General features: G+C 32.7%; 68 protein-coding genes, 1 tRNA gene, 2 rRNA genes and 2 other annotated features (2 of these 73 only partly in view). All 71 genes read right to left on the bottom strand.

Annotation, left to right across the window (positions count from 1 at the left end; all coding sequences use genetic code 11):
* Window positions 1-1597, bottom strand: a 23S ribosomal RNA gene (locus ACTG47_RS00875) (it extends 1300 nt beyond the left edge of the window).
* A gap of 269 nt (window positions 1598-1866) precedes the next feature.
* Window positions 1867-1942 (bottom strand) — tRNA-Ala (locus ACTG47_RS00870).
* 55 nt (window positions 1943-1997) lie between these two features.
* A 16S ribosomal RNA gene (locus ACTG47_RS00865) occupies window positions 1998-3500 on the bottom strand.
* Together the 16S and 23S rRNA genes with 1 tRNA gene alongside form the textbook arrangement of a ribosomal RNA operon.
* 284 nt (window positions 3501-3784) lie before the next feature.
* Window positions 3785-4489, bottom strand: coding sequence for an N-acetylmuramoyl-L-alanine amidase CwlD (gene cwlD / locus ACTG47_RS00860; RefSeq protein WP_074179374.1), 705 nt, complete (start codon window positions 4487-4489; stop codon window positions 3785-3787).
* Window positions 4490-5004: 515 nt separating this feature from the next.
* Window positions 5005-5397 carry a 30S ribosomal protein S9 gene (rpsI, locus tag ACTG47_RS00855; RefSeq protein ID WP_003421105.1) on the bottom strand — a complete coding sequence of 131 codons (393 nt, stop codon included), beginning with the start codon at window positions 5395-5397 and terminating at the stop codon, window positions 5005-5007.
* A gap of 28 nt (window positions 5398-5425) precedes the next feature.
* Window positions 5426-5857: a 50S ribosomal protein L13 gene (rplM, locus tag ACTG47_RS00850; RefSeq protein ID WP_021382526.1), complete on the bottom strand. Its 432-nt coding sequence runs from the start codon at window positions 5855-5857 to the stop codon at window positions 5426-5428.
* A 119-nt stretch (window positions 5858-5976) separates the two neighbouring features.
* On the bottom strand, window positions 5977-6708 hold the full coding sequence (gene truA, locus ACTG47_RS00845) for a tRNA pseudouridine(38-40) synthase TruA (RefSeq protein WP_479925790.1): 732 nt from the start codon (window positions 6706-6708) through the stop codon (window positions 5977-5979).
* Between the two features lie 29 nt (window positions 6709-6737).
* Window positions 6738-7541, bottom strand: a complete 804-nt coding sequence (locus tag ACTG47_RS00840) for an energy-coupling factor transporter transmembrane component T (protein WP_169470370.1) — start codon at window positions 7539-7541, stop codon at window positions 6738-6740.
* Window positions 7535-8401, bottom strand: a complete 867-nt coding sequence (locus ACTG47_RS00835) for an energy-coupling factor transporter ATPase (RefSeq protein WP_479925789.1) — start codon at window positions 8399-8401, stop codon at window positions 7535-7537. The genes ACTG47_RS00840 and ACTG47_RS00835 overlap by 7 nt, the downstream gene beginning before the upstream one ends.
* Complete coding sequence (locus ACTG47_RS00830) at window positions 8389-9222, bottom strand: energy-coupling factor transporter ATPase (RefSeq protein WP_021382523.1); 834 nt, start codon at window positions 9220-9222, stop codon at window positions 8389-8391. Before ACTG47_RS00830 ends, ACTG47_RS00835 begins: the two co-directional genes overlap by 13 nt.
* A 119-nt stretch (window positions 9223-9341) precedes the next feature.
* Window positions 9342-9683: a 50S ribosomal protein L17 gene (gene rplQ / locus ACTG47_RS00825; RefSeq protein WP_003421117.1), complete on the bottom strand. Its 342-nt coding sequence runs from the start codon at window positions 9681-9683 to the stop codon at window positions 9342-9344.
* Window positions 9684-9703: 20 nt separating this feature from the next.
* Window positions 9704-10651 (bottom strand): DNA-directed RNA polymerase subunit alpha, encoded by a 948-nt coding sequence (locus ACTG47_RS00820; RefSeq protein ID WP_003427733.1) that lies wholly within the window; start codon window positions 10649-10651, stop codon window positions 9704-9706.
* Window positions 10652-10728: 77 nt separating this feature from the next.
* Window positions 10729-11352 carry a 30S ribosomal protein S4 gene (gene rpsD, locus ACTG47_RS00815; protein WP_021382518.1) on the bottom strand — a complete coding sequence of 208 codons (624 nt, stop codon included), beginning with the start codon at window positions 11350-11352 and terminating at the stop codon, window positions 10729-10731.
* Window positions 11353-11384: 32 nt separating this feature from the next.
* Window positions 11385-11783, bottom strand: coding sequence for a 30S ribosomal protein S11 (rpsK, locus tag ACTG47_RS00810; RefSeq protein WP_003421122.1), 399 nt, complete (start codon window positions 11781-11783; stop codon window positions 11385-11387).
* 35 nt (window positions 11784-11818) lie between these two features.
* Complete coding sequence (gene rpsM, locus ACTG47_RS00805; protein WP_021382517.1) at window positions 11819-12190, bottom strand: 30S ribosomal protein S13; 372 nt, start codon at window positions 12188-12190, stop codon at window positions 11819-11821.
* A 152-nt stretch (window positions 12191-12342) separates the two neighbouring features.
* Complete coding sequence (gene rpmJ / locus ACTG47_RS00800; protein ID WP_002509257.1) at window positions 12343-12456, bottom strand: 50S ribosomal protein L36; 114 nt, start codon at window positions 12454-12456, stop codon at window positions 12343-12345.
* A gap of 35 nt (window positions 12457-12491) precedes the next feature.
* On the bottom strand, window positions 12492-12710 hold the full coding sequence (gene infA / locus ACTG47_RS00795; protein ID WP_003421127.1) for a translation initiation factor IF-1: 219 nt from the start codon (window positions 12708-12710) through the stop codon (window positions 12492-12494).
* A 37-nt stretch (window positions 12711-12747) separates the two neighbouring features.
* Complete coding sequence (locus tag ACTG47_RS00790) at window positions 12748-13017, bottom strand: KOW domain-containing RNA-binding protein (RefSeq protein WP_169470372.1); 270 nt, start codon at window positions 13015-13017, stop codon at window positions 12748-12750.
* 21 nt (window positions 13018-13038) lie between these two features.
* On the bottom strand, window positions 13039-13785 hold the full coding sequence (gene map, locus ACTG47_RS00785) for a type I methionyl aminopeptidase (RefSeq protein WP_021382516.1): 747 nt from the start codon (window positions 13783-13785) through the stop codon (window positions 13039-13041).
* Window positions 13786-14436 (bottom strand): adenylate kinase, encoded by a 651-nt coding sequence (locus ACTG47_RS00780; protein ID WP_169470374.1) that lies wholly within the window; start codon window positions 14434-14436, stop codon window positions 13786-13788. It abuts the gene before it with no gap.
* 16 nt (window positions 14437-14452) lie between these two features.
* The gene (gene secY / locus ACTG47_RS00775; RefSeq protein WP_169470375.1) at window positions 14453-15721 is read right to left on the bottom strand and encodes a preprotein translocase subunit SecY; all 1269 of its coding nucleotides are present in this window, start codon (window positions 15719-15721) and stop codon (window positions 14453-14455) included.
* A 43-nt stretch (window positions 15722-15764) separates the two neighbouring features.
* Window positions 15765-16208: a 50S ribosomal protein L15 gene (gene rplO / locus ACTG47_RS00770; protein WP_003421135.1), complete on the bottom strand. Its 444-nt coding sequence runs from the start codon at window positions 16206-16208 to the stop codon at window positions 15765-15767.
* Between the two features lie 32 nt (window positions 16209-16240).
* A complete protein-coding gene (rpmD, locus tag ACTG47_RS00765; protein ID WP_003421137.1) occupies window positions 16241-16426 on the bottom strand; it encodes a 50S ribosomal protein L30 in 186 nt (61 codons plus the stop codon).
* A gap of 14 nt (window positions 16427-16440) precedes the next feature.
* Window positions 16441-16950, bottom strand: a complete 510-nt coding sequence (rpsE, locus tag ACTG47_RS00760; RefSeq protein ID WP_003421138.1) for a 30S ribosomal protein S5 — start codon at window positions 16948-16950, stop codon at window positions 16441-16443.
* 20 nt (window positions 16951-16970) lie between these two features.
* Entirely contained in the window at window positions 16971-17339 is a 369-nt protein-coding gene (gene rplR / locus ACTG47_RS00755) for a 50S ribosomal protein L18 (protein ID WP_169470376.1), read from the bottom strand.
* A 35-nt stretch (window positions 17340-17374) separates the two neighbouring features.
* Window positions 17375-17917, bottom strand: coding sequence for a 50S ribosomal protein L6 (gene rplF / locus ACTG47_RS00750; RefSeq protein ID WP_479925788.1), 543 nt, complete (start codon window positions 17915-17917; stop codon window positions 17375-17377).
* A gap of 30 nt (window positions 17918-17947) precedes the next feature.
* Entirely contained in the window at window positions 17948-18346 is a 399-nt protein-coding gene (gene rpsH / locus ACTG47_RS00745) for a 30S ribosomal protein S8 (protein WP_021382525.1), read from the bottom strand.
* Between the two features lie 32 nt (window positions 18347-18378).
* On the bottom strand, window positions 18379-18564 hold the full coding sequence (locus ACTG47_RS00740; RefSeq protein WP_003421149.1) for a type Z 30S ribosomal protein S14: 186 nt from the start codon (window positions 18562-18564) through the stop codon (window positions 18379-18381).
* A gap of 17 nt (window positions 18565-18581) precedes the next feature.
* The gene (gene rplE / locus ACTG47_RS00735; protein WP_021382514.1) at window positions 18582-19124 is read right to left on the bottom strand and encodes a 50S ribosomal protein L5; all 543 of its coding nucleotides are present in this window, start codon (window positions 19122-19124) and stop codon (window positions 18582-18584) included.
* Between the two features lie 29 nt (window positions 19125-19153).
* A complete protein-coding gene (gene rplX, locus ACTG47_RS00730; RefSeq protein ID WP_021382513.1) occupies window positions 19154-19459 on the bottom strand; it encodes a 50S ribosomal protein L24 in 306 nt (101 codons plus the stop codon).
* Between the two features lie 23 nt (window positions 19460-19482).
* On the bottom strand, window positions 19483-19851 hold the full coding sequence (gene rplN / locus ACTG47_RS00725; RefSeq protein WP_021382511.1) for a 50S ribosomal protein L14: 369 nt from the start codon (window positions 19849-19851) through the stop codon (window positions 19483-19485).
* Window positions 19852-19876: 25 nt separating this feature from the next.
* The gene (gene rpsQ / locus ACTG47_RS00720; protein WP_003421156.1) at window positions 19877-20131 is read right to left on the bottom strand and encodes a 30S ribosomal protein S17; all 255 of its coding nucleotides are present in this window, start codon (window positions 20129-20131) and stop codon (window positions 19877-19879) included.
* 23 nt (window positions 20132-20154) lie between these two features.
* Window positions 20155-20358: a 50S ribosomal protein L29 gene (rpmC, locus tag ACTG47_RS00715; protein WP_003421158.1), complete on the bottom strand. Its 204-nt coding sequence runs from the start codon at window positions 20356-20358 to the stop codon at window positions 20155-20157.
* Window position 20359: 1 nt separating this feature from the next.
* Window positions 20360-20791, bottom strand: a complete 432-nt coding sequence (rplP, locus tag ACTG47_RS00710) for a 50S ribosomal protein L16 (RefSeq protein WP_003421160.1) — start codon at window positions 20789-20791, stop codon at window positions 20360-20362.
* 35 nt (window positions 20792-20826) lie between these two features.
* Entirely contained in the window at window positions 20827-21642 is an 816-nt protein-coding gene (gene rpsC / locus ACTG47_RS00705) for a 30S ribosomal protein S3 (protein WP_169470377.1), read from the bottom strand.
* Between the two features lie 23 nt (window positions 21643-21665).
* Window positions 21666-22001 (bottom strand): 50S ribosomal protein L22, encoded by a 336-nt coding sequence (gene rplV, locus ACTG47_RS00700; protein WP_009887891.1) that lies wholly within the window; start codon window positions 21999-22001, stop codon window positions 21666-21668.
* A 31-nt stretch (window positions 22002-22032) separates the two neighbouring features.
* Entirely contained in the window at window positions 22033-22314 is a 282-nt protein-coding gene (gene rpsS / locus ACTG47_RS00695) for a 30S ribosomal protein S19 (RefSeq protein ID WP_021386634.1), read from the bottom strand.
* 34 nt (window positions 22315-22348) lie between these two features.
* A complete protein-coding gene (gene rplB, locus ACTG47_RS00690; RefSeq protein ID WP_169470378.1) occupies window positions 22349-23179 on the bottom strand; it encodes a 50S ribosomal protein L2 in 831 nt (276 codons plus the stop codon).
* Window positions 23180-23208: 29 nt separating this feature from the next.
* Window positions 23209-23499: a 50S ribosomal protein L23 gene (gene rplW, locus ACTG47_RS00685; protein ID WP_003435681.1), complete on the bottom strand. Its 291-nt coding sequence runs from the start codon at window positions 23497-23499 to the stop codon at window positions 23209-23211.
* Window positions 23499-24122, bottom strand: coding sequence for a 50S ribosomal protein L4 (gene rplD / locus ACTG47_RS00680; RefSeq protein WP_009904764.1), 624 nt, complete (start codon window positions 24120-24122; stop codon window positions 23499-23501). The genes rplW and rplD overlap by 1 nt, the downstream gene beginning before the upstream one ends.
* 29 nt (window positions 24123-24151) lie before the next feature.
* Window positions 24152-24781: a 50S ribosomal protein L3 gene (rplC, locus tag ACTG47_RS00675; protein ID WP_169470379.1), complete on the bottom strand. Its 630-nt coding sequence runs from the start codon at window positions 24779-24781 to the stop codon at window positions 24152-24154.
* A gap of 91 nt (window positions 24782-24872) precedes the next feature.
* Window positions 24873-25184 (bottom strand): 30S ribosomal protein S10, encoded by a 312-nt coding sequence (rpsJ, locus tag ACTG47_RS00670; protein WP_054268679.1) that lies wholly within the window; start codon window positions 25182-25184, stop codon window positions 24873-24875.
* A gap of 370 nt (window positions 25185-25554) precedes the next feature.
* Window positions 25555-26748: an elongation factor Tu gene (gene tuf / locus ACTG47_RS00665; RefSeq protein ID WP_479925784.1), complete on the bottom strand. Its 1194-nt coding sequence runs from the start codon at window positions 26746-26748 to the stop codon at window positions 25555-25557.
* Window positions 26749-26838: 90 nt separating this feature from the next.
* The gene (fusA, locus tag ACTG47_RS00660) at window positions 26839-28905 is read right to left on the bottom strand and encodes an elongation factor G (protein ID WP_479925787.1); all 2067 of its coding nucleotides are present in this window, start codon (window positions 28903-28905) and stop codon (window positions 26839-26841) included.
* Between the two features lie 48 nt (window positions 28906-28953).
* Window positions 28954-29424 (bottom strand): 30S ribosomal protein S7, encoded by a 471-nt coding sequence (gene rpsG / locus ACTG47_RS00655; protein ID WP_479925786.1) that lies wholly within the window; start codon window positions 29422-29424, stop codon window positions 28954-28956.
* 121 nt (window positions 29425-29545) lie between these two features.
* Window positions 29546-29968 (bottom strand): 30S ribosomal protein S12, encoded by a 423-nt coding sequence (gene rpsL, locus ACTG47_RS00650; RefSeq protein WP_021382501.1) that lies wholly within the window; start codon window positions 29966-29968, stop codon window positions 29546-29548.
* A 288-nt stretch (window positions 29969-30256) separates the two neighbouring features.
* Complete coding sequence (rpoC, locus tag ACTG47_RS00645; RefSeq protein ID WP_479925785.1) at window positions 30257-33742, bottom strand: DNA-directed RNA polymerase subunit beta'; 3486 nt, start codon at window positions 33740-33742, stop codon at window positions 30257-30259.
* 41 nt (window positions 33743-33783) lie between these two features.
* On the bottom strand, window positions 33784-37500 hold the full coding sequence (gene rpoB / locus ACTG47_RS00640; protein WP_169469767.1) for a DNA-directed RNA polymerase subunit beta: 3717 nt from the start codon (window positions 37498-37500) through the stop codon (window positions 33784-33786).
* A gap of 469 nt (window positions 37501-37969) precedes the next feature.
* Window positions 37970-38758 (bottom strand): 7alpha-hydroxysteroid dehydrogenase, encoded by a 789-nt coding sequence (gene hdhA, locus ACTG47_RS00635; RefSeq protein WP_169469768.1) that lies wholly within the window; start codon window positions 38756-38758, stop codon window positions 37970-37972.
* Between the two features lie 383 nt (window positions 38759-39141).
* Window positions 39142-39507: a 50S ribosomal protein L7/L12 gene (gene rplL / locus ACTG47_RS00630; RefSeq protein ID WP_021382505.1), complete on the bottom strand. Its 366-nt coding sequence runs from the start codon at window positions 39505-39507 to the stop codon at window positions 39142-39144.
* 57 nt (window positions 39508-39564) lie between these two features.
* Window positions 39565-40071, bottom strand: a complete 507-nt coding sequence (rplJ, locus tag ACTG47_RS00625; RefSeq protein WP_003421187.1) for a 50S ribosomal protein L10 — start codon at window positions 40069-40071, stop codon at window positions 39565-39567.
* Between the two features lie 42 nt (window positions 40072-40113).
* Window positions 40114-40242: a sequence feature (ribosomal protein L10 leader region), on the bottom strand.
* A gap of 51 nt (window positions 40243-40293) precedes the next feature.
* Complete coding sequence (gene rplA / locus ACTG47_RS00620) at window positions 40294-40992, bottom strand: 50S ribosomal protein L1 (protein ID WP_169469771.1); 699 nt, start codon at window positions 40990-40992, stop codon at window positions 40294-40296.
* A gap of 69 nt (window positions 40993-41061) precedes the next feature.
* On the bottom strand, window positions 41062-41487 hold the full coding sequence (gene rplK, locus ACTG47_RS00615; protein ID WP_003421189.1) for a 50S ribosomal protein L11: 426 nt from the start codon (window positions 41485-41487) through the stop codon (window positions 41062-41064).
* Window positions 41488-41526: 39 nt separating this feature from the next.
* Complete coding sequence (gene nusG, locus ACTG47_RS00610) at window positions 41527-42069, bottom strand: transcription termination/antitermination protein NusG (RefSeq protein WP_003421190.1); 543 nt, start codon at window positions 42067-42069, stop codon at window positions 41527-41529.
* Window positions 42070-42088: 19 nt separating this feature from the next.
* Entirely contained in the window at window positions 42089-42310 is a 222-nt protein-coding gene (gene secE, locus ACTG47_RS00605) for a preprotein translocase subunit SecE (RefSeq protein WP_003429494.1), read from the bottom strand.
* Window positions 42311-42335: 25 nt separating this feature from the next.
* Complete coding sequence (gene rpmG / locus ACTG47_RS00600) at window positions 42336-42485, bottom strand: 50S ribosomal protein L33 (RefSeq protein WP_003421192.1); 150 nt, start codon at window positions 42483-42485, stop codon at window positions 42336-42338.
* Between the two features lie 248 nt (window positions 42486-42733).
* Window positions 42734-43927: an elongation factor Tu gene (gene tuf, locus ACTG47_RS00595; protein ID WP_479925784.1), complete on the bottom strand. Its 1194-nt coding sequence runs from the start codon at window positions 43925-43927 to the stop codon at window positions 42734-42736.
* A 73-nt stretch (window positions 43928-44000) separates the two neighbouring features.
* Window positions 44001-44648 carry an RNA polymerase sporulation sigma factor SigH gene (gene sigH, locus ACTG47_RS00590; RefSeq protein ID WP_021382468.1) on the bottom strand — a complete coding sequence of 216 codons (648 nt, stop codon included), beginning with the start codon at window positions 44646-44648 and terminating at the stop codon, window positions 44001-44003.
* A 64-nt stretch (window positions 44649-44712) separates the two neighbouring features.
* Entirely contained in the window at window positions 44713-45240 is a 528-nt protein-coding gene (locus tag ACTG47_RS00585) for an NYN domain-containing protein (protein WP_054268672.1), read from the bottom strand.
* 2 nt (window positions 45241-45242) lie between these two features.
* Window positions 45243-45980 (bottom strand): 23S rRNA (guanosine(2251)-2'-O)-methyltransferase RlmB, encoded by a 738-nt coding sequence (rlmB, locus tag ACTG47_RS00580; protein ID WP_169469772.1) that lies wholly within the window; start codon window positions 45978-45980, stop codon window positions 45243-45245.
* Between the two features lie 12 nt (window positions 45981-45992).
* Window positions 45993-46751 carry an FAD-dependent thymidylate synthase gene (gene thyX / locus ACTG47_RS00575; RefSeq protein WP_169469773.1) on the bottom strand — a complete coding sequence of 253 codons (759 nt, stop codon included), beginning with the start codon at window positions 46749-46751 and terminating at the stop codon, window positions 45993-45995.
* 105 nt (window positions 46752-46856) lie between these two features.
* A complete protein-coding gene (locus ACTG47_RS00570) occupies window positions 46857-47252 on the bottom strand; it encodes a ribonuclease III domain-containing protein (RefSeq protein WP_169469774.1) in 396 nt (131 codons plus the stop codon).
* A 2-nt stretch (window positions 47253-47254) separates the two neighbouring features.
* Window positions 47255-48652, bottom strand: a complete 1398-nt coding sequence (gene cysS / locus ACTG47_RS00565) for a cysteine--tRNA ligase (RefSeq protein WP_169469775.1) — start codon at window positions 48650-48652, stop codon at window positions 47255-47257.
* 145 nt (window positions 48653-48797) lie between these two features.
* Complete coding sequence (locus tag ACTG47_RS00560) at window positions 48798-48953, bottom strand: hypothetical protein (protein ID WP_021382499.1); 156 nt, start codon at window positions 48951-48953, stop codon at window positions 48798-48800.
* A gap of 221 nt (window positions 48954-49174) precedes the next feature.
* Window positions 49175-50656 carry a glutamate--tRNA ligase gene (gene gltX / locus ACTG47_RS00555; RefSeq protein WP_479925783.1) on the bottom strand — a complete coding sequence of 494 codons (1482 nt, stop codon included), beginning with the start codon at window positions 50654-50656 and terminating at the stop codon, window positions 49175-49177.
* A gap of 339 nt (window positions 50657-50995) precedes the next feature.
* A complete protein-coding gene (locus tag ACTG47_RS00550) occupies window positions 50996-51523 on the bottom strand; it encodes a hypothetical protein (RefSeq protein WP_479925782.1) in 528 nt (175 codons plus the stop codon).
* A gap of 240 nt (window positions 51524-51763) precedes the next feature.
* Window positions 51764-53209 carry a proline--tRNA ligase gene (gene proS, locus ACTG47_RS00545; RefSeq protein WP_479925781.1) on the bottom strand — a complete coding sequence of 482 codons (1446 nt, stop codon included), beginning with the start codon at window positions 53207-53209 and terminating at the stop codon, window positions 51764-51766.
* 122 nt (window positions 53210-53331) lie between these two features.
* Window positions 53332-55047, bottom strand: a complete 1716-nt coding sequence (locus tag ACTG47_RS00540; protein WP_479925780.1) for a proline--tRNA ligase — start codon at window positions 55045-55047, stop codon at window positions 53332-53334.
* 63 nt (window positions 55048-55110) lie between these two features.
* Window positions 55111-55319 (bottom strand) — a binding site (T-box leader).
* Between the two features lie 94 nt (window positions 55320-55413).
* On the bottom strand, window positions 55414-55899 hold the full coding sequence (ispF, locus tag ACTG47_RS00535) for a 2-C-methyl-D-erythritol 2,4-cyclodiphosphate synthase (protein WP_479925779.1): 486 nt from the start codon (window positions 55897-55899) through the stop codon (window positions 55414-55416).
* Window positions 55896-56609, bottom strand: a complete 714-nt coding sequence (gene ispD, locus ACTG47_RS00530) for a 2-C-methyl-D-erythritol 4-phosphate cytidylyltransferase (protein ID WP_479925778.1) — start codon at window positions 56607-56609, stop codon at window positions 55896-55898. The genes ispF and ispD overlap by 4 nt, the downstream gene beginning before the upstream one ends.
* 276 nt (window positions 56610-56885) lie before the next feature.
* Window positions 56886-57671, bottom strand: partial view of a lipoate--protein ligase family protein gene (locus ACTG47_RS00525; protein WP_479925777.1) — the 3' portion only. 147 nt of this gene lie beyond the right edge of the window; only the last 786 of its 933 coding nucleotides appear in the window; its start codon lies off the right edge, out of view; its stop codon occupies window positions 56886-56888.

Below are 57671 nucleotides of genomic sequence, written 5' to 3'. Positions count from 1 at the left end.
ACAGTGTGAAATCAGCTACTTCGCTACTAAATTTCGCTCCCCATCACATCCCAGCATTATCAAAGCGGATTTACCTACTCTGACTGCCTCAATGCTTGGGCACACATAACCAACAGTGTGCTTAGCTTATCCTACTGTGTCATCCCATCTCTCAAACGGTTATCGGTAGTACAGGAATATCAACCTGTTGTCCATCACCTACGCCTTTCGGCCTCAGCTTAGGTCCCGACTAACCCAGGGCGGACGAACCTTCCCCTGGAAACCTTGGGTTTACGGCCTGTGGGATTCTCACCCACATCTCGCTACTCATGCCAACATTCTCACTCCCATACTGTCCACATGTCCTTACGGTCATGCTTCAACCCGTATGGGAAGCTCCCCTACCCATCATAATGATGCCGTAGCTTCGGTAGTAAGTTTTAGCCCCGGAAATCTTCGGCGCAGGATCACTCGACCAGTGAGCTATTACGCACTCTTTGAATGAGTGGCTGCTTCTAAGCCAACATCCTGGTTGTCTGTGCAATCCCACATCCTTTACCACTTAACTTACATTTAGGGACCTTAGCTGACGATCTGGGCTGTTGCCCTTTCGACTATGAATCTTATCACCCACAGTCTGACTCCCAAGTATAAGATGACGGCATTCGGAGTTTGATAGTCTTCGGTAGGTGCAATACCCCCTAGGACATTCAGTGCTCTACCTCCGTATCTCTCACCTTGAGGCTAGCCCTAAAGCTATTTCGGGGAGAACCAGCTATCTCCGGGCTCGATTGGAATTTCACCGCTACCCACAAGTCATCCCCGAGCTTTTCAACGCTCGTGGGTTCGGACCTCCACGAAATTTTACTTTCGCTTCATCCTGCTCATGGGTAGGTCGCCCGGTTTCGGGTCTACGTCAAGTAACTGAACGCTCAGTTAAAACTCGCTTTCGCTACGGCTCCACACCTTAAGTGCTTAACCTTGCTACTTAACGTAACTCGTTGGCCCGTTCTACAAAAAGTACGCGGTCACACAAGAAATGTGCTTCCACAGCTTGTAAGTGCAGGGTTTCAGGTTCTATTTCACTCCCCTCCCGGGGTTCTTTTCACCTTTCCCTCACGGTACTATACGCTATCGGTCACTAGGTAGTATTTAGCCTTGGAGGGTGGTCCCTCCTGCTTCCCACAGGGTTTCACGTGTCCCGTGGTACTCTGGATCATATCTAAAGTCTTCTCGTTTAACATACAGGACTATTACCTTCTGTGGTGGGTCTTTCCAAACCTCTTCAATTACGATACCTCTTCGTTATGATATGTCCGCAACCCCAATAAAGAAAACTTTATTGGTTTGGGCTCTTCCGCGTTCGCTCGCCGCTACTTACGGAATCGAATTTCTTTCTCTTCCTTCAGGTACTTAGATGTTTCAGTTCCCTGAGTTCCCCTCATTAAGCTATGAATTCACTTAATGATACTTAGACATTACTCTAAGTGAGTTTCCTCATTCGGAAATCTTCGGATCAAAGTTTACGTGCAACTCCCCGAAGCTTATCGCAGCTTATCGCGTCCTTCATCGGCTCCTAGTGCCAAGGCATCCGCCCTGCACCCTTAATAACTTGACCAGTTAAAAAGGTTTGATAGATTAAAGTCTATCAACTTGATAATTTTAAAAAGTTATCAGCTTTATATATTACAAATTAGATGTCATATCACTAAATATATATGCAGTTTTTAAGGTGCTAACGCACATCGCCAACAAACAAACTTCACATTCGTTCAGTTTATTCTGTTGCTTAAGGTGCTAACGCACAAAGCTTGAATAAAAATAAGCTTAAAGTGCAATGTAAGAGTCTACTAGATAAATCAAAGATTTAAGTAATATGCTCTTAAATGGTGGAGATGAGGAGAGTCGAACTCCTGACCCCTTGCTTGCAAGGCAAGTGCTCTCCCAACTGAGCTACACCCCCAAATATGAAGTTCATAAAGAACTTTCAAAATTAAACAGTAGGCAATTCTCCTTAGAAAGGAGGTGATCCAGCCGCACCTTCCGATACGGCTACCTTGTTACGACTTCACCCCAGTTATTGATTCCACCTTCGACGACTTCTTCCAAAAGGTTAGATAATCGGCTTCGGGCGTCTCCAACTCCCGTGGTGTGACGGGCGGTGTGTACAAGACCCGGGAACGCATTCACCGCAGCATTCTGATCTGCGATTACTAGTAACTCCAGCTTCATGTAGGCGAGTTTCAGCCTACAATCCGAACTGAGAGTAGCTTTAAGGGATTAGCTCCACCTTACGGCTTGGCAACCCTCTGTACTACCCATTGTAGCACGTGTGTAGCCCTAAGCATAAGGGGCATGATGATTTGACGTCATCCCCACCTTCCTCCAGGTTATCCCTGGCAGTCTCTCTAGAGTGCCCAACTTAATGATGGCAACTAAAGACAAGGGTTGCGCTCGTTGCGGGACTTAACCCAACATCTCACGACACGAGCTGACGACAACCATGCACCACCTGTCACCAATGTCCCCGAAGGGAACTCTCCGATTAAGGAGATGTCATTGGGATGTCAAGCTTAGGTAAGGTTCTTCGCGTTGCTTCGAATTAAACCACATGCTCCGCTACTTGTGCGGGTCCCCGTCAATTCCTTTGAGTTTCACTCTTGCGAGCGTACTTCCCAGGCGGAGTACTTAATGCGTTAGCTGCGGCACCGAGGGGGGTAACCCCCGACACCTAGTACTCATCGTTTACAGCGTGGACTACCAGGGTATCTAATCCTGTTTGCTCCCCACGCTTTCGTGCCTCAGCGTCAGTTACAGTCCAGAGAGCCGCCTTCGCAACTGGTGTTCCTCCTAATATCTACGCATTTCACCGCTACACTAGGAATTCCACTCTCCTCTCCTGCACTCAAGTCTCCCAGTTTCAAGAGCTTACTACGGTTGAGCCGTAGCCTTTCACTCCTGACTTGAAAGACCGCCTACGCACCCTTTACGCCCAGTAAATCCGGATAACGCTAGCCCCCTACGTATTACCGCGGCTGCTGGCACGTAGTTAGCCGGGGCTTCCTCCTCAAGTACCGTCATTATCTTCCTTGAGGACAGAGTTTTACGACCCGAAGGCCTTCATCACTCACGCGGCGTTGCTGCATCAGGCTTTCGCCCATTGTGCAATATTCCCCACTGCTGCCTCCCGTAGGAGTTTGGACCGTGTCTCAGTTCCAATGTGGCCGATCACCCTCTCAGGTCGGCTACTGATCGTCGCCTTGGTAAGCCGTTACCTTACCAACTAGCTAATCAGACGCGGGTCCATCCTGTACTGGCTCACCTTTGATATTTAAGAGATGCCTCTCAAATATGTTATCCCGTATTAGCATACCTTTCGGTATGTTATCCGTGTGTACAGGGTAGGTTACCCACGCGTTACTCACCCGTCCGCCGCTCTTTACCGAAGTAAATCGCTCAACTTGCATGTGTTAGGCACGCCGCCAGCGTTCATCCTGAGCCAGGATCAAACTCTCAAATAAAAGTTTATCAGGCTCAGATACTATTGTTATCAAAATATCTGGCTTTATGGTTTGTTTCTTGTTTATAAATTAACCTACTGTTTAATTTTCAAAGTTCTTTTGTCGTATTTTTGTGCTCCTTTTGGGCACTCATATATAATACCATCTATATGATTCCAAGTCAACGCTTTTTTAACTTTTATTTTAAATATTTTTTTGTCAAAACAAAAATAGCCTATATTAATGCATTTTAACTGCTTTAATACAAGCTATTTACATATTCAGACCTATATTATATGCTAACTTTAACTTAGATATTTTTGTATTCCTATGTATATTGCCCATGCTATCTTCTCTTGGTATGTTTCATCAGTCAAAAGTTTACATTCTTTTTCATTTGATAAAAAACCACACTCTATTAATACTGATGGAATGTTGTTTTCTTTTAAAAGATATATATCGTCTCTAGGTTTAACCTCTCTATTATTGGTCTTATCTACTACTCTTTTAAGTTCTTCTTGAATACACTTTGATAATTCTTTACTATCTTGCTTGTCTTTAGGATAAAAAGTTTGAGCTCCATAGTATTTTGATTGTTCAAATGCATTGAGATGTATGGAAACAAACATATTAGCATTAGAATTGGATATCATTTCTTTCCTATTTTTCAAATTCTCATTATACTTTTGTCTTGTTGTTTTGTTATTTCCCTCTTTGTAAAGACTACTATCATCTTCTCTAGTCAATATTACAAGGCCTCCGCTTGATTCTATAAGCTCTCTAAGCTTAAGTGTTATAGCTAGATTAATATCCTTTTCAGATGTGCTCTTATCCTTATTTAACGCACCTGGATCAATCCCCCCATGACCAGCATCTAAAATTATTGTTTTATTTGTTACTGGCATATACTTAATAACATCTTCAGATATATTTTTCACTTCAAATATTGACACTATTACTAGACACACCATAACAAAACTGAAAATTATATGTTTTATATACTTTCTCACAACATCACCCTGTATATGTATACTTATAAAAACACTATAATATTCCAAATATTAGTACAAACATTTTGATTTTACTTTTCTAATTATCAATTTCTATTTATTAGTATCTATATATATGATTTACAATATTATATATAGATACTAACCCCTTTAATTTAATACTCTTATATATTATTAAATAATGAACATTTTAATAATATATAAGCTATAATAACATAGTCTACGAATTATACTAATGTATATTCATAGACTATGTTATTATAGTATATAAAACTTTTAATTCTTGATATATAAACTGCTTTTATTAACAATACTATTGTATTAAGTAATTTTAATGCATAGTTTTTCTATTGTTTAAATAAAAAAGGATGCTTTTCCTACAGAAAAACATCCTAATAAAATATCTTATTATTTTATTGTATATCAGTCTTAATTCAAACCCAACATTTTTAACATAACAATACTTTCTAAATGGATATATATAAAGTATTGTACTTTTCCAAAAAAATAAGTAATTATCTTTTTGAGAATTGTGGAGCTCTTCTTGCTGCTTTTAATCCGTATTTCTTTCTTTCCTTCATTCTTGCATCTCTAGTTAAGAAACCTTCTTTCTTTAAAGCAGGTCTTAAGTCTAAATCAGCTTTTAATAAAGCTCTAGATATACCATGTCTTATAGCTCCAGCTTGTCCAGTGAATCCTCCACCTTCAACTTTTACTATAACATCATATTTATTTTCATTTCCAGTTAAAACTAATGGTTGTTTAACATCTCTTATTAATGTTTCATAGTTAAAATAATTTTCTAATGCTCTTCCATTTACTAATATATTTCCTTCACCTGCAACTAGTCTTACTCTAGCAACAGAACTTTTTCTTCTTCCAGTTCCATAATATTGAACGTTAGCCATTATAAACTCCTCCTTTCACCTATTAATCTTACTTAAAGTTTAAAACTTCTGGATTTTGAGCTGCATGAGTGTGCTCAGCACCTGCAAATACTCTTAATCTAGTCATCATTCTACTTCTTAATTTGTTCTTAGGTAACATACCACTTACAGCATGTGCTATAACTTCTTCTGGTTTCTTATCCATCATATCTCTATAAGATATTTCTTTTAATCCACCTACATAACCAGTATGGTATCTGTAATATTTTTGATCTAATTTTTTACCACTTAAAACTATCTTTCCTGCATTTACTACAACAACAAAATCTCCACCATCAACGTGAGGAGTAAATGTTGGTTTATGTTTACCTCTCAATACTGTCGCAATTTCTGTTGCTAAACGACCTAATGTTTTACCTTCAGCGTCAACTAAGTACCATTTTCTTTGTACATCAGCTGGCTTAGCTATATAACTTTTCATAACTGTCCCTCCTTAACTATTTCTCATAAAATTTTTTTACCGTTTATGTCAAGTCCGGGGCAAGTGGACTTATTAACACATTCTCATATATTTTAATACATGTGGCCTGGTGTGTCAAGTTAATAATGAACTTTTTTAAGAAATAATCCTTGTGCTGGAGCTGTATGTCCACATTTTGATCTAGTTTTAGATTCTATTATATCCAAAAATGACTCATTAATCCTACCACGACCTATATCAATAAGTGTTCCAACAATAATCCTTACCATATTATATAAGAATCCATTTCCACTAATTTCTATAACAATTAAATCATCCTTTTTATTGACATCAATATCATATATAGTTCTAATTGTATCTTTTACAGATGAACCAGAACTCATAAAGCCTTTAAAGTCATGTGTTCCCAGCAGACTTTTTGACTCTAAACATATTTTATCAAAGTCAAGTTCATATTTTACTTGATATGATATATCACTAAGTATTGGATTTCTAAACTTGCTATTATATATTAAATATTTATATGTTTTACCTTTTGCACTATACCTTGAATGAAAATTTTCGTTAACTTCACATGCTTTTATAATTGATATATCTTTTGGTAATTTAGCATTTAAAGCCATTGGTATACTTTCTACATTTATGTCTGAATTAATTTTAAAATTTGCGGTTTGACCAATAGCATGAACTCCTGAATCAGTTCTACCTGACCCTACAAGTTTGACTTCTTCTCTTGTTATATCATATATAGCCTTTTCTATTGTACCCTGTATTCCTAAAGAATCAGGTTGCTTTTGCCATCCACAATAATTACTGCCATTATATTGGATTGTAATTTTTATATTTCTCATATTTTACCTCATTTATATCTATGTTTCTATTAGATTGCTATAAATCTAGTAGCTATAATCACTCCTAAATAAACAACTTGGAATACACATGCTATATAATCTCTCTTTGTTATGATAGACTCTCTCATTTTAGTTCTATTATGTCCACCTCTATAACATCTAGCTTCCATAGCCATAGCTAATTCATCAGCTCTTCTAAATGCACTCACAAATAATGGTACCAACAGAGGAACTAAGTTCTTAGCTCTGTTTATAAGGTTTTTACTTTCAAAGTCTGCCCCTCTAGACATTTGAGCTTTCATTATTTTATCAGTCTCATCCAATAATGTAGGAATAAAACGTAAAGCGATTGTCATCATCATTGCAAGTTCATGTACTGGTAACCCAATTTTTTTAAATGGGTTAAGCAATCTTTCTATACCATCTGTTAATTCTATTGGTGAAGTAGTTAGAGTAAGTAAAGATGTCCCAACCACTAAAAATATAAGTCTTATTGCCATGAAAATTGCTTGTCTTAGACCTTGTTTTGTTATTGCTAAAAATCCAAATGACCATATTTCATCACCTGGCAAGAAAAAAATATTTATAAGAAATGTAAATAAAATAATCCATTTAAGAGGTTTTACACCCTTAATAATATACTTAACTGGTATATTAGCTAACTTTATCATACCTAATAAACATAATAAAACTACTATATAAGGCCAAAATTTATTTACTACAAATATAGACACCATAAACACAATTGTTGCTACAAGTTTTATCCTTGGATCTAATTTATGAATAGCAGAACTCGTTGGGTAGTATTGCCCTATAGTTATATCTTTTAACATAATCCTCGTCCTCTCACAACTTTTAATATTTCTTGTTTTGCTTCTTCTAAAGTCAATATATCTTCTCTGATGTCAAAACCTTTTTGTCTCAATTTCAATGCAAGCTCTAAAACTTGTGGAATATCTAATCCTATCTCTTTCAATTTACTAGCATTCGATTTAAATACTTCTCTAGGAGTCCCCATAAATTCTATTCTACCATGATTCATAACAATTAAAGTTTTTGCTAACTTTGCCATGTCATCCATACTATGAGATGATAGTATTATAGTCATATTGTTTTTTTCATGTAAATCCTTTATTAAATTAAAAATTTCATCTCTTCCACCAGGGTCAAGACCAGCAGTAGGTTCATCCAGTATAAGAACTTCTGGGTTCATGGCTATAACTCCAGCAATTGCTACCCTACGTTTTTGACCACCAGATAATTCAAAAGGAGATTTATCCTTAAATTCCTCATAATCAAGTCCTACAGCTTCCATTGATGCTTTCACCCTATTATGTATCTCAGACTCCTCTAAGCCTAAATTAGCAGGTCCAAAAGCTATATCTTTATCAATCGTTTCTTCAAACAATTGGTATTCTGGATATTGAAATACAACACCTACTCTTTTTCTAATCTCAGTTAGGTTCAAGTTTTTATCTGTTATATTAAAATCGTTTATAAATATTTCTCCTGAGGAAGGCTTTAATAATCCATTTAAATGTTGTATTAATGTAGATTTTCCTGAACCTGTATGACCTATGAGACCAACAAAATCTCTATCTTTAATCTCAAAAGAAACATCATCAAGTGCCTTACTTGCAAAAGGCATTCCTTCATTATATATATGTGTTAAATTCTTTACTATAATTGACATAATTCCATCACCATCTCATCCACAGTTAATATATCACTACCAATATTCATTCCTTCTTCTATTAACAAACTAGACAACTCTGTCATACAAGGTACATCTAAACCGATTTCCTTTAGCATCTTTATTTCACTGAATACTTCTCTAGGAGTACCCTCTAAGATTTTTTTCCCTTTTTCCATAACCACAACTCTATCTGCCTCTACTGCTTCTTCCATAAAGTGTGTTATATGTATAACAGTTATATTTTCTTCTTTGTTAAGTCTTTTTATTGTTTTCATAACTTCTTTTCTTCCAGATGGGTCTAACATTGCTGTCGCTTCATCAAATATTATACATTTAGGCCTCATAGCAATAATTCCTGCTATTGCAACTCTTTGTTTTTGACCACCTGATAACAAGTGTGGTTGTCTACCTCTTAAATCATACATACCTACACTCTTTAAAGACTCCTCTACAATACGTCTTATTTCTTTAGGCTCTATCCCTAAGTTTTCAGGTCCAAACGCGACATCTTCCTCTACTATTGTCGCAACTATTTGATTATCTGGGTTTTGAAATACCATACCTGCAGTTTGTCTTATATCCCATAATCTTTCTTCCTCTTTAGTATCCATTCCATCAATAAGAATGTTTCCCTCAGTAGGCATAAGAATTGCATTTAAGTTTTTAGATAAAGTAGACTTACCAGAACCATTATGTCCTATTATCGCAACAAATTCTCCTTTTTTAACATCTAGGCTTAAATTATCTATTGCTTTAAGTTTTGCTTCATCTGTAATATACTCAAACGAAATATTATTTACCTTTACTATATTATCCATTAATTCATACTCCTTTTAGTAAGCAATAACTTATAAAAATCATTTTACACATTATTATATCACACCTGAGTCAAAAAAATAAAAAAAAGATTAAGCCATCAAGCCTAATCCTTTCCTTACTATACTAATTCTATAAAAGCCATTTCAGCAGCATCGCCTTTTCTTGGCCCTATTTTTATTATTCTAGTGTATCCACCATTTCTCTCAGCATATTTTGGAGCTAAATCTGTGAATAAGTTATTAACTACTGTTTCATCCATAACATAAGCTAAAACTTGTCTTCTAGCATGAAGATCCCCTCTTTTAGCAAGAGTTATCATCTTTTCAGCCATTCTACGAGTTTCTTTCGCTCTAGTCACTGTAGTTTCTATTCTTCCACTTCTTAGTAAGCAAGTTACTAAGTTTCTTAACATAAGGTTTCTGTGAGCTGTTTCACGTCCTAATTTACGGTACTTAGCCATTCTTATCCCTCCTTTGCTCGCTATTCTTCACTTGGTTTTAATCCTAATCCAAGTTCCTCTAGTTTTTGTATTACCTCTTCTAATGACTTCTTACCTAGGTTTCTAACCTTCATCATATCATCCTCAGATTTATTAGCTAATTCTTCAACTGTATTAATTCCCGCTCTCTTTAAACAGTTATATGATCTAACTGATAAATCTAATTCTTCTATAGTCATTTCAAGGACTTTTTCTTTTTGATCTTCTTCTTTTTCTACCATGATTTCAACACTACTTACATGTTCAGTTAAGTCTATAAATAGATTTAAATGCTCAACTAATACTTTCGCAGCTAATGATATACCCTCTTGAGGATTTATACTACCATTAGTCCATACTTCTAGTACTAATTTATCATAATCTGTTTTTTGACCAACTCTTGTGTTTTCTACATGATAACTAACTTTCTCAACAGGAGTATATATTGAATCCACAGGTAAAACACCTATTGGAACATTCTCTGTTTTATTTTCTTCAGCAGAAACATAGCCTCTACCTTTATCTACAAATATTTCCATATTAAGTTTAGCATTATCATCTAATGTAGCTATTGCTAAATCTTTACTTAATATTTCAACATCTGGAGGACAGATTATATCTGCACCTGTGATAGAGCATGGTCCTTGAGCCTCTATTTTAAGTGTTCTACTTCCTTCACCATCTATAGTTGCTGAAAGCTCTTTTAAAGTTAATATTATCTCAGTAACATCTTCTTTAACACCAGGTATTGTAGAGAATTCATGAAGAACTCCATCTATTTTTATGGCATTTACTGCCACTCCTGGTAATGATGATAATAATATTCTTCTTAGTGCGTTACCTATAGTTATTCCATATCCTCTTTCTAGAGGTTCTATAACAAACTTACCATATCTATAGTCTTCGCTAAGCTCAACTATATCTACTTTTGGCTTTTCTATTTCTATCATGGACAAAACCCTCCTTAAAATTCAGTAATCCACTGAGGGTAAACAAAATTTTAAAATAATTTTTAAAAGTGTGCTTATTATTTAGAGTAAAGTTCTATGATTAAGTGCTCAGCTATCTCAAGATCTATATCTTCTCTTGTTGGAACACCAACTACTTTTGCTGTCATTCCTTCTACATTAGCTTCTAACCATTTAGGAGCTATTCTTGAGTTAACTTCTACTAAATTTTTGAATTTTGCAGAAGATCTTGATTTCTCTTTAACTTCTATAACATCTCCAACTTTAACTACTAATGAAGGGATGTCTACTTTATTTCCATTTAAAGTGAAATGACCATGAGCTACTAATTGTCTAGCTTCTTTTCTAGAAGATGCTAGTCCCATTCTGTAAACTACATTATCTAATCTTCTCTCTAATAAACTTAATAAGTTTTCACCTGCTTTACCAGGCATATTTTCAGCACGTTCATATAAGTTTCTAAATTGAGTTTCTAAAACTCCATATATTCTTTTAACTTTTTGTTTTTCTCTTAATTGTAATCCATAGTTAGAAACTTTCTTTCTTCCTTGGCCATGTTGACCTGGAGCATAGTTTCTTTTTACTATAGCACATTTATCTGTATAACATCTATCACCTTTAAGGAATAATTTCATTCCCTCTCTACGGCATTGTCTACATGATGCACCTGTATATCTTGCCATTTATCTACACCTCCTATTTGTACTCTTCTTAATTACACTCTTCTTCTCTTTGGTGGTCTGCATCCGTTATGTGGGATTGGAGTAACGTCTTTTATCATAGTTACTTCTAGTCCAGTTGCTTGTAAAGCTCTTATTGCAGCTTCTCTTCCTGAACCTGGCCCCTTTACGAATACCTCAACACTTTTTAGTCCGTGTTCCATAGCAGCTTTTGCAGCTGTTTCAGCAGCCATTTGAGATGCAAATGGAGTTGATTTTCTTGATCCTTTAAATCCTAATTGTCCAGAACTTGCCCAAGATATAGCATTTCCATGAACGTCAGTTAAAGTTATTATTGTATTATTGAAAGTTGATTGTATATGAGCATGACCACGTTCTATATTTTTACGTTCTCTTCTTCTAATACGTGTAACTTTCTTTTTTGGTTTAGCCATTTTCCTTTTCCCTCCTTCATCTAATTATTATTTATTTATTTTTTCTTTTTACGAGATACTGTTTTTCTAGGACCTTTTCTAGTTCTAGCATTAGTCTTAGTTCTTTGTCCTCTTAATGGAAGACCTTTAGCGTGTCTTATTCCTCTATAACATTTTATATCTCTTAATCTCTTTATGTTTAAAGCAATTTCTCTTCTTAAGTCACCTTCAACTAAGAAATCGTCATCTATAACTTTTCTTAAATCATTAACTTGATCTTCTGATAAATCTTTTATTCTAGTATCTGGATTTATCTCAGCCTTAGCTAATATTTCGTTAGCAGTTGCTTTACCTATACCATATATATAAGTTAAGCCTATCTCCGCTCTTTTTTCTCTAGGTAAATCTACCCCAGCTATTCTTGCCATGATCGCACCTCCTACACATAGTTTTTAGTGTTTAAAACCTCGTATCATATACCAATCCTACGCCAGATTGTTCAACGATTTTAACGTTCTTTTGTTAACATCACAATATAGTATTATACTATAAATTTTAACAAAATACTAGTAATAATTTCTTATCCTTGCTTTTGCTTATGCTTTGGATTTTCACAGATAACCATTACTTTTCCTTTTCTTTTTATTACTTTACATTTTTCACATATTGGTTTTACTGATGGTCTAACCTTCATTATTAATCCCTCCTTAGACTAAATATTAATATAGTCTACTTCTTACGCCAAGTAATTCTTCCTCTTGTAAGGTCATATGGAGAAAGTTCAACATTCACCTTGTCACCTTCAAGAATTCTTATAAAGTTCATTCTTAGCTTTCCAGAAATGTGGCATAATATTTCATGTCCATTCTCTAGTTTAACTTTAAACATAGCATTAGGTAAAGCTTCTGAAACTGTACCTTCTAATTCTATAACATCTTTTTTGGCCATTAACTAACCAGCCCTCCATTTCAATAAGTTAAATCATCTAATTTAACTTAGTAAGTTCAGCTCTTAAAAAAGAATCTGTAATTTCTTGTCCAGATACTACTCTTTTTCTAACTTCATCATTAATAAAATTATATTTTTTTAAGTGCTTCACTTTCTTTAACTTAGGTTTGTCAAGTTTTCGTTTCTTTCCATCAGCTATTAATACATATTCATGATTAACTACTTTGACTACGAAAAATAAATTTCCTTTGTCTCGTCCTAATGAAACTTTAACAACTTGACCTATACTTAAATTATCTGATAGCACTTTTTTCACCTACTTTTTAAATTACAACTTTGTCAATATCAAAGGTTCATGTTCAGTAATTGCTATCGTATGCTCATAATGAGCTGATTTTTTTCCATCTATTGTAACAGTCGTCCACCCATCTGATAGAGTCTTTACATGATAACGACCTGCATTAACCATTGGCTCTATAGCAATAACCATTCCTTCTCTAAGTCTTGGCCCTTTTCCTGGGAGTCCATAATTAGGTACTTGTGGATCCTCATGAAGATTTGCTCCAACTCCATGACCCACTAAATCTCTAACTACTGAGAAACCATGTTTCTCAACGTGTGTTTGTACTGCGTGTGAGATATCTGAAAGTCTATATCCTAATTTAGCAAATTTTATTCCTTCATAGAAGCTTTCTCTAGTTACTTCTATCAATTTCCTATCTTCTTCAGATATCATGCCTACTCCGTGAGTTTTCGCAGAATCACCATGATATCCTTTATAATAGGCTCCTATATCTAAGCTTATAATATCCCCCTCTTTTAATATGGTTTCTCCTGGAATCCCATGTACTACTTCTCTATTAATAGAAGCACATATACTTCCTGGAAAACCTCCATATCCTTTAAAAGAAGGTTCTGCATTATATTTTCTTATATTCTCTTCAGCTATTTTATCTAATTCTAAAGTAGATATTCCCGGAGAAATAGCTTTTCTTAAAACTTCATGAGTATCAGCAACAATTTTGCCTGCTTCTCTTAGAAGTTCTATTTCTTTTTTTGATTTCAAGATAATCATTTATTTTCCACTTCCTAAAGCTGAGACAATATCTTCAAATACTTTATCTATTGCTTGGTCACCTTTTATATCTGCTATTATACCTTGCTTACCATAATAGTCTACTAAAGGTTTTGTCTCATCTAGATAAACTTGTATTCTCTTAGATACAGTTTCTTCATTATCATCAGCTCTTTGATATAATTCTCCTTGGCATACATCACATACACCTTCTACTTTAGGAGGATTAAACTCAACATGGTAAGTAGCTCCACAAGACTTACATATTCTTCTACCAACTGCTCTAGATACTAGTATGCTCTTATCAACTTCAATATTAACAACTTTATCTAATGCTATACCAGTATTTTTTAAGAATACATCTAAGTGTTCTCCTTGTGCTACATTTCTTGGAAATCCATCTAACATAAATCCATTTTTACAGTCTTCTTGAGATATTCTATCAGTAACTAAACCTACAGTTAACTCATCTGGTACTAATAAACCTTGGTCCATGTATTCTTTAGCTTTTTTTCCAAGTTCTGTTCCCTCTTTTATATTCTTTCTGAATATATCTCCTGTTGATATATGAGGTATATTGTATTTTTCTACTATTCCTGCCGCCTGAGTACCTTTACCAGCACCTGGAGGTCCAAGTAATATTATTCTCATATTATCCATCTCCATTTTATTTTAAGAAACCTTGATAGCTTCTCATAACTAAGTTTGACTCTAACTGTCTCTTAAGTTCCAAAGCAACCCCAACAACGATTAGCAATGAAGTCCCAGCTAGACTCATATTTACTTTCATATAATGTGTTGTAAGAGCTGGTACCATAGCAATTATTGCTAAGAAAGTAGCTCCAGCTAAAGTTAATCTAGTTAAAATTCTATTTAAATAATCCATAGTAGGTTCACCTGGTCTTATACCTGGTATAAATCCACCATTGTTTTTCATATTTTTAGATATGTCTTCTGTATTGAATGATACAGTTGTATAAAAATATGAGAAGAAAATTATAAGTAGAATCTCAATTGATCTATACGTCCAAAATCCTTGTTCTGTCGCCATACTTAAGTATTTTTGAACAAAAGCTTGAGCATTTGATCCCATAAACATAGCTATTGTTTGAGGAAAAGCTAAAAGTGAACTAGCAAAAATTATAGGCATAACTCCTGATTGGTTAACTTTCATTGGTATATGAGAACTTTGTCCTCCATACATCTTTCTTCCAACAACTCTTTTAGCATATTGTACAGGTATCTTTCTAGTTGCTTCTTGTATGAATGTAACTCCTGTAACTGTAAGTAATATAACTACAATTAGAAGTATTATAACCCAAGGTGCAACTTGACCAGATTTAACTTGTTGCGCGATTTTAATAACATCTGTTGGTATTCTTGATATTATACCTGCAAATATTATTACTGAACTACCATTACCGATTCCTTTTTCAGTAATTTTGTCCCCAATCCACATTACTAACATACTTGCTGAAACTAATGTTATTACAACAGTTGATATAAAAAACACACTATTTGATATTAAAGCACTTCTTACAATTCCTAATGTAATTCCCAAAGCTTGTACAACTGCTAGAGCTAGTGCTGTATATTTAGTGTACTTATTAATTTTTTTCTTTCCTTCTTCACCAGATTTTTGAAGTTCTGCTAGACTCTCAAAACCTACTGTTAGAAGTTGTATTATGATTGATGCAGTGATATATGGACTTATACCTAAAGCAAATAGTGAAAAGTTACTAAATGCTCCACCAGTAAACATATTATACAGAGAAAGTAGACTATTGCCGCCTACCATCTTTTGTATAATACTAGTGTCTATGCCTGGAACTGGTATAGTAGTACCTATTCTGAATATCACGATCATCATAAGTGTATACATTACTTTTTTTCTTACTGCTTTAATCTTCCAAGCTTGTTTTAATTTTGACAGCACGCTAATTCACCCCGCCTGTACTGGCTAGGAGATTAGCAGGTTATTATACTAACTCTGCTTTTCCACCAGCTTTTTCTATTTTTTCTTGAGCTGAAGCTGTAAATTTAGCAGCTTTAACAGTTAAAGCTTTCTCTAAATTACCTTCACCTAAGATTTTGATTCCATCTTTACCTATCTTGCTTATAGTTTTAGTAGATTTTAATAATTCTGCAGTTATTTCTGTTCCATTTTCAAATCTATTTAAAACTTCCACATTAACTTCTGTGTAAACTTTCTTAAATATGTTATTGAAACCTCTCTTAGGAAGTCTTCTAGCTAGTGGCATTTGTCCACCTTCAAATCCTACTCTTACTCCACCACCAGAACGAGACCATTGACCTTTTTGTCCACGTCCTGCAGTTTTACCTTGTCCAGTTGCAGTACCTCTACCTAATCTTCTCTTAGCTCTTACTGCACCTTCAGCAGGTTTTAACTCATGTAACTTCATGGATTGCACCTCCTTGCACTACTTTATAAAAATTATTCAGCTATTTCAGTTACTTCTAATAAATGACTCACTTTATTTATCATACCTCTTGTTTGAGCATTGTCTTCTTTTACAACAACTTGTTCTCTTTTTCTTAATCCTAACGCTTCAACATTCTTTTTTTGGTTAGGAGTAGTTCCTATAACACTTCTAACTAACTTTATTTGTAATTTAGCCATTTTACACTACCTCCTTACCCTAGAAGTTCTTCAACTTTTTTACCTCTAAGTTTAGCTATATCTTCAACTGTTTTTAGAGAATTAAGTCCTTCTATTGTAGCATTTACCATATTTCTTGGATTGTTAGATCCTAAAGACTTAGCTCTAACGTCTTTTAGTCCAGCTAGCTCAAGTACGGCTCTAGCAGGTCCCCCAGCTATTACTCCTGTACCTTCTACAGCAGGCATTATTAATATATTTCCAGCACCAAAGTGTCCGCGTACTTCGTGAGGAATTGTAGTCCCAACTATTGGCACTACTATTAGATTTTTCTTAGCATCTTCAACTGCTTTTTTTATAGCGTCTGGTACTTCCATTGCTTTCCCAGCACCTATACCAACGTGTCCGTTTTCATCTCCAACAACTACTAACGCTGCAAATCTGAAGTTTCTACCACCTTTTACAACCTTAGTAACACGTCTTACTTCAACAACTTTTTCTTGTAAGTCAAGTTGTCCTGCATCTATCGGCTTACGACGTAGCATGTATTTTTCCCTCCTTCGTATTAGAACTTAAGACCAGCTTCTCTAGCACTTTCAGCTAATTCTTGAATTCTTCCATGATATAAGTATCCACCTCTGTCAAATACAACTTCAGTGATTCCTTTTTCAACAGCTTTTTTAGCAACTAATTCTCCAACTTTCTTAGCTGCTTCCTTGTTTCCTGTATGATTGACAGCACTCTTAACTTCTGCTTCTAAAGAAGATGCAGCAACTAGAGTTACTCTGTTTGTGTCATCTATTATTTGAGCATATATATTGTTAGCACTTCTAAATACACATAATCTTGGTCTTTGAGAAGTACCGCTTATTTTTCTACGAACTCTCTTATGTCTTTGAAGTCTATTAGCATTTTTATCAGCCTTTTTTAACACCTAGCTCACTCCTTTCTAGCGTTTAAGTTTTGGTATTATTTTTTACCAGTTTTTCCTTCTTTACGTCTGATTACTTCATCAACGTATTTTATACCTTTACCTTTGTATGGCTCTGGTTTTCTCCAAGCTCTTATCTTAGCAGCATAATTTCCTACTAATTGCTTGTCTATACCTTTTACTATTAACTCTGTTTGGTTTGGAGCTTCAACAGTTATTCCTTCTGGATCTTCCATTTCAACTGGATGAGAGAAACCTAAGTTCATAACTAATTTCTTACCTTGTTTTTGAGCTCTATATCCAACACCTTTTAATTCTAATTTCTTTTCGAAACCAGTATTTACACCTACAACCATATTATCTAATAAAGTTCTAGTTAATCCGTGTAAAGATTTATGTTTTTTATTATCAGTTGGTCTTTCAACCATTATTGTATTTTCTTCTTTTTTTATGTTTAACTCAGCACTTAATTGTTTAGTTAAAGTTCCTTTTGGACCCTTTACTGTAACTAAATTCCCTTCAGCTATAGTAACTTCAACACCTGCTGGTATTATTATTGGCTTAACACCTATTCTTGACATGGTCGCACCTCCTTACATTGTTCATATTAATTACCAAACGTAGCAGATTACTTCTCCACCAACATTTTCTTTTCTAGCTTGCTTGTCAGTCAATATTCCTTTTGAAGTAGATATAACTGATATTCCTAATCCATTTAATACTTTTGGTATCTCATGATTAGCAGCGTAAACTCTCATACCAGGCTTAGATATTTTCTTAAGACCTGTTATAACTCTTTCGCCTTCTTGTCCGTACTTTAATTGTATTCTTATGATACCTTGTTTTCCGTCTTCTATAACATCATAACCTCTTATGAAACCTTCTTCTAATAAGATTCTAGCTAACTCTTTCTTAATATTAGAAGCTGGAACATCTACAGTTTCATGCTTAACAACATTAGCATTTCTTATACGAGTAAGCATATCTGCAATTGGATCTGTCATTGTCATTTTGTTGCCCTCCTTCCATTCTAATCAAGCTTCTACCAGCTTGCTTTTCTAACACCAGGTATTTGACCTTTATAAGCTAATTCTCTAAAGCATATACGGCATATACCAAATTTTTTCAAAACTGAATGCGGTCTTCCGCATATAGTACATCTAGTGTATTCTCTAGTAGCGTACTTTTGCTTTCTTTGTTGTTTAACAACCATCGCTTTTCTAGCCACGGGAATCCCTCCTTTGCTTACTTAGAAAATGGCATTCCTAATAATTTTAATAATTCACGAGCTTCTTCGTCAGTTTTCGCTGTAGTAACAAATATTATATCCATTCCTCTTACTTTATCTATTTTATCATATTCTATTTCAGGGAATATTAATTGTTCTTTAACTCCTAAAGCATAGTTTCCTCTACCATCAAAAGCGTTAGGGTTAACTCCTCTAAAGTCTCTAACTCTTGGTAAAGAAACAGAAACTAATTTGTCCATAAAGTAGAACATTTTGTCAGCTCTTAATGTAACTTTTGTTCCTATTGGCATTCCTTCTCTTAATTTGAAGTTAGCAACAGATTTTCTAGCTTTAGTTATAACAGGCTTTTGTCCTGATATTATTTCTAATTCTTCAACGCCTTTTTCTAATCCTTTTGGATTTTCTCTAGCGTCACCTATACCCATGTTAATAACTATTTTATCTAACTTAGGTATCTCCATTACGTTTTTGTATCCAAATTTCTCCATTAAAGCAGGAGCAACTTCTTTCATGTATTTTTCTTGTAATCTAGAAGCCATTTAAGGTCCCTCCTTTCAAGCAATATTTATTATAATTCTTTTCCGCTCTTTGCTGATACTCTTACTTTGTTCCCATCTTTTACTTCATATCTTACTCTAACGCCTTTTCCTGTTTCAGGATCAAATGGCATTACATTAGATATGTGTATTGGGGCTTCTTTATTTATTATTCCACCTTGTTGGTTCATAGCACTTGGTTTTTGATGTTTAGTTATTACATTTACACCTTCAACTAACACTTTGCTAGCTTTAGGATATACCTTTAAAACTGAACCTTTTTTACCTTTATCTTTTCCTGCTATAACTACAACAGTGTCACCTTTTTTAACACGCATCATGTCCTATTGCACCTCCTTAATTATAGTACTTCTGGAGCAAGAGAAACTATTTTCATGAATTCATTGTCTCTTAACTCTCTAGCAACAGGCCCGAATATACGAGTCCCTACTGGAGTTTTATCGTCTTTTATTATAACAGCTGCATTCTCATCAAAAGAAATATAACTTCCATCATTACGTCTCATGCCTTGTTTAGTTCTCACTATAACAGCTTTAACAACTTTACCTTTTTTTACAACTCCACCAGGTGTTGCACTTTTAACAGTAGCAACTATAACGTCACCTATGTTACCATATCTTCTTTTACTTCCGCCTAGAACACGTATACATAAAATTTCTTTAGCTCCTGAGTTATCAGCAACTCTTAGACGTGATTCTTGTTGTATCATATCGTAATCCCTCCTTCTTCAAAAACTATTTCACTTTCTCAACAACTTCAACTAGTCTAAATCTCTTATCTTTTGATAAAGGTCTAGTTTCCATTATTTTAACTCTATCTCCGATGTTACATATATTCTTTTCATCATGAGCCTTGAATTTCTTAGTTCTCTTAACACGTTTATTATATAGTGGATGACGTACAAACTCTTCAACAGCTACTACTATTGTTTTATCCATCTTATCACTAACAACACGGCCTATTCTAACTTTTCTTCTTCCTCTTTCCATGTTTAAAAAGCCTCCTTTCCAAATTAAGCTCTAGTTTCGTATAACTTTCTTTCAGCAAGAACAGTTTTAACTTTTGCTATATCCTTCTTAACAAACTTTATTCTAGCTGTATTTTCTAATTGACCAGTAGCTAATTGGAATCTTAAGCTAAATAATTCACTTTTGAAGTCGTTTAATTTGTTCATTAGCTCTTCGCTTGTTAAATCTCTTAATTCTTTAGCTTTCATCCTATTCACCACCCTTTACTTCTAAATCTTCTTTTTTCACAAATTTACATTTGATTGGTAATTTATGTGCAGCAAGTCTCATAGCTTCTCTTGCTTTATCTTCAGAAACACCTGCTAATTCAAACATAACTCTTCCTGGCTTAACTACAGCTACCCAATATTCTGGAGAACCTTTCCCGGCACCCATACGAGTCTCTGCTGGTTTTCTTGTTACTGGTTTATGAGGGAATATTTTTATCCAAACCTTTCCCCCTCTTTTTATATATCTAGTCATCGCGATTCTGGCAGCTTCTATTTGGTTAGAAGTTATCCAAGAAGCTTCTAATGCTACTAGACCAAACTCACCATAAGTAACTTTATTACCCTTATGAGCTTGCCCAGCCATACTTCCTCTATGAACTCTACGACGCTTTACTCTTTTTGGCATTAACATGAGTATTTTTCCTCCTTCCTTGAACCTAACTATTATTAATTTCCTTTGTTTTCAGTTCTTTGAGGTCTTGATCCACCTTGAGGTCTTTGTCCTCTGTAGTTTCCTCTGTTATCATTTCCTCTTCTGTCATTTCCTCTTCTATCGTTTCTTCTATTATCTCTCTTGTTGTCTCTTCTATCGCTCTTTCTACTTTCTTCTCTTGGATTTACACCGTCTCTAGTTGGTAAAACTTCACCATTACATATCCAAACTTTTATACCGATTTTTCCATAAGTAGTATCAGCTTCAGCGAAACCATAATCTATATCTGCTCTTAAAGTTTGTAGTGGTACATTTCCTTCACTATAACCTTCAGTTCTAGCCATCTCAGCTCCACCTAATCTTCCTGAAGCAGAAACTTTTATCCCTTTAGCACCAGACTTCATTGCTCTTTGTATAGCTTGTTTCATTGCTCTTCTGAAAGCAACCCTTCTCTCTATAGCTAATGCTATATTTTCAGCTACTAATTGAGCGTTTTTATCTGTACTTCTTACTTCTACTATATTAACTATTATAGTTTTCTTTGTCATTTTTTCTAATTCAGCTTTTAATGCTTCGATTCCTGCACCAGCTCTTCCTATAACTACTCCTGGCTTAGCAACATGTAAGTCCATTTTTATTTTATTAGCTGATCTTTCTATTTCTATCTTAGCAACTCCAGATGAATATAATCTTTTCTTTAAGAATTTACGTATATTATGGTCTTCTAATAATAAGTTTCCGAACTCTTTTTTATCAGTAGCGAACCATCTTGAGTCCCAATCTTTTATAACACCGACCCTTAAGCCGTGTGGATTAACCTTTTGACCCATTTACTTTCCCTCCTATCTATTAATTATTTTTTTTCTTTAACAACAACCTCTATATGAGAAGTTCTTTTTCTTATTGTAGTTGCACGACCCATAGCTCTAGGCATGAATCTCTTCATTGTTGGTCCTTGATTAGCAACTATTGATGCTATATATAATTTTTCAGTATCCATTTCGTGATTGTTTTCTGCGTTGGCTTTAGCTGATTTTACAACCTTAGCTATTATTGAAGCTGCTCCTCTTGGAGTAAACTTTAATATTGCTAATGCTTCATCAACATTCTTTCCTCTAACAAGGTCACATATTTGGCCTGCTTTTCTTGGTGATACACGTACGTATTTAGCAGTAGCTTTTGCTTCCATTGTTATTCCTCCTTTCTTAGTCATAATTTAATTATTTTCTCTTATTAGATTTTTCGTCATCCTTATGTCCTTTGAAAGTTCTAGTAGGAACGAACTCACCTAATTTATGTCCAACCATATCTTCTGTTATATATACTGGAACATGTTTTCTTCCATCATGAACAGCTATAGTATTTTCTACCATTTGTGGAAATACAGTTGAAGATCTTGACCAAGTTTTTATAACTTCTTTACTTCCGCTAGCATTCATAGCTTCTATTTTCTTTAAAAGTCTTGCATGGACAAAAGGCCCTTTTTTAGTTGATCTTGACATTTATATTCCTCCTTTCCGAGCAAAAATAAATTTACTACTTAGTTCTTCTTGATACTATTAATTTATTTGAAGCTTTATTTTTCTTTCTAGTTTTGTACCCAAGAGCTGGTTTACCCCATGGAGTAACAGGAGATGGTCTACCTATTGGAGATCTACCTTCCCCTCCACCGTGTGGATGGTCATTAGGATTCATTACAGAACCTCTTACAGTAGGTCTTATTCCCATATGTCTTTTTCTTCCTGCTTTACCGATAACTACGTTACCGTGCTCTATATTTCCAACTTGTCCTATAGTAGCTTTACAGTTTATGCTTACTAATCTCATCTCACCTGATGGTAATCTTAATAAAGCATTTTTTCCTTCTTTAGCCATTAATTGTGCAGAAACTCCAGCAGATCTAACTAATTGAGCTCCTTTTCCTGGCTTTAATTCTATATTATGAATGATAGTACCAACTGGCATATCTTTTAATGCTAAACAGTTTCCTGGTTTTATATCAGCACCTAATCCTGATAATATAGTATCTCCAACATTAATTCCAACTGGAGCTAATATATATCTTTTTTCTCCATCAGCATAGTTTAATAATGCGATATTTGCAGTTCTGTTTGGATCATATTCTATAGTAGCAACCTTAGCAGGTATACCATCTTTATCTCTTTTAAAATCTATTATTCTATATTTTCTTTTTTGTCCTCCACCTCTATGACGAACAGTTATTCTACCATGTACATTTCTACCAGCATTTTTCTTTAAGTTAACTAAAAGAGATCTTTCTGGTTGGTTACATGTTATTTCATCAGAAACTAAAACTGTCATTTGTCTTAAGGCAGGAGAAGTTGGTCTAAACTTTTTTATAGCCATCTGTTTTCCCTCCTTCGTTTGTTATAATACTACATTCCTTGGAAGAATTCTATTTCTTTACTATCAGCAGTTAATTTAACTACTGCTTTCTTAAAGCTTGATGTTCTTCCTTGAGTTCTACCCATTCTTTTAACTTTTCCATCGTAGTTTAAAGTATTTACTTTATCAACACTAACTCCGAATACTTTTTCTACTGCTTTTTTTATTTCAGTTTTGTTCGCATCTTTAGCCACAACAAAAGTGTATTTTTTTTCACCCATTTCAGCCATACTGTGCTCAGTTACAACTGGTCTTATTATTACATCATGTGGATTAGTCATTATGCGTACACCTCCTCCACTTTTTTAACAGCATCTGTAGTTATTATAAATGAATCATATTTTAATATATCATATACATTCATAGTATTAACTAATGCAGTTTGAACACCTTCTATATTTCTAGCTGATTTTATTATGTTATCATTTTTATCAGCTATAACTACTAAAGCTTTTTTAGCAGCATTTATATTATTTAATATTTGAGCAAATTCTTTAGTTTTAGGAGCATCCATGTTTAATGCATCTAATACTATAACTTCACTATTTTGTACTTTTGAAGATAAAGCACTCTTCATAGCTAATCTTCTTACCTTCTTAGGTAATGTATATTTGTAGCTTCTTGGCTTAGGTGCAAAAGCAACTCCTCCACCTACCCATTGTACAGATCTTGTAGAACCTTGTCTTGCTCTACCTGTTCCTTTTTGTTTCCAAGGTTTTCTTCCGCCACCTCTAACTTCTGCTCTAGTTTTAGCAGATTGAGTTCCTTGTCTCTTATTTGCTAATTGATTTTTTACAACTTCGTATAAAACATGTCCATTAACTTCTACGCCAAATATAGAATCTGATAATTCTATTTCTCCAACGTTTTGTCCACTAACATTTAGTACATTTAATTTTGGCATTGTTATTCCTCCTTTCTCTAGGTTAGTCATTATTTAGAAACCTTTACAGCTTCTTTTATAGTTACTACTGAACCTTTAGCTCCTGGTATAGCTCCTTTAACTAATATAAGGTTCTTATCAGCATCTACTTTAACAACCTCTAAGTTTTGAACTGTTACCTTTACGCTTCCCATATGTCCAGCTAATTTTTTGTTTTTAAATACTCTACCAGGGTAAGAACAAGCTCCCATTGAACCTGGTCTTCTGTGGTATCTAGAACCGTGAGTTTCAGGACCTCTACTTTGTCCATGTCTTTTTATTGGACCTTGGAATCCCTTACCTTTACTTGTTCCAGTAACATCTATTTTTGCACCTGCTTCAAATACATCAGCTTTTATTTCTTGTCCTACTGTGTATCCTTCTACAGAATCTACTCTAAATTCTTTTAAATGTTTCTTTAAAACATTAGCAGCAGCTAAATGTCCTTTTTTAGGTTTATTTAAAGCTTTTTCTTTAGCATCTTCAAAACCTATTTGTATAGCATTATATCCATCTTTATCAACTGTTTTTATTTGAGTAACGACCATAGGTCCTGCTTCAACAGCTGTTACAGGTATAACTACACCTTTATCAGTAAAGATTTGAGTCATACCAACTTTTTTGCCTAATATTCCTTTCATATTAGCACCTCCTATAATTCTTACAGCGGATTACATCTTTTAGAGTAATCATTCTAAGATAATCACCTATAGGATAATATCTTAGGGGTTCTTATAATTTTATTTCTATATCTACACCTGCTGGTAAGTCTAATCTCATTAATGAGTCAACTGTCTTAGGTGTTGGATTAGCTATGTCGATTAGTCTTTTATGAGTTCTTATTTCAAATTGTTCTCTAGAGTCTTTGTACTTATGTACAGCTCTTAATATAGTTACAATTTGTTTTTCTGTTGGTAGAGGCACAGGTCCTGAAACTTGTGATCCAGCCTTTTTAGCAGTTTCAACTATTTTCCCTGCTGAAAAATCTAATAATTTGTGATCATATGATTTTAATCTTATTCTTATTTTTTCATTCTTAGCCATTTTGTTTTCCCTCCTTTATCACGTGTTTAATTTTCAAGTTGCGTACAACCAATACCGATACACTGCTCCGGGTGTGTTGTAACTTTCAAATCGATATTAGTTCGTATTTCACTAGGATTTAATTCTTATTTTCTTAATCTCTCAAGCACACTATTATATTTTATATCATCTGTTACATTTTTTCAAGTTTTTTTTATGTTTTTTTCAATTTTATTTTCTATTACAACATCATAACCTTAAACTTGATTGTTAATCTATCTTAAGGCACTAGTTTAGTATATATGCTTTAGTGCTACTTGTCAACAAAAAACAAAAAAGAGAGGTATTACCCCCTCTTTTTCTATATTAAATCCATTAGTTTAGTAAAAGATTACTCTACTATTGTAGCAACAACTCCTGAAGCTACTGTTCTTCCACCTTCTCTTATTGAGAATCTTAATCCTTCTTCTACAACGATTGAGTTTATTAAGTCTACTTCCATTGTTACATTATCTCCAGGCATTACCATTTCTATTCCATCTGGTAATTTACAAGCTCCTGTTACATCTGTTGTTCTGAAATAGAATTGTGGTCTATATCCATCAAAGAATGGTGTATGTCTTCCACCCTCTTCTTTTTTAAGTACATATACTTCTGCTGTGAACTTTGTGTGTGCCTTTACTGAACCAGTTTTTGCTAGTACTTGTCCTCTTTCTATTTCGTTTCTTTGTACTCCTCTTAATAATGCTCCTATATTATCCCCTGCTTGTGCTTGGTCTAATAATTTTCTGAACATCTCTACTCCTGTTACTACTACTTTTCTTGGTGCTTCTGTTAATCCTACTAATTCTACTTCGTCTTGTACTTTTAGTACTCCTCTTTCCACTCTTCCTGTTGCAACTGTTCCTCTTCCTGTGATTGAGAATACGTCCTCTACTGGCATTAAGAATGGTTTATCTGTATCTCTCTCTGGTGCTGGAATATACTCATCTATTTGCTCGAATAATTCTACTATCTTATTTCCCCACTCGCTCTTTGGATCTTCTAATGCCATTAATGCTGACCCTCTTATTATTGGAGTATCATCTCCTGGGAAATCATATTCTGTTAATAAATCTCTTACTTCCATTTCTACTAGTTCTAATAACTCTTCGTCATCTACCATGTCACATTTGTTTAAGAATACTACTATATATGGTACACCAACTTGTCTTGATAATAGTATATGCTCTCTTGTTTGTGGCATTGGTCCATCTGTTGCTGAACAAACTAATATTGCTCCGTCCATTTGTGCTGCTCCTGTTATCATGTTCTTAACGTAGTCAGCATGTCCTGGGCAGTCAACGTGTGCATAGTGTCTGTTTGGAGTTTCATACTCAACGTGTGCTGTTGATATTGTGATTCCTCTTTCTCTTTCTTCTGGAGCTTTATCTATGTTTGCGAAATCTACTGCTTCTCCTAATTGATATCTGTCATATAATGTTTTTGTTATTGCTGCTGTTAATGTAGTTTTACCGTGGTCAACGTGTCCTATTGTACCTATATTAACATGAGGTTTTGTTCTTTCGTATTTAGCTTTAGCCATTTTGAATTTCCTCCCTTTATCTTGTGCGATATGAGATATATCTCATATCGCTGATTATTTTTTATATTTATATTATTAATTATTTTTAAATTATTTTCCTTCAGCTATTTTCTTAGCAACTGAAGCTGGAACTTGCTCATAGTGATCGAATATCATTGTATAAGTTGCACGACCTTGAGTTGAAGATCTTAGGTCTGTTGAGTATCCAAACATTTCTGAAAGTGGAACGAATGCATTTATAACTTGTGCACCACTTCTAGCTTCCATACCTTGGATTAATCCTCTTCTTGAGTTTAAGTCACCCATAACATCTCCCATGTAATCTTCTGGAGTAACAACTTCTACTTTGAAGTAAGGCTCTAAAAGAACTGCATTACCTTTCTTCATAGCATCTTTGAATGCCATTGAACCAGCCATTTTAAACGCCATCTCAGAAGAGTCAACCTCATGGTAAGAACCATCATATAACTCAACAGCAACGTCTACAACTGGATAACCAGCAACTATACCAGATTGCATAGCTCCTTGTATACCCATGTCAACTGGACCAACATATTCTTTTGGTACAGATCCACCAACAGTTTTGTTTGTGAACTTGTATCCTTCACCTGGCTCTTGAGGAGCAACTCTAATCTTAACGTGACCGTATTGTCCTCTACCACCTGATTGCTTAGAGTACTTGTATTCAACATCAACTGGTTGAGTTATAGTTTCTCTATATGCAACTTGTGGTGCACCAACTTTAGCTTCTACTTTAAATTCTCTTAACAATCTATCTACTATTATCTCTAAGTGTAACTCACCCATACCAGATATTATAGTTTGTCCTGTTTCTTGGTCAGTCTTAACTGTGAAAGTTGGGTCTTCTTCAGCTAATTTTTGAAGAGCTATACCCATTTTTTCTTGAGCTGCTTTAGAACTTGGTTCTATAGCAACAGATATAACTGGCTCAGGGAATTCCATAGATTCAAGTATTATAGGATTAGCAGGGTCACATAATGTGTCTCCAGTAGTAGTATCTTTTAATCCTACTGCTGCTGCTATATCTCCAGCATAAACTTTAGTTATTTCTTCTCTTGTATTGGCATGCATTTGTAATATACGACCGATTCTTTCTCTCTTATTCTTAGTTGCATTTAAAACATAAGAACCAGATTCTAATGTTCCAGAGTAAACTCTGAAGAACGCTAGTTTTCCAACGAATGGGTCAGTCATTATTTTGAATGCTAATGCAGAGAATGGCTCTTCATCAGAAGAGTGTCTTTCAGCTTCTTCTCCATCTTCTAATATACCTTTTATAGCGGCTATATCAGTTGGTGCTGGTAAGTAATCTAAAACTGCATCTATTACTAACTGAACACCTTTGTTTCTATAAGCAGTACCACAGAAAACTGGGTTCATTTCACAAGCTATAGTAGCTTTTCTTATAGCAACTTTTAATTCATCTATAGTAGGTTCTTCACCTTCAAGGTATTTCATCATTAATTCTTCATCAGTTTCAGCTACTGATTCAACTAATTTTTCTCTCCACTCAGCGGCTAATTCTTTCATGTCTTCTGGTATGTCTGTTTCTTCCATTTCGATTCCTAAATCGTCTTTGTATATAACAGCATCCATTTTTAATAAGTCTATTATACCTATGAATGAATCTTCTTTACCTATTGGTAATTGCATAGGAACTGCATTAGAATTTAATCTAGATTTCATCATGCTTACAACATTGTAGAAATCTGCACCTAATATATCCATTTTGTTTACAAAAGCTATTCTAGGTACTCCGTAAGTTTCAGCTTGTCTCCATACATTTTCTGATTGAGGCTCAACCCCACCCTTTGCACAGAATACAGCAACTGAACCGTCAAGAACTCTTAGAGATCTTTCAACTTCAACAGTGAAGTCCACGTGTCCAGGAGTATCTATTATATTTATTCTATGGTCTTTCCATGAAGCAGTAGTAGCGGCAGAAGTTATTGTTATACCTCTTTCCTTTTCTTGCTCCATCCAGTCCATTTGAGAAGCTCCTTCATGAGTTTCTCCTATTTTATGAGTTTGCCCAGTGTAAAACAGGATTCTTTCTGTAGTAGTAGTTTTTCCTGCATCTATATGAGCCATGATTCCTATATTCCTAGTTCTTTCCAAAGGAAACTTTCTAGCCATGGTTATCCTCCTTATGATATCCTCAATTTTATAAGATATCTATATATCCTACCATCTGTAATGAGCAAATGCTTTATTAGCTTCTGCCATTTTATGAGTATCTTCTTTTTTCTTAACTGAAGCTCCAGTGTTGTTAGCTGCATCCATTATTTCTTTAGCAAGCTTTTCAACCATTCCTTTTTCTCCACGAGCTCTAGTATATTTTACTAGCCATCTTAAGCCTAGTGTTTGTCTTCTTTCAGGTCTAACTTCGATTGGTACTTGGTAGTTTGCCCCACCAACTCTTCTTGCTTTTACTTCTAAAACAGGCATTATATTATCCATTGCTTTATTAAATACTTCTAAAGCTTCTTCTCCTGTTTTTTCAGCAATAACTGCGAAAGCGTCATAAACTATACTTTGAGACTTTCCTTTTTTTCCGTCTACCATTAGATTATTTATTAATTTAGTAACTACCTTACTCCCATACATAGGATCTGGTAAAACTTCTCTTTTTGGAACATTACCTTTTCTTGGCATTTCGCTTCCCTCCTTAATTATTTAACTTAAATCATAGGTACTCGACATAATTCACTTAATGCCGTGATGCCATAAATATATATATTTAAAGCACCGAACTATAATCAATCATTAATTGTTTTTACTTTTTAGCTTCTTTAGGTCTCTTCGCACCGTACTTAGATCTTGATTGTCTTCTCTTATCAACACCTGCTGTATCTAAAGTACCTCTTAGTATATGGTATCTAACCCCTGGAAGGTCTTTTACTCTTCCTCCTCTTATAAGAACAACACTATGCTCTTGTAAGTTGTGTCCTTCTCCTGGTATATAAGCAGAAACTTCTATACCATTAGTTAATCTAACTCTGGCAACTTTTCTTAAAGCTGAGTTAGGTTTCTTAGGAGTAACTGTTTTTACTGAAGTACAAACCCCTCTTTTTTGTGGGGCACTAGCGTCAGTTACTTTCTTGTTTAAAGAGTTGTAACCTTTTTGTAATGCTGGAGCAGTAGATTTCTTCTCTACCGCTTTTCTACTTTTACGAACTAATTGGTTAATTGTTGGCATCATCTGCACCTCCTTCCAAATTTTCGATCTTATCAGTGACCGCCAACTACATCAATATGAATATTCATACTGACTGATTGTAACATACGTTACTTACAATTTAATGTCTATAACACATAAATATGTGATATTAGCATTTTTCTAGCTTGATGCTTTTTAGTTTTTATTTATTGCCATCTAAAAGTCACTAAGAGCTTATTCAAGCCCTTAGTGCACTTTTAAACAACACACTTTACTATTTTAACACCACAAATAATGGTTGTCAAGATTTCTTTACTCTATCTGCCATTAATCTTCAATTTTTTCAACAGCTATATTTCTATATTTCTTCATTCCTGTTCCAGCTGGTATTAATTTACCTAATATAACATTTTCTTTAAGTCCTATTAAGTGGTCTTCTTTACCTTTTATTGCTGCCTCTGTTAATACTCTTGTTGTCTCCTGGAATGAAGCTGCTGATAAGAATGAATCAGTTGCAAGAGACGCTTTAGTTATACCAAGTAAAACTCTTTTAGCAACTGCTGGTCTTAGACCTTTGGCTACAGCATCTTTATTACATTCATTGAATGTTAATACATCTTCATATCCACCTGGTAATAAATCTGTATCTCCTGGGTCTTCAACTTTAACTTTAGATAGCATTTGTCTTACTATAACTTCTATATGCTTATCGTTAACGTCAACCCCTTGAAGTCTATACACTCTTTGAACTTCTTTAACTATATATTCTTGAACTCCCTTAACACCATTTACTCTTACTATATCATGAGGATTTATAAACCCTTGTGTTAATGGGTCTCCAGCTTCTAACATTTGACCTTGTTTAACCTTTAATCTAGAACCATATGGTATCACATATGTTTGAGTTTCGCCTTCTGCTGGTATTACATTTACTTCTTTTCTCTTTCCAGTTTCGTCTATTTCAACTCTACCAGATACTTCAGTTATTACGGCTAATCCTTTTGGTTTTCTAGCCTCAAATAATTCTTCAACCCTTGGAAGACCTTGAGTTATATCAGCTCCTGCAACTCCTCCAGTATGGAATGTACGCATTGTAAGCTGAGTACCCGGCTCACCGATAGATTGAGCTGCTATTATACCAACTGCTTCACCTATATTAACTTCTTTTCCTGTAGCTAAGTTTCTACCATAGCACTTAGAACAAACTCCATGATTAGTTTTACAGTTAAGAACTGTTCTTATCCTAATTTTTTCAATTCCTAAATCTACTATAGTTTCTGCTTCATCTTCTTGTATCATAGCATCAGCTTCAACTATAACTTCGCCAGTTTCAGGATTTAATATAGGGTCTATAGTATATCTTCCTACAATTCTATCGTATATCTCTTCTATAACTTCATTTCCTTCTTTTATAGCATAAATTTCTGTAGTATCCTCTGTTCCACAATCTATTTCTCTTACGATAACATCTTGACTTACATCAACAAGTCTTCTTGTTAAGTATCCAGATTCAGCTGTACGTATAGCGGTATCAGCAAGACCTTTTCTGGCACCATGTGAAGATGTAAAATATTCTAGTACTGATAAACCTTCACGGAAATTAGATTTAACTGGTATCTCAACTGTTTTACCAGATGCATTGGCCATAAGACCACGCATACCTGCTAGCTGTCTAATTTGGTTTTTAGAACCTCTGGCTCCTGAATGTGCCATTATATATATATTATTTAATCTGTCCAATCCACCCATAAGAGCATCAGTAACTTTGTCAGTTGTTTCTGTCCATGTCTCTATAACTTTCTCATATCTCTCTTCATCAGATATCAGACCTCTTCTGTATGCTTTTTCATATTTATCAACCCTTGCTTCTGCTTCTGCTATAAATACTTTCTTTTCTTCTGGTACACTCATATCATCAACAGCAACTGTTATTCCACCTAATGTAGAGTATTTAAATCCTAGAGCCTTTATATAGTCTAGTAATTCAGCTGTTTCTGTATTTCCATGTTTTCTAAAACATTTATCTATTATTTTACCAAGAGATTTTTTATCTGCTAAGAAATCAACTTCAAGTGCAAATGGGTTTTCTTTTCTATCTACAAAACCTAAATCTTGAGGTATATTTTCGTTAAATATAAATCTACCAACAGTACTTTCAACTAATGAACTGCTTCCATCTTCAAGTGTTACCTTTAATTTTACTAAAGCATGTAGATGAACTGATTTATTGTAATAAGCAAGTAATAACTCATTAAAATCTTTAAATACCATACCTGTACCTTTAGCTCCATCTTGTGCTTCTATTGTTAGATAATAGCAACCTAAAACCATATCCTGAGATGGAGTAGTTATAGGTGAACCATCTTTAGGAGCAAGGATATTATTTACAGAAAGCATTAAGAATCTTGCTTCTGCCTGTGCTTCTACTGATAAAGGTACATGGACTGCCATTTGGTCTCCATCAAAGTCTGCATTATAGGCTGTACATACAAGAGGATGTAGTTTTATAGCCTTACCTTCAACTAAGATTGGTTCAAATGCTTGTATACCTAATCTATGTAGAGTCGGTGCACGGTTAAGAAGAACTGGATGACTTTTTATAACATCTTCTAAAACATCCCAAACTTCTGGTTTAACTTTTTCTACTATAGATTTTGCACTTTTTATATTATGTGCATATCCTTCTTTAACTAATTTATCCATAACAAATGGCTTGAATAATTCTAATGCCATTTTCTTTGGAAGCCCACATTGATAAAATTTAAGTTCTGGTCCAACAACTATAACAGAACGACCTGAGTAGTCAACACGTTTACCAAGTAAGTTTTGACGGAAACGACCTTGTTTACCTTTTAACATATCTGATAAAGATTTAAGTGGTCTATTTCCAGGTCCTGTTACAGGTCTACCTCTTCTACCATTATCTATTAAGGCATCAACTGCTTCTTGAAGCATTCTTTTTTCGTTTCTTACAATTATATCTGGAGCTCCAAGCTCTAATAGTCTTTTAAGTCTATTATTTCTATTTATAACTCTTCTATATAAATCATTTAGGTCTGAAGTCGCAAATCTTCCACCATCAAGTTGTACCATTGGTCTTAAATCTGGTGGTATTACTGGTATTGCATCTAAAATCATCCATTCTGGTTTATTTCCAGATTTTTTAAATGCTTCTACAACTTCTAATCTTCTGATTGTTCTAACTTTCTTTTGTCCTGTACTATCTTTTAATTCCGCTCTTAAGTCTTTACTTTGTTGCTCTAAATCTATATTTTGTAGTAATATCTTTACAGCTTCAGCACCCATTCCTACAGTAAAAGTATATCCATACTTTTCAAGAGCAGTTCTGTATTCTTTTTCTGTAAGTAACTGTTTTTCATTTAATCCAGTTTCTCCAGGGTCAACTACTACATATGAAGCAAAATATAATATTTTTTCTAATGATCTTGGTGACATATCAAGTAAAAGTCCCATTCTACTTGGTATACCTTTGAAGTACCAGATGTGAGACATAGGAGCAGCTAGCTCTATATGTCCCATTCTCTCTCTTCTTACTTTTGATTTAGTTACTTCTACTCCACATCTATCACAAACTACACCTTTATATCTAACTCTTCTATATTTACCACAATGGCACTCCCAGTCTTTTTGTGGTCCAAAAATTCTTTCACAGAAAAGACCATCTTTCTCTGGCTTTAAAGTACGGTAATTTATAGTTTCTGGCTTTTTAACTTCTCCTCTAGACCATTGTCTTATTTTTTCTGGAGAAGCCAATGCTATTTTTATCGACTCGAAATTGTTTAATTCAAACAAGGAGTTCTCTCCCTTCTATTTGAGATTTACATTAATTAAATTTACACATCAAAGTCATCACTTTCAAAATCTATTTCTTCTTCAAATAAATCATCTTCAGTGAATTCTTCTAAATTCTCTATATCCTCATCTTCTGCATTTTCCGCAAAATCATCTTCAATTTCTTCTATTATGTTGCTTTCTTCAACTTCTCCCATATGATTTACAACGTCTAGCTCAAATTCACCTATTGTATCATCTTCATCTACAGACTCTCTTACTTCTATTTCTTGGTCTTCATCTGTCAATACTTTTACATCTAAGCATAAACTTTGAAGTTCTTTTATAAGAACCTTAAATGATTCTGGGATTCCTGGTTCAGGTATATTTTCACCTTTAACTATAGCTTCATAAGTTCTAACACGACCTACAACGTCATCAGACTTAACAGTAAGTATTTCTTGAAGTATGTGAGCAGCTCCATATGCTTCTAGAGCCCAAACCTCCATTTCTCCAAATCTTTGTCCACCAAATTGTGCTTTACCACCTAGTGGTTGCTGAGTAACTAATGAGTATGGTCCAGTACTTCTTGCATGTAATTTTTCATCTACTAAGTGATGTAGTTTTAAGTAATACATATATCCAACAGTTATTCTGTTGTCAAAAGTCTCACCTGTTCTACCATCATATAAAGTCAATTTACCATCTCTAGGATACCCAGATTCCTCAAGAGCATCCATTATGTCATACTCATTAGCACCATCGAATACTGATGTTGCTACATACCATCCTAACGTCTTAGCAGCAAGTCCTAAATGAACTTCTAGAACCTGACCAATGTTCATACGTGATGGTATACCTTGTGGGTTAAGTATTATATCTAGTGGAGTTCCATTTTCCATAAATGGCATATCTTCTTCTGGTAATATTCTTGAGATAACACCCTTATTACCATGACGACCAGCCATTTTATCTCCAACTTTTATCTTTCTCTTTTTAGCTATATAACATCTTACTAACTCATTTACTCCTGGAGATAAATCATCTCCATTTTCTCTAGTAAACACTTTTACATCAACTATTATACCAGATTCACCATGAGGCACTTTAAGTGAAGTATCTCTAACTTCTCTAGCTTTTTCTCCGAATATTGCACGAAGTAATCTTTCCTCAGCAGTAAGTTCAGTTTCTCCTTTTGGAGTTACTTTACCAACTAATATATCACCTGAATCTACTTCTGCACCTATTCTTATTATACCTCTGTCATCTAAGTTCTTAATTGCACTATCTCCAACATTAGGTATATCTCTAGTTATTTCCTCTGGTCCTAGTTTTGTATCTCTAGCTTCACATTCATATTCTTCTATATGAATTGTTGATAATCTATCTTCTTTAACTAATCTTTCATTTATTAATATGGCATCCTCGTAGTTATAACCTTCCCAAGTCATGAATGCTATAAGGCAGTTTCTTCCAAGTGCAACCTCACCTAAATCAGTTGCTGGACCATCTGCTATAACATCGCCTCTCTCTATCTGTTCACCTTTACTTATTATAGGTGTTTGATTTATACAAGTACCTGAGTTTGAACGTTTAAACTTAAGTAGATTATATCTATCTCTGTTTCCATCTTCTCTTTTTATAATTATTTCATCTGCTGTTACTCTTTCTGCTATACCAGAATTTCTAGCAACCACAACTGCACCAGAGTCTTTTGCAGCTCTATATTCTATACCAGTTCCTATAATCGGTGCTTCTCTTCTAACTAGAGGCACTGCCTGACGTTGCATGTTCGCTCCCATAAGGGCACGGTTGGCGTCATCATTTTCTAGGAAAGGTATCATAGCAGTCGCAACAGATACAACTTGCTTAGGAGATATATCCATGTAATCTACTCTACTTTCAGGAACCATTTCAACAGCACCATTTACAGTTCTACAAACAACTCTATGGTTTACGAACTTACCATCATCTGTTAATGGCTCATTTGCCTGAGCTCTTACAAATAAATCTTCCTCATCAGCAGTTAAATAATGTATTTCACCAGTAACTGTTGATGTTTCTTTGTCAAATTTTCTATATGGTGATTCTATAAATCCAAATTCATTTATCTTTGCATAAGTTCCTAGAGAGTTTATAAGACCGATGTTTGGTCCTTCTGGAGTCTCTATTGGACACATTCTACCATAGTGTGAATGGTGAACATCACGCACTTCGAATCCAGCTCTTTCTCTTGAAAGACCTCCAGGTCCAAGAGCTGATAATCTTCTCTTATGTGTTAACTCAGATAGAGGATTTGTTTGGTCCATGAACTGAGATAACTGAGAACTACCAAAGAATTCTTTTATTGCAGCAGAAACTGGTCTTATGTTAACTAACGCTTGAGGCGTTATAGCTTCCATATCTTGAACTGTCATTCTTTCTTTTATGACTCTTTCCATTCTTGAAAGACCAATTCTAACTTGATTTTGTAATAATTCACCTACAGATCTTATTCTTCTGTTTCCTAGGTGGTCTATATCATCAATATTTCCTATATTATAGAATATATTGAACTCATAACTTATTGAAGCTATTATGTCATCTAATAATATATGTTTTGGTATAAGTTCTTTAATTCTTGATTTTATAGCTTCTTTTATTTCTTCTTCATCGCTATATCCATCTAAAATTTCTTTTAAAGTTGGATAATGTACTTTTTCTTTTATGTTTAAATCATCTATGTCAAAATTAATGTGTGACTTAATATCTACAAAATTATTTCCTATAACTCTAACTTTCTTATCATCATCCATTAGTAGATTTACTACATTTATACCTGCATTTTGTATATCTTTAGCTAACTCATAACTTATTTTTTCTCCAGCTTTTACAAATACTTCCCCAGTTTCTGGATTTATTATGTCTTGTGCTGAAATTTTATTCATTATTCTATAACATAAAGCAAGTTTCTTATTAAATTTATATCTACCAACTTTTGCTAAGTCATATCTTTTTGGATCAAAGAATAAAGCATTTAATAAAGATGATGCACTTTCTACAGTAGGAGGCTCACCTGGTCTTAATTTTTTATATATCTCTACAAGACCTTCCTCTACTGATTTAGTATTATCTTTTTCTAATGTAGCAGACAATCTCTCGTCTTCTCCTAGAAGGTCAATTATCTCTGCATCTGTTCCTATCCCTAAAGCTCTAAGTAAAACTGTAACTGGTTGTTTTCTTGTTCTATCAACTCTTACAGAAATTACATCATTAGAATCTGTCTCATATTCTAACCATGCTCCTCTATTAGGAATTACAGTAGATGAAATCAATCTCTTACCTGTTTTATCTCTTTCTTCCGCATAGTAAACACCAGGAGATCTAACTAATTGACTTACTATAACTCTTTCTGCTCCATTTATAACGAAAGTTCCTCTTTCTGTCATTAAAGGGAAGTCACCCATAAATACTTCTTGTTCTTTTATCTCGCCTGTTTCTTTATTTATAAGTCTTACCTTAACTTTTAGAGGTGCACAATATGTAGCATCTCTCTCTTTACACTCTTCTATATCATACTTTGGTTTATCATCTAAAGAATAGTCAACAAATTCCAATATAAGATTACCAGTATAATCTTCTATTGGTGAAATATCATCAAACACTTCTTTTAAACCTTCTTTTAAAAACCACTCATAGGAATCTACTTGAATTTCTATAAGATTTGGCACATCAGCTATTTCCTTAATTTTAGAAAAGCTCATTCTAGTTCTTTTACCTATCGTGACAGGATGTGGCATTCACTTTTCACCTCTCAATAATTAAAAATAAAACAATAGTTCATTCTAACGCATCTAATAATTTTAGCATATTGTCAAGTATTTTTCAATATATTTTTTATCTTATATGTAAACTATGCATTATTTTTGATTTTTTGTAAATTATTTTTGGAATATATTATGTATTATGTACAATTTCTTAATATAAAATCCATATTTTTCATTTATAGGTCTAATTTTCTATATAAACTTATATACAAATACCCTTCCCCTATTTAATTATAATTCCTTGATAAATTAGTTGTAAATAATTAGATTTATACAAATATATACAATTTATTAAATATACAAAATAAAGACCATAGATAAATTTAACTTGGAATTTTTAGTCTTAGACTTTTTCCAATATAAATTGTATCTATGGTCTTTATAAAAATAGAACTTCTAGCATAACTAATACATAAATTTTTATTATATATCAGTAGCTTGATTACCCTAATATATTGTCTGCGAATTGTGGAGTAGGTAAACCAAATCCTCCTGCAACTTCAAGTAAGTCTCCTGTTATAAAGGATGAATCATCACTAGCATAGAATAGAACGGCTTTTGCTATATCATCAGGCTCTCCTATACGATTTAAAGGGACATGTTTTAAAAACTCTTTTATGAATTCTGGTGACATATTATCTAATGCAGCTTTAGTTGCAATAAGACCTGGAAGTACAGCATTACATCTAACATGATTTTTTGCATATTGTGTTGCTATATTTTGAGTTAATGAATTAATTGCTGCTTTTGATACACAGTACGCTATTCTAGATAAATCAGGTAATACTGAACCTATACTTGATATATTTACTATACTGCCTTTTCCATTCTTTATCATATGAGGAATTGCTGCTTTACATGGTAAATACACACTTTTCAAATTAGTATTTACTGTGTCAAAGAAATTATCTGTATCTCCAGTTAAAAGGTCTTTGTCAAGAGAAGGGTTTGTTGAACCAAAATTGTTTACAAGTATATCTATCTTCCCTTCTTTTTTAACTACATCTTCTATCATTGAAGTAAAAGTTTCTTCTTCACGAGCATTAAAGTAAACAAACTTGGCGCAACCACCTTCTGCACCTATTTTATTTATAACTTCATTAGCTAATTCTTCTGAACGAGCTGCTAAATATACAATTGCTCCATTCTTTGCTAATATCTCTGCTGAAGCTAATCCAATACCTTTTGTGGCAGCAGTAACTACTGCAATTTTTCCTTGTAACTTTTCCATTATTAACTCCTCCTTAAATATGTCCTTCAGTCTACAAATTTCGATTTTTTTTAATATCTAGTTTATTTTTAAATTTATATTTGTTAATTAATTATTTATTACATTTTATTTTCAAAGCACTTATGTATTTTTTTAAAATAATATGTAATTTTTTATAGTTCCATTTAATTATATACTCTCTATATATACATTACAACAATTGTTTATATTTTAATTTAATAATAGTATTAAATTAAAATATCATTACATACTATATGATACCCTTAATTTAATACTATTATAGATTTTTTTATTTTATAAAAATATTTTCTTTATAACTCTATATAAATCCTATAATTCTTTGCAAATAAAAAAGATACCCATAGGGTATCTTTTTAAAGAAACTACTTAACTTCTACTTTAGCTCCAGCAGCTTCTAATTTTTCTTTTATTTGATCAGCTTCTTCTTTAGAAGCTCCTTCTTTAACTGTCTTAGGAGCATTATCAACTACTTCTTTAGCTTCTTTTAATCCTAATCCTGTTATTTCTCTAACTGCTTTTATAACTCCAACTTTTGAAGAACCAACTTCAGCTAATACTACATCAAACTCAGTTTTTTCTTCAGCAGCTGGTCCACCAGCAGCTGCACCAGCTACCATTACTGGAGCTGAAGCTGATACACCGAATTTTTCTTCAGCAGCTTTAACTAATTCATTTAATTCTAAAACTTTCATATTTTCTATAGCTTCTAATATTTGTTCTATTGTCATTTTTAGCACCTCCGAATTTTATTTCAAATTAATATTTATAATTTTTTAATTAAGCTATTAAGCTTCTTCTTGACCTTCTGCCTTTTTCGCTATTGCATCTATTAAATATGCAAAGTTTGATACTGGAGCTTTTAAGCTACCAAGTAATTTAGCGATAAGAACTTCTCTTGATGGTATGTTAGCCATTTCAACAATTTTAGACTCATCGTAGAATGCACCTTCCACAATACCCATCTTTAATTTCATCTTTGGATGAGAATCCATGAATCCTTTTAATATTCTTGCTGGAGCAACTGGATCATCATATCCAAATGCTATAGCATTAGTTCCAACTAATAATTCATCATTGAATTGCTCTATACCAACTTCTTTAGCTGCTCTTCTAACTAAAGTATTTTTATATACTTTGTAATCTACACCAGCTTCTCTCATTTGTTTTCTTAACTCAGTTACCTCTTCAACTGTTAATCCTTTGTAATCTACAACAACAGCAGCAGAAGATTTTTGTAACTTTTCAACTATCTCAGAAACAACTTCTGATTTAATTTCTATAGCTTTTCTCATATAGATGTGCACCTCCTTCACCAAATAGGCTTAGTATTTACCGCAACATTATAAAAAGCTTTTGTTGCCAAAAGTAGACATCAAAAGCTTTAGTAATCTCAATTTATCTAAAACCTCGGCGGGATATTAAGCTCTCGCACCCACTATCTACGGCAAATCTATTCTTTTTTACATTGACAAGTGATATAATAACATTTTTGTCAACCTGTGTCAACAGTTTTATTATTCAGCTGTTCTTGCTGGGTTTATTTTAACTCCAGGTCCCATTGAAGAAGCTACTGTTACACTTCTTAAATATTGTCCTTTAGCAGCAGCTGGTTTAGCTTTTATTATAGCATCCATTAATGCAGCAAAGTTTTCAGCTAATTTTTCTCCACCAAATGATACTTTTCCTACTGGAACGTGTATTATGTTAGTTTTGTCTAATCTGTATTCAACTTTACCAGCTTTTATTTCATCTATAGCTTTAGCTACATCAAATGTAACTGTTCCTGATTTAGGGTTTGGCATTAAACCTTTAGGTCCTAATACTCTACCTAATCTACCTACTACACCCATCATATCTGGAGTAGCAACTACTATATCAAATTCAAACCAGTTCTCACCTTGTATTTTTTGAACTAATTCTTCAGCTCCTACAAAATCAGCACCAGCTTGTTCAGCTTCTTTAGCTTTCTCACCTTTAGCAAAAACTAAAACCCTTTTAGTTTTACCAGTTCCGTGAGGTAATACAACTGCACCTCTTACTTGTTGGTCAGCATGTCTTGAGTCAACACCTAATTTAATATGTGCTTCTACTGTCTCATCAAATTTAGCTCCAGCTATATCTGAAACTAATGTTAATGCTTCTGATGCATCATAATATTTAGTTCTATCTACTTTTTCTAATGCACCTGCATATCTTTTACCTTTTTTAGCCATGTTATTTTCCTCCTCGTGGTTAATTTCGGCTTTTCGCCTCCCACTTTATAAAAAAAGTGTATCTTTTAATTAATCTTCTATTACAACACCCATGCTTCTAGCAGTACCAGCTATCATACTCATAGCAGCTTCTACTGATGCAGCGTTTAAGTCAGGCATTTTTAACTCAGCTATTTCTCTTACTTGAGCTGAAGTCATTTTAGCAACTTTCTTTTTGTTTGGTTCTCCAGAACCTGATTTTAAGTTTAATGCTTTTTTAATTAAAACTGCAGCTGGTGGAGTTTTTGTTATAAAACTGAATGATCTATCTTGATATACAGTTATAACAACTGGTATTATCATTCCAGCTTGATCTGCAGTTTTAGCATTAAATTCTTTTGTGAATCCCATTATATTAACACCATGTTGTCCTAATGCTGGTCCAACTGGTGGCGCTGGAGTAGCCTTTCCTGCAGGTATTTGTAATTTTATTTGACCTATAACTTTTTTAGCCATTTTGAGCGCACCTCCTCAGATTTTTCTATAATAATAGTATTAGATTTTTTCTATACCTTCAAGCTCTATTACAAATAGAGTCCTTTTACCAAATGCATTTATGCATACTTTGACTTCTCTATTTTCTAAGTCAATTTCTTCTATGTTACCTATTTGTCCACTAAATGGTCCTTGAGATACTTTTACTGTGTCTCCTATTTCGAAATCAATATCGCTATTTACTACTTTAGGGTCTGTTGTATCTATCCCCATAGCTTTGACTTCATCTTCACTTAATGGTACTGGTTTTGAACCAGGTCCAACGAAACCTGTAACTCCCTTAGTATTTCTTACTACATACCAAGATTCATCAGTTATTATCATTTTAACCAAGACATAACTTGGATAAACTTTACGTTGTCTAGTTTTTTCTTTTCCAGTTTTAGTAGTTTCCACTACTTCTTCTGTTGGAACAACTACTTGTCTTATGCAGTCTTCCATACCTCTTGTTTTAACTGCTTTCTCAATTGTAGCTTTAACTTTATTTTCATGTCCCGAATAGGTATGAACTACATACCAACTTGCTTCTTGTAATTCTGACATTTAACTTACCTCTTTTCGTCTATTTTAGTAATAACGCTAGTGCACCAGATAATATAGTGTCTATACCCCATACTAATATAGTGCATGAAATAACTACAGTTAAAACTATACTTGTGTTTTTAAACAGTTCCTTTTTTGTCGGCCATGTAACTCTTTTTAATTCTTGCTTAGTTTCTTTTAAATATCCAAATAAACTAAACCTTTTTTTAGTTTTTGCACCGTCATTTTTTTGGGCAGCCATTCCATACTCACATCCTTATAAAAAACTATTTTGTTTCTTTATGAGTTGTATGCTTTTTACAGAATCTACAATATTTTTGTAATTCTATTCTGTCTGGATTATTTTTCTTATTCTTAGTAGTGTTGTAGTTTCTTTGCTTACACTCTGTACATGCTAAAGTTACTTTAACTCTCATCTGATACACCTCCAACTTTGTAATACAATAATATCTATTGTTAATATATGTGAATATAATACCTTTAAAATATGTATTTATTAAAAATCTACAGTATTCAAGATATTATTAACTTCCTATAATCATTACCTTGTATAAGTTATCACAAAATCCTATGCTGTGTCAATGTTTTTGTATTTCTATGTTAAAAAAAGAGGAGCATAACCCCTCTTTTTATTATTCTTTTAATCCATCAGTTTAATAAAAAATTACTCTACTATTGTAGCAACAACTCCTGAAGCTACTGTTCTTCCACCTTCTCTTATTGAGAATCTTAATCCCTCTTCTACAACTATTGAGTTTATTAAGTCTACTTCCATTGTTACGTTATCTCCAGGCATTACCATTTCTATTCCATCTGGTAATTTACAAGCTCCTGTTACATCTGTTGTTCTGAAATAGAATTGTGGTCTATATCCATCAAAGAATGGTGTATGTCTTCCACCCTCTTCTTTTTTAAGTACATATACTTCTGCTGTGAACTTTGTGTGTGCCTTTACTGAACCAGTTTTTGCTAGTACTTGTCCTCTTTCTATTTCGTTTCTTTGTACTCCTCTTAATAATGCTCCTATATTATCCCCTGCTTGTGCTTGGTCTAATAATTTTCTGAACATCTCTACTCCTGTTACTACTACTTTTCTTGGTGCTTCTGTTAATCCTACTAATTCTACTTCGTCTTGTACTTTTAGTACTCCTCTTTCCACTCTTCCTGTTGCAACTGTTCCTCTTCCTGTGATTGAGAATACGTCCTCTACTGGCATTAAGAATGGTTTATCTGTATCTCTCTCTGGTGCTGGAATATACTCATCTATTTGCTCGAATAATTCTACTATCTTATTTCCCCACTCGCTCTTTGGATCTTCTAATGCCATTAATGCTGACCCTCTTATTATTGGAGTATCATCTCCTGGGAAATCATATTCTGTTAATAAATCTCTTACTTCCATTTCTACTAGTTCTAATAACTCTTCGTCATCTACCATGTCACATTTGTTTAAGAATACTACTATATATGGTACACCAACTTGTCTTGATAATAGTATATGCTCTCTTGTTTGTGGCATTGGTCCATCTGTTGCTGAACAAACTAATATTGCTCCGTCCATTTGTGCTGCTCCTGTTATCATGTTCTTAACGTAGTCAGCATGTCCTGGGCAGTCAACGTGTGCGTAGTGTCTGTTTGGAGTTTCATACTCAACGTGTGCTGTTGATATTGTGATTCCTCTTTCTCTTTCTTCTGGAGCTTTATCTATGTTTGCGAAATCTACTGCTTCTCCTAATTGGTATCTGTCATATAATGTTTTTGTTATTGCTGCTGTTAATGTAGTTTTACCGTGGTCAACGTGTCCTATTGTACCTATATTAACATGAGGTTTTGTTCTTTCGTATTTAGCTTTAGCCATTTTGAATTTCCTCCCTTATCTTTCGATATAAATTAATTTTGCTCACAATAAGCTTATGGTAAGTATTTTACTATTAATCATTTCTGTTTTCAAGATGTTTTTCTAATTTTCTCTTAACCCTTTGTAAAGCGTTATCTATTGACTTTACATCTCTTTTAAGCTTGTCCGCTATAAACTGGTATGACTTTCCATTTAAATATAATTCTAGGACTTCTAATTCCAAGTCACTTAATAATTCGTTCATTTTTGATTCTATATTTTTTAATTCTTCTTTACTAATTATAAGCTCTTCTGGATCTGTTACTATACTTGTAGCTATAATATCTAAAAGTGTTCTGTCTGACTCTTCATCATATATTGGTTTGTTCAAAGAAACATATGAATTTAAAGGTATATGTTTTTGTCTTGTTGCAGTTTTTATAGCAGTTATTATTTGTCTTGTTATACATATCTCTGCAAAACATTTAAACGAATTTGTCTTACTTCCATCGAAATCTCTAACTGCCTTATAAAGGCCTATCATTCCTTCTTGTATTATATCTTCTTTATCTGCTCCAATTAAAAAATATGACTTTGCCTTTGCCTTTACAAAATTTCTGTATTTAGTAATAATGTACTCTAGTGCTATTTTATCCCCTTCACTTGCTCTTAATACAATGTTATACTCATCCTGCTGACAATTGTCTATTAACTCATAACTTTTTTCTTTTGCTACCAACATGTAAATCTCCCCCATATATAAAACAAATTTATAGGTATATTATAGTCTAAAGAAGCTAGTAATTTCAACGCTTTCTACGAATGTTCTCAAGTTTCGACAATGTTTCTTTATCTAACCTTTCCTCCAACCAATTTCGCTGAATTTTTTTCCTCAAACCGATATTTTTTTCCTTCATTTTATTCTTGGAACGATCTAATTCTAATTTTAATTCTCTTGCAGACATTCTTGTAGCACCTTTTCCTAAAATCATTTGTTGCTCTGCATAGTCATTAGTAGCTACTTTTACATCATCATACTTTGATAAAGAAGTTATAAATTTCTCTATATAACTATCTGCTGTTTGGTGCTCTCTTGTATAAACTATCGTTATGTGTTTTCTTTTCTCAACTTTTTCTCGTGAATTCTTAACATTATAAGCATCAAAAACTATTATAGTCTTATAACCCATAAACTCAGAGAATTCTATAATATCATCAATAAGTTTTTCTCTAGAATCCTCTAAGTCATCTTTAGCCAGTTCTTTCAAATTATCCCACGCATTTATAATATTGTAGCCATCTATTATTAAGTAATGATTTATATTTTTTTTCATGGTTATTTACTTTTATCCAGTCTTTGTCTGAATATCTCATATAAAAGTATTCCACCTGCCACAGATGCATTTAAAGATGTAACATTACCTATCATTGGCATTTTTACTATAAAGTCACAGTTTTGTTTAACCAATCTAGATATTCCAAAACCTTCGCTTCCAATTACTACACCAAGAGGACCTGTAAGATTTTGTTTATAAAAAGTTTCTCCATCCATATCAGCAGCTGCAATCCACAGCCCTTCATCTTTTAATCTTTTTATTGTATTAACTATATTGGTTACCTTACAAACTGGCATATACTCTACTGCTCCTGCAGACGCTTTAGCAACTACAGGTGTTATGTGTACAGACCTTCTTTTAGGGATAATAACTCCATGTGCACCTACTGCATCTGCTGTCCTTATTATTGAACCTAGATTGTGTGGATCTGTTATCTCATCTAATATAATGAAGAATGGGTCTTCATCTTTGTTTTTTGCTAAATCTATTAACTCATCCAATTCATAATACTTATATTCACTTGCATAAGCTATTACACCTTGATGTGAATGACTTGTACTTACCTCATCTAACTTATGTTTATCAACATATTGTATAATTATGTTCTTTTCTTTAGCCATTCCTATTATTTTCTTAATTGAACCTTCTTTAGCTGTGTTTGAAATTAATATTTTATCTATTTCTCTATCACTTTTTATCGCTTCCATTACTGGATTTCTTCCTTCTATACTTGCCAAATGATTCACCTCCTACAAGGCCTTAAATTTTTCTCTAACTTGAACTATGTCTCCACAAGTCATAGTTCCTTCTGGACAACTACCATTTACACAACTTGGTCCAGTCTTTTTAAATAGTATTGGAGCAACCTTTTTAACTTCTCTTAACATCTCTACAGCTAGGTTTCTTATTTCCCACTGTGCTCTTTCACAACATCTATGTTCAAAGAAATTAAATAAGCTTCTAGCATTTATAGTAAATACCATTTTTGTTTCGCACGCATTTGGAAATACATATCTAGCATCTTCTATTGCTTTCTTCTCAGCTTGTCTTTTAGCTGTCTTCTCATTTTTCCCATCTTTTATTAATTCATTATAATGATTTTCAAATAATATCTCTACTAATTTATCATAATCCTCTTGGTCTTTCTTCATTGAGTTTATAAATAACTCTTTTGCCTTTTCTATTTTTTCTATTTCTGGAGGAATTATGTACTCAAATTGCTCTAATTTAACATATCTTTGACTTTGTTGTGAAAAACTAGCTATACGATGTCTAACAATTTGATGTGAACAAGCTCTTGAAATACCTTCTATTGAAAATGTAAATGAAGCATGTTCTAATATTGACCCATGACCTATACTTAATAACATATTTAAAAATTTCTCTATACTTTCATCAGTTAAATCTTTTTCTATTTCGTCTGTCCCAACTTGTGAATAACATAGCTTAGCTGCCATAGCTATTACTTTTTCTGGTTCAGGTGTATGTGATATTAATTTTACTTTCATAAACTTTTATCCTTTCTCATGACTAATTTCTATATATTTATTATACATTAGTTATAAAAAAAGTGTTGCCTTATTAATTATTATTAAGACAACACTCTTTAATATTTACATATCTCTTTCAATAATTTTTATTCCTTTATTGATAATATATTGAAGTCTCTCTATTTCATTATTTAAATACAAATATCCAACCAAGGCCTCAAATCCAGTTGCATGTTTATAGTCTATAATATCTGCATTTTTAGGAGAAGTATTTGATTTTTGATTTCTTCCCCTTTTGTATATCTTGCTCTCTTCCTCAGTTAATTCAGCTTCAATTTCGTGAATTATAGTTGCCTGAGCTTTAGCTTTTACATACTTTATAGCTAATTTATGCAAATCATTAACTTTTCTTTGTGTATTCTGTCTGATTAAATATTCTCTTATATATGTCTCATACACTGTATCACCTAAGTATGCTAAAACTAGTGGTGACATAGTAACTAATTCAGTTTTTTCCATTTTTATACCCTTTTCCACTTAACACCTTGTCTTGTGTCTTCTAATACAATTCCCATATCTAATAATTGTTGTCTTATATCATCTGCTAATTGGAATTCTTTATTTTTCTTTGCATCAGTTCTTTTTTGTATTAATTCTTCAATGTCTTTATCTAATACAGTATCTTTCTTCTTATTTACAATATTTAATACTTTTGTAAGCTCATTAAATTCATCTAAACATTTCTTAGCAAATTCTAGAGAAGAGTTTTCATCTACATTAGAATTTATTAACTTAGCCAATTCAAATATTACACTCACTGCATCTGCCGTATTGACATCATCGTCCATAGCATCTATAAATCTTTGTCTGAAGTTATCTAATTCTTTAACAAGTTCTACTTCTTTTTCTGTTAAAGTAGACTCCTTTAAATTACTTAATGTAAATTCTAATTTTTCTTTAGTGTTATATAGTCTTTCAAGACCAGCTTTAGCTTGATTTAGCATCTCATCACTAAAGTTTACTGGATTTCTATAATGTGCTGATAGCATAAAAAATCTTACTATCTCTAAATCATATAATTTTGATATATCTCTTACTGTAAAGAAATTACCTTTTGATTTACTCATCTTTTCATCATTTATATTTATATATCCATTGTGCATCCAGTATTTTGAGAATGTTTTTCCGCTTCTAGCTTCACTTTGAGCTATTTCGTTTTCATGATGTGGGAATGTTAAATCTTGACCACCTGCATGTATATCAATTGTCTCACCTAAATATCTCTTAGACATAACAGAACATTCTATATGCCATCCAGGTCTACCTTCTCCCCAAGGACTATCCCATCCTGGCTCTCCTTCTTTTTTAGCCTTCCAAAGAACAAAGTCCATAGGGTGTCTTTTTTGGTCATTAACTTCAATTCTAGCACCAGCTTCTAAGTCTTCTTGTTTTTGACCTGAAAGCTTTCCATATCCTTCAAACTTATTTGTATCAAAATACACATCACCATTTACTGCATATGCATATCCCTTATCTTCTAATTCTTTTATAAAATCTATAATCTGTTGTATATTGTCTGTAACTTGAGGATGAACAGTAGCTCTTTTAATTCCTAACCCATCACAATCTACAAAATATTCTTTTATATACTTAGTAGCAACTTCTTCTGGAGATATTCCTTCTTCATGGCTTCTATTTATAATCTTGTCATCAACATCTGTAAAGTTTTGTACATAAGTTACATCATATCCTCTATACTCTAAATATCTTCTTAGAGTATCAAATATTATAAATGGTCTTGCATTTCCTATATGTATATAGTTATAAACTGTTGGACCACACACATACATTTTTACCTTTCCTTCTTCTAATGGAACAAATTCTTCTTTTGTTCTAGTCAATGTATTATAAACTTTCACACTCATCACCTCACCGTATTTTTATAAATTATTTTCTTAACATTATATATTATATTATAGTTGAAAATTGCAATAAATAATAGTACTACTATCATTTTTAGTACTATCCTTATAAATCACATAATAACAATACCCTTGTTATTCTCTATTGCTCTTCTAAAAATATCTTTTTTTGAGAAGAACATTTTTCAAAAGTTTCTTCTGTAATCATTTTTTCATCTTTTAATTTTTCTAAAATTGTAACATATTCTAAGCATAGCTCCTTTAATTCCTTTTTAACATCATCCATATTACTATACATAGTAATTACCCCCTTAATAATTAAATCAAACTAAAATAATAGATTTCCTTCTTCTATGCTTAATATTTTTATTAGTTTATTATTCATATTTTATTTATATTTTTGCTTTGCTTTTTATATATTAAATTTATTAGCCTAAATACCTTCATTTTCTTAACTAGATATTTTCACCAAATACTAACACAAAAAAAGTCCGCTTCTAAATTAGCGGACTTTTATGACTATAATATATTATTTTTTACATAAGCTATTCTATTTAAGCAAGTTTCTTTTCCTAAAACCTCCATTACTTTTGGTAAATCTGGTCCATGCATTTGCCCTGTTAAAATTATTCTTGAGCCCATAAATAAATTTTTTCCTTTTATCTTATACTCTTTTTGAATCTCTTTAAGCATTGCTTGAACAAATTCAGCTTTTAATACTTCAGCTTTTTCTATTTTTTCTTGTAAAGCATTTATTAAAGTAGGTATGTGTTCTAACTTTAAGAATTCACTTCCTTCTTCAGTCTCTACTTCTATTTTATCTCCAAAGAATATACTTGCATGTTCAGTAACTTCTTTTACATATTGTAATTTTTCTTTAAGTACTGATATCATACCCTTTAAGAACTCATACTTACTAGTAGCTTCTTCTTCTGTTATAAATCCATCTTCTATCAAAAATGGTATTGCTAAATCTGTCAGGTATGTGTCATCACCATCTTTTATATAGTGTTGATTAACCCAGTTTAGTTTTTCAGTATCAAACACTCCACCACTTTTAGATACCCTTTCTACAGAGAATGCTTTTTCCAATTCTTCCATTGTAAACAGTTCTTGATTATCTTCTGGAGACCAACCAACTAATGCTACATAGTTTACTAAACCTTCTGGTAAATATCCTTTTTTCTTAAAGTCTTCAACTGCCACATCACCTTGTCTCTTGCTTAATTTTTTCTTTTCTTTATTAAGTATATTTGGTAAATGTACAAATACAGGAGCTTCCCACCCAAAGGCTTCATATAAATAAACATGTTTTGGAGTAGATGATACCCACTCTTCACCTCTTATTACATGTGTGATTTTCATCAAATAATCATCTACAACTACTGCGAAATGATAAGTTGGAAATCCATCTGTTTTCATTAGGACTTGGTCATCTAAATCATTAGTATTAAATTCCATATCTCCTCTAACTAAGTCTGTAAACTTAATTGTATGATTCTCTGGTAATCTTAATCTTATAACATATGGTATTCCTGCTTTTATATTTGCTTCTACTTCTTCTTTAGAAAGGTTCTTACAATGACCATCATATTTAGCTGTTTCTCCTGCTGCTCTTTGAGCATCTCTTACTTCATCTAGTCTTTCCTTTGTACAGAAACAATAATACGCCTTTCCGCTATCTAAAAGTTGTTTTATATATTCTTGGTATATATCTAATCTCTGAGATTGAATATATGGACCATATTCACCTTTTTGTACAACTTTTCCAGCATCATCTAATATAACACCCTCATCATGATTGACACCAGCCCATTTCATAGCATTAAGCATATTCTCTATAGCACCCTCTACTAATCTACTTTGGTCTGTGTCTTCTACTCTTAATATATATTCTCCGCCCATTTTTTTTGCAAATAAATAATTATATAAAGCAGTCCTTAAACTACCTATATGTACAAATCCTGTTGGACTTGGCGCAAATCTTACTCTTACATTCATTTTTACTTCCTCCTGATATTTTATTCAATATAACTATAATATTAAACTAGTACATTGTTTTGCAAGTTTATTTTTAATCTAATCTAATAATATCCTTTTTATTTAAAAATACACATGTTTATTATAGCAGAAAATCCTAGTTTTAATTTCATAAATCTTTCTTTTAATCTATTTATTTACTAAAAATTAAAATCATTTCTTACTGCCATTCATTTGTATTTATTAGTTACTTTATTGAATATCTATAGAGTAAATACGCTACAAAGTTGGTATGCACACTAATAATTTCAAAATTAAAATACAAAGTTAATTAAATTAGCAATACTTACTTTGATAAACTTACATTATTATTTGCAATATATACACTTTTCTTTCATTATTTTTAATGATTAAAAACAGTTCACTATTGTCTTCTTTTTTTAAATACAAGTACCTATCATCAATACTTATTTTTATAGGATTTTCTTTAAACACTTTCTCTACTAGTTTCTTACCATTTGAATCTTCCTTAGAATCATTTATATTCAAGACTTTATTCTCAAAATCTTTTATATTTTTCTTTATAATATTTATGTTTTTGTTATCTATAACTTCACCTATATTTAATTTTTTTATTTTATTAAATTTATTATCTGAATATCTATAGATAATGAGACTTTCTCCATCACCAAGAAAATCAGGTTCTGAAATTAATGCCTCTACTTTCTCATTAGGTGACGGTATTCTTAAATTCCAAAATTCATTTAATTTTTTAGTATCATCAGATAAACAAATTGAAATCCATATCAATATAAAGATAAGTAAAAATGTAATAATAATGGTAATAAAGATAAGACTAAATATTTTTTTACTATTTTTATTAATCATTTCAATTACTCCTTTATTTCTTAAGTATATCATATTACATATACTACCATATTAATGATATTAATTTATATAATTACCCAAATATTAGAATAGAGGCATAAATCTATTTTGATTACCTATAAAAAAATCAATTTAAAATACATTATATGATAGATATAAAAAGGAAGTAAAACTTAAAATAAAACTGGGATGAGAAGTATTAAATACTCTTCATCCCAGTTTTATTTTAAGCATCTTATTTTAGTAAGCTTTTGCCATTACTACCATATTATCTGCTTCTTTTCCACAGTATACACACTTATGACCTAAGTTTTCTTGCTCAAAAGGTAAGCATCTTATAGTTGCTCCTGTTTCTTCCTTAATCTTAGCTTCACATTCTGCATCTCCACACCACATAGTCTTTATGAATCCTGGCTTTTCTTCTAAAGCTTTTTTAAACTCGTCCATATTTTCAACTACAGATGTGTTGTCTTCTCTGTGTTTTTTTGCTTTTTCGAACATATCATTGTGTATAACATCAAATAAATCACATATAGCATCAGCTAATCCTTCTAAAGGCATAGAACTCTTTTCTAAAGTATCTCTTCTGAATATCATAGCTTGATTATTTTCTATATCTTTTGGTCCAATTTCAATTCTTACTGGAACACCTTTCATTTCCCACTCATTAAACTTCCATCCAGTTGTATAGTTATCTCTATCATCAACTTCAACAGTTACTCCCTTAGCTTTTAAATCAGCATATATTTTATCAACTGTTTCCATTACATTTCCTTTTTTGGCAGCTATAGGAACTATAACAGCTTGGATTGGAGCTACTCTTGGTGGCAATACTAGACCTCTGTTATCACTATGAGTCATTATAAGTCCACCTATAAGTCTTGTAGATGCTCCCCAAGATGTATGGTATGGATTAGCTAAATTTCCTTCTCTATCTGCAAAAGTAATTTCAAAAGCTTTTGTAAAATGTTGACCTAAGAAGTGACTTGTACCTGATTGTAATGCTTTACCATCATGCATCATAGCTTCTATAGTATATGTTCTTTCACCACCTGCAAACTTTTCACTTTCACTTTTTTGACCAGATACAACTGGCATTGCAAGTAATTCTTCACATAAAGCTTTATATATTCCTAATTGTTGTATTGTTTCTTCTTGTGCTTCTTCTGCTGTTTCATGCAATGTATGACCTTCTTGCCATAAAAACTCAGATGTTCTTAAGAAAGGTCTAGTTGATTTTTCCCATCTAACAACTGAGCACCATTGATTATAAAGATATGGTAATTCTCTATATGATTTTAACCATTTAGCATACATTGTACATATTATAGTCTCTGAAGTAGGTCTTACACATAATCTCTCTTCTAATTTTTTATTTCCTCCATGTGTTACCCATGCAACTTCTGGAGCAAAACCTTCTACGTGTTCTGCTTCTTTGTTTAATAAACTTTCTGGTATTAATAATGGGAAATAACAGTTTTTATGTCCAGTTTCTTTAAATCTTTTATCCATAAACTCTTGCATTTTTTCCCATAATGCATACCCATATGGCTTTACAACCATAAAACCTTTTACTGGTGCATAATCAACTAAATCAGTCTTAGTAATTACATCTGTATACCACTGTGGGAAATCATCTTCCATCTTTGTTATTTCTTCAACAAACTGTTTTTCATTTTTTGCCATTTCAATTACCTCCTCAATTTATTATGTTTTTATAAAAAAACACCACTTTATCTCCTTATATAGATAAAATGGCGTTTATAAAGTACAACTCTGATTATCTATACAATAGCTTTTTTAAGTTACTATCCTAATCTAACATTATTTTTGATAAACTCTGCCTTTACTTTTTCATTTATTTCTTCTATGTCAATTATTTCTTTATCTTCTTTATGTCTAAATTTAAATTCTACTTTACCTTCACTAATATTTTTACCTACTGTAATTCTCATAGGTATTCCTATTAATTCTGAATCATTAAATTTAACACCTATTCTTTCATCTCTATCATCTAATAAAACTTCTACACCCATAGCTTGTAAATCATTATATATCTTTTCAGCTATTGATACTTGTTCATCATTTTTCATATTTGCTGGAACTATCACAACATGGTATGGAGCTACTGATAAAGGCCATATTATGCCTTTTTCATCATTATGTTGTTCAATTATAGCTGCAGCTGTTCTTTCAACACCTATTCCATAACATCCCATTACTATAGGTTTTGATTTTCCATCTTTATCTATAAAGTTTGCATTCATAGATTCTGAATATTTAGTTCCTAGTTTGAATATGTGACCTACTTCAACACCTCTAGCTATTTCAAGTGGTTTTCCACATACTATACACTTGTCACCTTCTTGAACATTTCTAAAATCTCCAACTATTCCTTCAAAATCTCTTCCATAGTTAGCATTTTTTATATGATACTCAGTTTTATTAGCACCAACAACTATGTTTCTTTGTTCAACAATTTCTTTATCTATAAATACATAGTCAGCATTTATACCTATTGGTCCAGCAAATCCTACTTCTGCATTAGTTACTTTTCTCACTACATCATCTGTAGCAAGTGCAAACTCTATAACAGAACCTATAGCATTAGATACTTTAACTTCATTAACTTCTCTATCTCCTCTTACAACAACTACAACTGTTTTCCCATCTGCTTCATATACTAAAGTTTTAGCAAATTTATCTGGAGAAATCTTTAAAAATTCCTCTAATTCTTTTATTGTAGCTGCTCCTGGTGTATGAACCTCTTCCAAGTCCTTCATATCTTCTTTTTCTGATGCTACATTACAAGATTCTGCTCTTTCTACATTAGCTGCATAATCACATCCACTACAGAATACAACTTCATCTTCGCCAACTTCTGACTTAACCATAAACTCAGCTGATGTAGAGCCTCCTATAGCTCCTGAATCTGCTTGTACTGGACTATTCTCTAGCCCACATCTATCAAATATGCTTACATATGCATCAAACATATCTTGATATGATTTATCTAGACCTTCATTATCTACATCAAAACTGTAGGCATCCTTCATTGTAAAAGTCTTAGTTCTCATAACCCCAAATCTTGGTCTTCTTTCATCTCTATATTTCACTTGTATTTGATACAAATTCAATGGCAATTGTTTATATGAAGTGATTTCTTGTCTTATTATATCAGTGAATGCTTCTTCATGTGTTGGTCCAAGACAGTATTCTCTTTCTGTTCTGTCTTTCAATCTAAACATTTCTTCACCCATAGCAGTCCATCTTCCAGACTCTTTCCATAATTCAGAAGGAAGCAAGGCCGCACAAAGTATTTCTTGACAATCTTTTTTATTTAGTTCTTCTCTAATTATTTGTTCAATCTTTTTGAACACTCTTAATCCCATCGGTAATTGATTATAAACCCCTGAAGTCATTTTTTTTATCATTCCTGATCTAACCATTAATTGATGGCTTGTAATCTCAGCATCTGCTGGGATTTCTTTTAATGTTGGCATAAACATTTTAGACATTTTCATTAATAAATTCCTCCTGAATATTAATTTCTTGAAAATATAAAAAACCTCTCATCTCTATACAAGTATAGAGACGAAAGGTTCAATTTCCGCGGTACCACTCTAGTTAGCTATATACATAGCTCTCTTTTGGGAATGTAACGGTTCCTACCGTAAAGATTTTTATACCTTTAAGCTAAAAGACAGGTTCAAACATTTCCTCTTGAAAACTCTCACCAACGTTTTCTCTCTGTAAAGATTTCATAGTTTTACTATTTCTTTATCATAGCTAATTTTATATTTATATTAATTTCACTTAAATTCACATATTATAGATATTCTATATAGGCCTATTCTTTGATATCCAATAAACTTATTACTAATAATATATTAATTATTCTGACTTGTCAACAATAATAAACAAATACTTTGTGATGCTATACCCTGTTTTGCTCCTGTAAAACCAAGCCCTTCTTCTGTAGTTGCCTTTATGTTTATATTATCAATATCCGTATTTAAAACTTTTGATATGTTTTTTCTCATGCTCTCAATATATGAAGCCATCTTAGGGTTTTGAGCGATTATAGTACTATCTATATTCCCAATCTTATATCCCTTGCTTGTTATTAGATTATATACATGTTCTAATAATTTCATACTATTGGCTCCCCTATATTTTTCATCTGTATCTGGGAAATGCTTACCTATATCCCCTAAAGCTAGGGCTCCTAAAATAGAATCCATTATTGCATGTATTAATACATCTGCATCAGAATGACCTAATAAACCTTTATCATGTGGTATTTCTACTCCACCAATTATAAGTTTTCTATCTTCTGTTAATTTGTGTACATCATATCCTAATCCTATTCTCATATAATTCTCCTTCTACTATTAACTTCATCTCTTTTTTCCATATTTAATATTTGTTCTGCTATATTTAAATCTTCTGGACTAGTTATCTTTATATTTTCATAAGAACCCATAACCATGGTAACACTTTGACCTATATTTTCCACTAACATTGAATCATCAGTACCATAATAATTACTCTTATAAGCTTGTTCATAAGCATTTATTATAAGATTATATTCAAAAGTTTGAGGAGTTTGAGCTGCCCACAATAGGCTTCTCTCTGGAGTTTCTTGTACTGTTCCATCTGATACTATCTTTATAGTATCACTTACTGGTACACCTACAACTACAGCCTTTTTTTCTTTAGCCATCTTTATAGATTCATTAATTATCCTATGGTCTACAAATGGTCTTGCTCCATCATGAATAAGTACTATATCACAATTTTTATCTAATTTTTTTAAGCCATTATATATTGAATCCTGTCTTTCTTTTCCACCATATGCTATTTTTATATTTTTAAAATTATACTTATTTATTATGTTTTCTTTAAAAAAATCTTCCTCTTCTTTTTTTATACATACCACAATTTCATCTATATTTATATTTTCATAAAAAACTTGAATTGTATGAGCAATAATCTCTTTTTCTCTTAATTTTATGAACTGTTTATTTATGTCTAGGTTCATTCTCCTTCCGCTTCCTGCAGCAACAATTATAACACTATACATGGTATCACCTCGTATTTTATTTTTAACCATAATTTATTAAAACTCTTAATATTTTTTATTTTAACCATCTGATTAATTATATATTAAATTTTAAGTTGTATAAACAGTTAATATCTATTTTCCAATTAAAAACATGTATACTTAATTCGATATATATTGATTTTTCAATAGTAATGTCTCTAATTTTACAACTTTGTAATGGTTTCTAATCTTGCAAAAAATACTCAAAGCCTCCAATTTGATATAATAAGATTTTATCAAATTAGAGGCTTTATATTAAAATATTAAATTAATTAAATCTATGTATTGTGGGTAATTTTCTAAAATACTATCTTTTATTTCTTGTTTAAAAAAGTTTATATTTAGCAACTTATCCATATTAATTACATCATCTTTATAAGAAATAAAAAACTTTGACACCTTCCACTTATTAACATGTATATTGATTTTACTTTTATCATCAACTGGAAGTATTACTTGAAATTTAGGTGTTTTACTATATGTCCACTCCATCTTTTTATATTTGCCTTCTACTAGATTGTATACACTTTTAATATCATCATTGTCTAGTTCAAGTTCTTTTATATCCTTTATATTAGATTTTAAATATTTAACACAATAGTCTAAAAAGCAATCTATATCTTTTTCAAGTAAGAATTTAATATTTGTCACTTTACTTGAAACAGATTTAGTAGCATTTGATTCAGTTGATTTATTTGAATTTAGATATTTAGTTAATTTATTTAAATCTGAATCATAAAGAAGAGTCCCATGATAAAGAGAATTTTTTCTTTTTATAGACTGGGCAGAGCCTGAAATTTTTTTCCCTTTTAAAAATAAATCTTTTCTTTCTGTTATAGATATATCTAACCCTAAGGTTAAAAGCATATCTTGCATAAACTTAGTATGTTCCAAAAAATCTATTTCATGAAGTTGTCTATCTTTTTGTATGAATGACATATTGATATTCCCTAAATCATGATAAACAGTACCGCCTCCTGATATTCTTCTTAAAATAGGTATTTCTCCCTTATCAATAACATCATGATGTATTTCCTGATA

This window comes from Clostridioides sp. LIBA-6622 (assembly GCF_056716095.1).
The sequence above is the reverse complement of the archived record's forward strand: the minus strand, read 5'-3'. Positions and strand labels throughout refer to the sequence as shown.

Coding starts and splice junctions, on each gene's coding strand:
- rpsI (WP_003421105.1), bottom strand. CDS start 5,397: ATGGCTAACGTTCAATATTATGGAACTGGAAGAAGAAAAAGTTCTGTT.
- rplM (WP_021382526.1), bottom strand. CDS start 5,857: ATGAAAAGTTATATAGCTAAGCCAGCTGATGTACAAAGAAAATGGTAC.
- truA (WP_479925790.1), bottom strand. CDS start 6,708: ATGAGAAATATAAAAATTACAATCCAATATAATGGCAGTAATTATTGT.
- ACTG47_RS00840 (WP_169470370.1), bottom strand. CDS start 7,541: ATGTTAAAAGATATAACTATAGGGCAATACTACCCAACGAGTTCTGCT.
- ACTG47_RS00835 (WP_479925789.1), bottom strand. CDS start 8,401: ATGTCAATTATAGTAAAGAATTTAACACATATATATAATGAAGGAATG.
- ACTG47_RS00830 (WP_021382523.1), bottom strand. CDS start 9,222: ATGGATAATATAGTAAAGGTAAATAATATTTCGTTTGAGTATATTACA.
- rplQ (WP_003421117.1), bottom strand. CDS start 9,683: ATGGCTAAGTACCGTAAATTAGGACGTGAAACAGCTCACAGAAACCTT.
- ACTG47_RS00820 (WP_003427733.1), bottom strand. CDS start 10,651: ATGATAGAAATAGAAAAGCCAAAAGTAGATATAGTTGAGCTTAGCGAA.
- rpsD (WP_021382518.1), bottom strand. CDS start 11,352: ATGGCAAGATATACAGGTGCATCATGTAGACAATGCCGTAGAGAGGGA.
- rpsK (WP_003421122.1), bottom strand. CDS start 11,783: ATGGCTAAACCAAAAAAGAAAGTTACACGTATTAGAAGAAGAGAACGT.
- rpsM (WP_021382517.1), bottom strand. CDS start 12,190: ATGGCAAGAATAGCTGGGGTAGATTTACCTAGAGAAAAAAGAGCGGAG.
- rpmJ (WP_002509257.1), bottom strand. CDS start 12,456: ATGAAGGTTAGACCATCAGTAAAACCAATATGTGAAAAATGTAAAGTA.
- infA (WP_003421127.1), bottom strand. CDS start 12,710: ATGGCCAAAAAAGATGTTATAGAATTAGAAGGTACAGTTTCAGAAGCT.
- map (WP_021382516.1), bottom strand. CDS start 13,785: ATGATTATCTTGAAATCAAAAAAAGAAATAGAACTTCTAAGAGAAGCA.
- ACTG47_RS00780 (WP_169470374.1), bottom strand. CDS start 14,436: ATGAGAATAATATTACTTGGACCTCCAGGTGCTGGTAAAGGTACTCAG.
- rplO (WP_003421135.1), bottom strand. CDS start 16,208: ATGAAGTTACATGAGTTAAAACCTGCTGAAGGTGCAGTAAGAGCTAAG.
- rpmD (WP_003421137.1), bottom strand. CDS start 16,426: ATGGCTAAATTACAAATAAAGTTAGTTAGAAGTGTTATAGGAACTACT.
- rpsE (WP_003421138.1), bottom strand. CDS start 16,950: ATGCTACGTCGTAAGCCGATAGATGCAGGACAACTTGACTTACAAGAA.
- rplF (WP_479925788.1), bottom strand. CDS start 17,917: ATGTCAAGAATAGGTGTTAAGCCAATAATAATACCAGCAGGTGTTGAA.
- rpsH (WP_021382525.1), bottom strand. CDS start 18,346: ATGACAATGACAGATCCAATTGCAGATATGCTTACTCGTATAAGAAAT.
- rplE (WP_021382514.1), bottom strand. CDS start 19,124: ATGGCTTCTAGATTACAAGAAAAATACATGAAAGAAGTTGCTCCTGCT.
- rplX (WP_021382513.1), bottom strand. CDS start 19,459: ATGCGTGTTAAAAAAGGTGACACTGTTGTAGTTATAGCAGGAAAAGAT.
- rplN (WP_021382511.1), bottom strand. CDS start 19,851: ATGATACAACAAGAATCACGTCTAAGAGTTGCTGATAACTCAGGAGCT.
- rpsQ (WP_003421156.1), bottom strand. CDS start 20,131: ATGGAAAGAGGAAGAAGAAAAGTTAGAATAGGCCGTGTTGTTAGTGAT.
- rpmC (WP_003421158.1), bottom strand. CDS start 20,358: ATGAAAGCTAAAGAATTAAGAGATTTAACAAGCGAAGAGCTAATGAAC.
- rplP (WP_003421160.1), bottom strand. CDS start 20,791: ATGTTAATGCCAAAAAGAGTAAAGCGTCGTAGAGTTCATAGAGGAAGT.
- rpsC (WP_169470377.1), bottom strand. CDS start 21,642: ATGGGTCAAAAGGTTAATCCACACGGCTTAAGGGTCGGTGTTATAAAA.
- rplV (WP_009887891.1), bottom strand. CDS start 22,001: ATGGAAGCAAAAGCTACTGCTAAATACGTACGTGTATCACCAAGAAAA.
- rpsS (WP_021386634.1), bottom strand. CDS start 22,314: ATGTCAAGATCAACTAAAAAAGGGCCTTTTGTCCATGCAAGACTTTTA.
- rplB (WP_169470378.1), bottom strand. CDS start 23,179: ATGGCTATAAAAAAGTTTAGACCAACTTCTCCTGCCTTAAGACAAATG.
- rplW (WP_003435681.1), bottom strand. CDS start 23,499: ATGACTAATCCACATGATGTAATAATAAGACCAGTTGTAACTGAGCAC.
- rplD (WP_009904764.1), bottom strand. CDS start 24,122: ATGCCAAAATTAAATGTACTAAATGTTAGTGGACAAAACGTTGGAGAA.
- rplC (WP_169470379.1), bottom strand. CDS start 24,781: ATGAAAGGAATATTAGGCAAAAAAGTTGGTATGACTCAAATCTTTACT.
- rpsJ (WP_054268679.1), bottom strand. CDS start 25,184: ATGGCTAAGAATGAAAAAATAAGAATAAGATTAAAATCATATGATCAC.
- tuf (WP_479925784.1), bottom strand. CDS start 26,748: ATGGCTAAAGCTAAATACGAAAGAACAAAACCTCATGTTAATATAGGT.
- fusA (WP_479925787.1), bottom strand. CDS start 28,905: ATGGCTAGAAAGTTTCCTTTGGAAAGAACTAGGAATATAGGAATCATG.
- rpsG (WP_479925786.1), bottom strand. CDS start 29,424: ATGCCAAGAAAAGGTAATGTTCCAAAAAGAGAAGTTTTACCAGATCCT.
- rpsL (WP_021382501.1), bottom strand. CDS start 29,968: ATGCCAACAATTAACCAATTAGTTCGTAAAAGTAGAAAAGCGGTAGAG.
- rpoB (WP_169469767.1), bottom strand. CDS start 37,500: ATGCCACATCCTGTCACGATAGGTAAAAGAACTAGAATGAGCTTTTCT.
- hdhA (WP_169469768.1), bottom strand. CDS start 38,758: ATGGAAAAGTTACAAGGAAAAATTGCAGTAGTTACTGCTGCCACAAAA.
- rplL (WP_021382505.1), bottom strand. CDS start 39,507: ATGACAATAGAACAAATATTAGAAGCTATAGAAAATATGAAAGTTTTA.
- rplJ (WP_003421187.1), bottom strand. CDS start 40,071: ATGAGAAAAGCTATAGAAATTAAATCAGAAGTTGTTTCTGAGATAGTT.
- rplA (WP_169469771.1), bottom strand. CDS start 40,992: ATGGCTAAAAAAGGTAAAAGATATGCAGGTGCATTAGAAAAAGTAGAT.
- rplK (WP_003421189.1), bottom strand. CDS start 41,487: ATGGCTAAAAAAGTTATAGGTCAAATAAAATTACAAATACCTGCAGGA.
- nusG (WP_003421190.1), bottom strand. CDS start 42,069: ATGTCAGAATTACAAGAAGCAAGTTGGTATGTAGTTCATACCTATTCG.
- secE (WP_003429494.1), bottom strand. CDS start 42,310: ATGGCTGCCCAAAAAAATGACGGTGCAAAAACTAAAAAAAGGTTTAGT.
- rpmG (WP_003421192.1), bottom strand. CDS start 42,485: ATGAGAGTTAAAGTAACTTTAGCATGTACAGAGTGTAAGCAAAGAAAC.
- tuf (WP_479925784.1), bottom strand. CDS start 43,927: ATGGCTAAAGCTAAATACGAAAGAACAAAACCTCATGTTAATATAGGT.
- sigH (WP_021382468.1), bottom strand. CDS start 44,648: ATGTTGGTAGCAAAAGAAAAAAGTTATGAGTTAATAGACAATTGTCAG.
- ACTG47_RS00585 (WP_054268672.1), bottom strand. CDS start 45,240: ATGAAAAAAAATATAAATCATTACTTAATAATAGATGGCTACAATATT.
- thyX (WP_169469773.1), bottom strand. CDS start 46,751: ATGAAAGTAAAATTAATATCACATACACCTGAACCAGAAAAAGTAATA.
- ACTG47_RS00570 (WP_169469774.1), bottom strand. CDS start 47,252: ATGGAAAAAACTGAATTAGTTACTATGTCACCACTAGTTTTAGCATAC.
- ACTG47_RS00560 (WP_021382499.1), bottom strand. CDS start 48,953: ATGTATAGTAATATGGATGATGTTAAAAAGGAATTAAAGGAGCTATGC.
- gltX (WP_479925783.1), bottom strand. CDS start 50,656: ATGAATGTAAGAGTAAGATTTGCGCCAAGTCCAACAGGATTTGTACAT.
- ACTG47_RS00550 (WP_479925782.1), bottom strand. CDS start 51,523: ATGATTAATAAAAATAGTAAAAAAATATTTAGTCTTATCTTTATTACC.
- proS (WP_479925781.1), bottom strand. CDS start 53,209: ATGGCAAAAAATGAAAAACAGTTTGTTGAAGAAATAACAAAGATGGAA.
- ACTG47_RS00540 (WP_479925780.1), bottom strand. CDS start 55,047: ATGAAAATGTCTAAAATGTTTATGCCAACATTAAAAGAAATCCCAGCA.
- ispF (WP_479925779.1), bottom strand. CDS start 55,899: ATGAGAATAGGATTAGGATATGATGTACACAAATTAACAGAAGATAGA.
- ispD (WP_479925778.1), bottom strand. CDS start 56,609: ATGTATAGTGTTATAATTGTTGCTGCAGGAAGCGGAAGGAGAATGAAC.